The 50010-nt window shown below is 73.8% G+C and carries 47 protein-coding genes; 22 read left to right on the top strand and 25 right to left on the bottom strand.

All coding sequences use genetic code 11. The features are described from left to right. The first annotated feature begins 326 nt into the window (after positions 1 to 326). The 4 genes from ACFWIS_RS02155 to ACFWIS_RS02140 all read left to right on the top strand — a co-directional run bounded on the left by ACFWIS_RS02155 (position 327) and on the right by ACFWIS_RS02140 (position 4821). The gene (locus ACFWIS_RS02155; protein WP_380452357.1) at positions 327 to 1763 is read left to right on the top strand and encodes an endonuclease/exonuclease/phosphatase family protein; all 1437 of its coding nucleotides are present in this window, start codon (positions 327 to 329) and stop codon (positions 1761 to 1763) included. A 14-nt stretch (positions 1764 to 1777) separates the two neighbouring features. Then, the gene (locus ACFWIS_RS02150) at positions 1778 to 3763 is read left to right on the top strand and encodes a phosphocholine-specific phospholipase C (protein ID WP_380452359.1); all 1986 of its coding nucleotides are present in this window, start codon (positions 1778 to 1780) and stop codon (positions 3761 to 3763) included. Positions 3764 to 3893: 130 nt separating this feature from the next. Then, positions 3894 to 4367, top strand: a complete 474-nt coding sequence (locus ACFWIS_RS02145; RefSeq protein ID WP_380452361.1) for a VOC family protein — start codon at positions 3894 to 3896, stop codon at positions 4365 to 4367. A 4-nt stretch (positions 4368 to 4371) separates the two neighbouring features. Beyond that, the gene (locus ACFWIS_RS02140) at positions 4372 to 4821 is read left to right on the top strand and encodes an SRPBCC family protein (RefSeq protein WP_380452363.1); all 450 of its coding nucleotides are present in this window, start codon (positions 4372 to 4374) and stop codon (positions 4819 to 4821) included. Between the two features lie 17 nt (positions 4822 to 4838). Here ACFWIS_RS02140 and ACFWIS_RS02135 read toward each other — a convergent pair whose 3' ends face one another. From ACFWIS_RS02135 to ACFWIS_RS02125, 3 genes are all read right to left on the bottom strand, one after another. After that, the gene (locus ACFWIS_RS02135) at positions 4839 to 6086 is read right to left on the bottom strand and encodes an aromatic acid exporter family protein (RefSeq protein WP_380452365.1); all 1248 of its coding nucleotides are present in this window, start codon (positions 6084 to 6086) and stop codon (positions 4839 to 4841) included. Positions 6087 to 6166: 80 nt separating this feature from the next. Beyond that, positions 6167 to 6901: a polyprenol monophosphomannose synthase gene (locus ACFWIS_RS02130; RefSeq protein ID WP_380452367.1), complete on the bottom strand. Its 735-nt coding sequence runs from the start codon at positions 6899 to 6901 to the stop codon at positions 6167 to 6169. 248 nt (positions 6902 to 7149) lie between these two features. Then, the gene (locus tag ACFWIS_RS02125) at positions 7150 to 8727 is read right to left on the bottom strand and encodes a N,N-dimethylformamidase beta subunit family domain-containing protein (RefSeq protein WP_380452368.1); all 1578 of its coding nucleotides are present in this window, start codon (positions 8725 to 8727) and stop codon (positions 7150 to 7152) included. Between the two features lie 398 nt (positions 8728 to 9125). Between ACFWIS_RS02125 and ACFWIS_RS02120 the strand changes: the two genes are divergently transcribed. Further along, complete coding sequence (locus tag ACFWIS_RS02120) at positions 9126 to 11006, top strand: amino acid transporter (RefSeq protein WP_380452370.1); 1881 nt, start codon at positions 9126 to 9128, stop codon at positions 11004 to 11006. 53 nt (positions 11007 to 11059) lie between these two features. Here the strand turns inward: ACFWIS_RS02120 and ACFWIS_RS02115 are convergent, their stop codons facing one another. The 3 genes from ACFWIS_RS02115 to ACFWIS_RS02105 all read right to left on the bottom strand — a co-directional run bounded on the left by ACFWIS_RS02115 (position 11060) and on the right by ACFWIS_RS02105 (position 13158). After that, positions 11060 to 11329 carry a GlsB/YeaQ/YmgE family stress response membrane protein gene (locus ACFWIS_RS02115; RefSeq protein WP_380452371.1) on the bottom strand — a complete coding sequence of 90 codons (270 nt, stop codon included), beginning with the start codon at positions 11327 to 11329 and terminating at the stop codon, positions 11060 to 11062. A 191-nt stretch (positions 11330 to 11520) separates the two neighbouring features. Beyond that, positions 11521 to 12321, bottom strand: coding sequence for a HEAT repeat domain-containing protein (locus ACFWIS_RS02110; RefSeq protein WP_380452373.1), 801 nt, complete (start codon positions 12319 to 12321; stop codon positions 11521 to 11523). A 117-nt stretch (positions 12322 to 12438) separates the two neighbouring features. Further along, entirely contained in the window at positions 12439 to 13158 is a 720-nt protein-coding gene (locus tag ACFWIS_RS02105) for a TetR/AcrR family transcriptional regulator (protein ID WP_380452375.1), read from the bottom strand. 111 nt (positions 13159 to 13269) lie between these two features. Here ACFWIS_RS02105 and ACFWIS_RS02100 point away from each other — a divergent pair, with 111 nt between their 5' ends. Then, the gene (locus ACFWIS_RS02100) at positions 13270 to 14490 is read left to right on the top strand and encodes an FAD-dependent monooxygenase (RefSeq protein ID WP_380452377.1); all 1221 of its coding nucleotides are present in this window, start codon (positions 13270 to 13272) and stop codon (positions 14488 to 14490) included. Here ACFWIS_RS02100 and ACFWIS_RS02095 read toward each other — a convergent pair. Next, positions 14474 to 16321 (bottom strand): hypothetical protein, encoded by a 1848-nt coding sequence (locus ACFWIS_RS02095; RefSeq protein ID WP_380452379.1) that lies wholly within the window; start codon positions 16319 to 16321, stop codon positions 14474 to 14476. The two genes, ACFWIS_RS02100 and ACFWIS_RS02095, sit on opposite strands and share 17 nt — an antisense overlap. 420 nt (positions 16322 to 16741) lie before the next feature. On the opposite strand from ACFWIS_RS02095, the gene ACFWIS_RS02090 reads away from it, so the two are divergent. Next, positions 16742 to 17371, top strand: a complete 630-nt coding sequence (locus tag ACFWIS_RS02090) for a CBS domain-containing protein (RefSeq protein WP_380452381.1) — start codon at positions 16742 to 16744, stop codon at positions 17369 to 17371. A 145-nt stretch (positions 17372 to 17516) separates the two neighbouring features. Next, a complete protein-coding gene (locus tag ACFWIS_RS02085; protein ID WP_380452383.1) occupies positions 17517 to 18167 on the top strand; it encodes a beta-glucanase in 651 nt (216 codons plus the stop codon). 96 nt (positions 18168 to 18263) lie between these two features. Here ACFWIS_RS02085 and ACFWIS_RS02080 read toward each other — a convergent pair whose 3' ends face one another. Both ACFWIS_RS02080 and ACFWIS_RS02075 read right to left on the bottom strand, forming a co-directional pair. Then, a complete protein-coding gene (locus ACFWIS_RS02080; RefSeq protein ID WP_380452385.1) occupies positions 18264 to 18692 on the bottom strand; it encodes a DUF6210 family protein in 429 nt (142 codons plus the stop codon). A 73-nt stretch (positions 18693 to 18765) separates the two neighbouring features. After that, positions 18766 to 19137, bottom strand: coding sequence for a hypothetical protein (locus tag ACFWIS_RS02075; protein ID WP_380452387.1), 372 nt, complete (start codon positions 19135 to 19137; stop codon positions 18766 to 18768). Positions 19138 to 19347: 210 nt separating this feature from the next. On the opposite strand from ACFWIS_RS02075, the gene ACFWIS_RS02070 reads away from it, so the two are divergent. Beyond that, positions 19348 to 19734, top strand: coding sequence for an SHOCT domain-containing protein (locus ACFWIS_RS02070; RefSeq protein WP_380452389.1), 387 nt, complete (start codon positions 19348 to 19350; stop codon positions 19732 to 19734). A 146-nt stretch (positions 19735 to 19880) separates the two neighbouring features. Here the strand turns inward: ACFWIS_RS02070 and ACFWIS_RS02065 are convergent, their stop codons facing one another. Continuing rightward, entirely contained in the window at positions 19881 to 20291 is a 411-nt protein-coding gene (locus ACFWIS_RS02065; RefSeq protein ID WP_380452391.1) for an organic hydroperoxide resistance protein, read from the bottom strand. 185 nt (positions 20292 to 20476) lie between these two features. Here ACFWIS_RS02065 and ACFWIS_RS02060 point away from each other — a divergent pair, with 185 nt between their 5' ends. From ACFWIS_RS02060 to ACFWIS_RS02050, 3 genes are all read left to right on the top strand, one after another. Next, positions 20477 to 20950: a MarR family winged helix-turn-helix transcriptional regulator gene (locus ACFWIS_RS02060; RefSeq protein ID WP_380452393.1), complete on the top strand. Its 474-nt coding sequence runs from the start codon at positions 20477 to 20479 to the stop codon at positions 20948 to 20950. A 320-nt stretch (positions 20951 to 21270) separates the two neighbouring features. Beyond that, positions 21271 to 21840 carry an RNA polymerase sigma factor gene (locus tag ACFWIS_RS02055; protein ID WP_380452395.1) on the top strand — a complete coding sequence of 190 codons (570 nt, stop codon included), beginning with the start codon at positions 21271 to 21273 and terminating at the stop codon, positions 21838 to 21840. Further along, on the top strand, positions 21837 to 22532 hold the full coding sequence (locus ACFWIS_RS02050) for a hypothetical protein (RefSeq protein WP_380452397.1): 696 nt from the start codon (positions 21837 to 21839) through the stop codon (positions 22530 to 22532). The genes ACFWIS_RS02055 and ACFWIS_RS02050 overlap by 4 nt, the downstream gene beginning before the upstream one ends. A gap of 126 nt (positions 22533 to 22658) precedes the next feature. On the opposite strand, the gene ACFWIS_RS02045 is transcribed toward ACFWIS_RS02050, so the two are convergent. The 4 genes from ACFWIS_RS02045 to ACFWIS_RS02030 form a co-directional block, all read right to left on the bottom strand. Continuing rightward, the gene (locus ACFWIS_RS02045; protein ID WP_380452399.1) at positions 22659 to 23327 is read right to left on the bottom strand and encodes a GAP family protein; all 669 of its coding nucleotides are present in this window, start codon (positions 23325 to 23327) and stop codon (positions 22659 to 22661) included. A 222-nt stretch (positions 23328 to 23549) separates the two neighbouring features. After that, the gene (argG, locus tag ACFWIS_RS02040; RefSeq protein ID WP_380452401.1) at positions 23550 to 24962 is read right to left on the bottom strand and encodes an argininosuccinate synthase; all 1413 of its coding nucleotides are present in this window, start codon (positions 24960 to 24962) and stop codon (positions 23550 to 23552) included. A gap of 337 nt (positions 24963 to 25299) precedes the next feature. Then, positions 25300 to 26133 carry an SAM-dependent methyltransferase gene (locus tag ACFWIS_RS02035; RefSeq protein ID WP_380452403.1) on the bottom strand — a complete coding sequence of 278 codons (834 nt, stop codon included), beginning with the start codon at positions 26131 to 26133 and terminating at the stop codon, positions 25300 to 25302. 97 nt (positions 26134 to 26230) lie between these two features. Next, positions 26231 to 26950 carry a rhomboid-like protein gene (locus ACFWIS_RS02030; RefSeq protein WP_380452405.1) on the bottom strand — a complete coding sequence of 240 codons (720 nt, stop codon included), beginning with the start codon at positions 26948 to 26950 and terminating at the stop codon, positions 26231 to 26233. Positions 26951 to 27275: 325 nt separating this feature from the next. Between ACFWIS_RS02030 and ACFWIS_RS02025 the strand changes: the two genes are divergently transcribed. Both ACFWIS_RS02025 and ACFWIS_RS02020 read left to right on the top strand, forming a co-directional pair. Further along, a complete protein-coding gene (locus tag ACFWIS_RS02025; protein WP_380452407.1) occupies positions 27276 to 27998 on the top strand; it encodes a rhomboid-like protein in 723 nt (240 codons plus the stop codon). Positions 27999 to 28241: 243 nt separating this feature from the next. Continuing rightward, positions 28242 to 30968 (top strand): glycosyl hydrolase, encoded by a 2727-nt coding sequence (locus tag ACFWIS_RS02020; protein WP_380452409.1) that lies wholly within the window; start codon positions 28242 to 28244, stop codon positions 30966 to 30968. 146 nt (positions 30969 to 31114) lie between these two features. On the opposite strand, the gene ACFWIS_RS02015 is transcribed toward ACFWIS_RS02020, so the two are convergent. The 7 genes from ACFWIS_RS02015 to ACFWIS_RS01985 form a co-directional block, all read right to left on the bottom strand. Next, positions 31115 to 31495 (bottom strand): VOC family protein, encoded by a 381-nt coding sequence (locus ACFWIS_RS02015; protein ID WP_380452411.1) that lies wholly within the window; start codon positions 31493 to 31495, stop codon positions 31115 to 31117. 295 nt (positions 31496 to 31790) lie between these two features. Beyond that, positions 31791 to 32711, bottom strand: coding sequence for an STM4011 family radical SAM protein (locus tag ACFWIS_RS02010; RefSeq protein WP_380452446.1), 921 nt, complete (start codon positions 32709 to 32711; stop codon positions 31791 to 31793). Positions 32712 to 32722: 11 nt separating this feature from the next. Then, entirely contained in the window at positions 32723 to 34054 is a 1332-nt protein-coding gene (locus tag ACFWIS_RS02005; RefSeq protein WP_380452413.1) for an STM4012 family radical SAM protein, read from the bottom strand. Then, positions 34051 to 34962: an STM4013/SEN3800 family hydrolase gene (locus ACFWIS_RS02000; RefSeq protein WP_380452448.1), complete on the bottom strand. Its 912-nt coding sequence runs from the start codon at positions 34960 to 34962 to the stop codon at positions 34051 to 34053. The genes ACFWIS_RS02005 and ACFWIS_RS02000 overlap by 4 nt, the downstream gene beginning before the upstream one ends. A 53-nt stretch (positions 34963 to 35015) precedes the next feature. Continuing rightward, entirely contained in the window at positions 35016 to 36194 is a 1179-nt protein-coding gene (locus tag ACFWIS_RS01995) for an STM4014 family protein (protein WP_380452415.1), read from the bottom strand. Between the two features lie 14 nt (positions 36195 to 36208). Continuing rightward, entirely contained in the window at positions 36209 to 37141 is a 933-nt protein-coding gene (locus tag ACFWIS_RS01990; RefSeq protein ID WP_380452417.1) for an STM4015 family protein, read from the bottom strand. Positions 37142 to 37191: 50 nt separating this feature from the next. Beyond that, the gene (locus ACFWIS_RS01985; RefSeq protein WP_380452419.1) at positions 37192 to 38157 is read right to left on the bottom strand and encodes an STM4015 family protein; all 966 of its coding nucleotides are present in this window, start codon (positions 38155 to 38157) and stop codon (positions 37192 to 37194) included. Between the two features lie 201 nt (positions 38158 to 38358). On the opposite strand from ACFWIS_RS01985, the gene ACFWIS_RS01980 reads away from it, so the two are divergent. The 4 genes from ACFWIS_RS01980 (at position 38359) to ACFWIS_RS01965 (ending at position 42160) form a co-directional block, all read left to right on the top strand. Then, positions 38359 to 38685, top strand: coding sequence for a hypothetical protein (locus ACFWIS_RS01980; protein ID WP_380452449.1), 327 nt, complete (start codon positions 38359 to 38361; stop codon positions 38683 to 38685). Positions 38686 to 38861: 176 nt separating this feature from the next. Then, positions 38862 to 39968 carry a DUF6745 domain-containing protein gene (locus ACFWIS_RS01975; RefSeq protein ID WP_380452421.1) on the top strand — a complete coding sequence of 369 codons (1107 nt, stop codon included), beginning with the start codon at positions 38862 to 38864 and terminating at the stop codon, positions 39966 to 39968. 150 nt (positions 39969 to 40118) lie between these two features. After that, the gene (locus ACFWIS_RS01970; protein WP_380452423.1) at positions 40119 to 40916 is read left to right on the top strand and encodes a MerR family transcriptional regulator; all 798 of its coding nucleotides are present in this window, start codon (positions 40119 to 40121) and stop codon (positions 40914 to 40916) included. Further along, complete coding sequence (locus ACFWIS_RS01965; protein ID WP_380452425.1) at positions 40913 to 42160, top strand: glycosyltransferase; 1248 nt, start codon at positions 40913 to 40915, stop codon at positions 42158 to 42160. Before ACFWIS_RS01970 ends, ACFWIS_RS01965 begins: the two co-directional genes overlap by 4 nt. Before the next feature lie 198 nt (positions 42161 to 42358). Here the strand turns inward: ACFWIS_RS01965 and ACFWIS_RS01960 are convergent, their stop codons facing one another. Together ACFWIS_RS01960 and ACFWIS_RS01955 are read right to left on the bottom strand one after the other, a co-directional pair. Beyond that, positions 42359 to 43177 carry a class I SAM-dependent methyltransferase gene (locus tag ACFWIS_RS01960; RefSeq protein WP_380452426.1) on the bottom strand — a complete coding sequence of 273 codons (819 nt, stop codon included), beginning with the start codon at positions 43175 to 43177 and terminating at the stop codon, positions 42359 to 42361. Between the two features lie 24 nt (positions 43178 to 43201). Then, positions 43202 to 43747 (bottom strand): hypothetical protein, encoded by a 546-nt coding sequence (locus tag ACFWIS_RS01955; RefSeq protein WP_380452428.1) that lies wholly within the window; start codon positions 43745 to 43747, stop codon positions 43202 to 43204. 83 nt (positions 43748 to 43830) lie between these two features. Between ACFWIS_RS01955 and ACFWIS_RS01950 the strand changes: the two genes are divergently transcribed. From ACFWIS_RS01950 to ACFWIS_RS01940, 3 genes are read left to right on the top strand one after another with little or no spacing between them, the layout of a single operon-like run. Continuing rightward, positions 43831 to 44523, top strand: a complete 693-nt coding sequence (locus ACFWIS_RS01950; protein ID WP_380452430.1) for a hypothetical protein — start codon at positions 43831 to 43833, stop codon at positions 44521 to 44523. Beyond that, positions 44520 to 44900 carry a hypothetical protein gene (locus ACFWIS_RS01945; protein WP_380452432.1) on the top strand — a complete coding sequence of 127 codons (381 nt, stop codon included), beginning with the start codon at positions 44520 to 44522 and terminating at the stop codon, positions 44898 to 44900. Before ACFWIS_RS01950 ends, ACFWIS_RS01945 begins: the two co-directional genes overlap by 4 nt. Positions 44901 to 44907: 7 nt before the next feature. Next, complete coding sequence (locus ACFWIS_RS01940) at positions 44908 to 45669, top strand: class I SAM-dependent methyltransferase (protein WP_380452433.1); 762 nt, start codon at positions 44908 to 44910, stop codon at positions 45667 to 45669. 125 nt (positions 45670 to 45794) lie between these two features. Here ACFWIS_RS01940 and ACFWIS_RS01935 read toward each other — a convergent pair whose 3' ends face one another. After that, complete coding sequence (locus ACFWIS_RS01935) at positions 45795 to 47396, bottom strand: ABC-F family ATP-binding cassette domain-containing protein (RefSeq protein WP_380452435.1); 1602 nt, start codon at positions 47394 to 47396, stop codon at positions 45795 to 45797. Between the two features lie 269 nt (positions 47397 to 47665). Continuing rightward, positions 47666 to 49063: an FAD-binding monooxygenase gene (locus tag ACFWIS_RS01930; RefSeq protein WP_380452437.1), complete on the bottom strand. Its 1398-nt coding sequence runs from the start codon at positions 49061 to 49063 to the stop codon at positions 47666 to 47668. 489 nt (positions 49064 to 49552) lie between these two features. On the opposite strand from ACFWIS_RS01930, the gene ACFWIS_RS01925 reads away from it, so the two are divergent. Then, a partial coding sequence (locus ACFWIS_RS01925; RefSeq protein ID WP_380452439.1) for a CorA family divalent cation transporter occupies positions 49553 to 50010 on the top strand: 458 nt, incomplete at its 3' end.

Here is a 50010-nt window from a genome sequence, read left to right as displayed (position 1 = left end):
CCCCACAACCACCACCACAAGGCACACCCCAACCACCCCCACACACCCCCCCACACCCCCCCACACCCCCCCCGCGGGCCGCCACGGATCGTCCGCCGCGCCCCTCCGTGGCTGTCCGGCGGCGGTTCCGTCATGGAGTTCCCGAACCGCCCGATGCTCCGTCACGCGCCGTTCACGTTCCGGTCGCTGGCCTTCGGATGAATGAGCCAGCCCACAGTTGTACAGCCAACTGTGGGCGTTCTCCCTCCCAGCCTCCGTGACCAGCCGCGCGCGGCCCCGGCACCGTCCCCCGGCGGACCGGACCCGCGGCGGCGGACAGGACAACCGTGGCCGCAGGCAGCGCCCTGACCCTGACCTCCTCCAGCAGCCCCGCCGAAGGCGACCGGCTCACCTTCCACTGGACCACCGACGCCCCCGACGCCAAGAACTGGGTCGGCATCTACGACGGCAGCCGCCGGCCCGGCACCGGCTCCTCGCTGGTGTGGAAGTACACCCCCGGCAGCTCCGGCGACGTCCAGCTCGACACCTCCGCGCTGACCGGTGGCCCGTACACCGCCTACCTGCTCGCCAAGGACGGCTACGGCGTCCTCGCCCAGACCGCCCCGTTCAGCTTCCGGCCCAAGCCCGCGGTCGTCCCCCCGCACGCCGCCGTCGACTCCTTCACCGCCACCCCGGTCGCCCCCGGCGCCGCCGTGAAGATCAAGCTCGGCGGCCTCTGGTCCCGCCCGGCCGGCAACCCCGCCGGCTCGGCTGCCTTCCGCAAGCTCGGCGGCGCGGCCTGGGCCTCGGTCGCCGCCGACGGCACGCTCACCGGTACGGCCCCCGCCACCCCCGGCCGCAACCCCGAGCTGGTGGTGGTCGGCGTCAAGGACAGCACCGGGGCCACCGACACCGTCACCGTGCTCGTCCCGGTGGTGGCTCCGACCGCCGCGCCCCGGCTCAAGGCCGCCAGCTGGAACCTGCACCAGGCGGGCTCCGGTTACACCGACGCGCTGGAGAAGCAGCTGCGCGTCGTCCTCGCCCAGGGCCTGGACGTGCTCGCCCTGCAGGAGACGGCCGGCGAGCGGGCCCAGACCCTGGCCGACGCCCTCGGCTGGTACGCCCACCAGAGCCCGGGCAGCGTCGGCATCCTCAGCCGCTACCCGCTCACCGAGCCGACCCGGGCCACCGCCGAGCTGCCCGCCGTCGCGGCCACCGTCCAGCTGCCCGGCGGCTGCGGCGTCCGGTTCTGGGCCGCGCACCTCGACGAGGCGGGCTACGGCCCGTACGCCGTCCAGGACGGCGGCACCGCCGCCCAGGTGCTGGCCGCCGAGACCGCCTCACCGCGCGTCAAGCAGGCCAAGGCGCTGGCCGCCGCCGTGCGCGCGGACCTCGCCCGGCGCGTCCCGGTGGTGCTGGCCGGTGCGCTCTCCTCGCCCTCCCACCTGGACTGGACGGCCGCCACCGCCTCCGCCCACCAGGGCGTCGGCCCGCTCGCCTGGCCGGTCACCACGGAGCTGCAGGCCGCCGGACTGACCGACACCTTCCGCGAGGAGAACCGCGACCCGGCCAAGGCCCCGGGCGTCACCTGGTCGCCCACCCGCAAGCGGCGCGGCGACCGCCCCGAGCCGCAGGACCGGATCGACGCCGTCCACTACGCCGGAGCGCTGAAGCTGGTCGAGGCGCACACCCTGGTCGCGGACTGGCCCCAGCCGGAGCCGAACACCGCCGCCAACGAGTGGCCCTCCGACACCGCCGCCGCCGTCGCCACCTTCCAGCTCTGAGAGGCCAGTCCGTGATGCCCGAGCTCTCCCGCCGCACCTTCGTCGGCGCCTCCGCGGCCGTCGGCGCCACCGCCCTGACCTGCCTGTCCGCCACCCGGGCGGACGCCGCCCCCGACGCCGCGGCCGCCACCGCCCTCACCGGCACCATCAAGGACGTCAAGCACGTCGTCGTCCTGATGCAGGAGAACCGCAGCTTCGACCACTACTTCGGCACCCTGAACGGCGTGCGCGGCTTCGGCGACAAGCAGGCCCTCCGGTTCCCGGACGGCACCGACGTGTTCCGCCAGCCCGACGCCCGCCGCAGCGACGGCGGGGTGATGCTGCCGTACCGGATGGACACCTCGAAGTACAACGCGCAGAACGCCGGCGGCCTGGCCCACGACTGGGCGACCGGCCACCAGGCCATCAACAACGGTGCGATGAACAAGTGGATCGCCGCCAAGGGCGAGCGCACCATGGGCTACTTCACCCGGGACGACATTCCCTACCAGTACGCCCTGGCCGACGCGTTCACCCTCTGCGACGCCTACTTCACCTCGCTGGCCGGCCCCACCGACCCCAACCGGCTCTACCTGTGGACCGGTACCTCCGGCCCCGGCCGGGACGGCACCACCGGCCCCTGGATCGACAACACCCCGGTCACCGACAACCCGGTCGCCGACTGGACCACCTACGCCGAGCGCCTCCAGGCGGCCGGCGTCAGCTGGCGGGTCTACCACAACCCCAGCAAGGACGACCGCACCGGCGACTACGACGACAACGCGCTCTCCTACTTCAAGCAGTTCCACAACTTCCCGAAGGACGACCCGCGTTACCTCAACGCGATGACCAAGTTCGACCCCACCGACTTCGACCGCCACTGCAAGGACGGCACCCTGCCGACCATCTCGTGGCTGGTCGCGCCCTACCTGTTCTCCGAGCACCCGGAGGCGGGCCCCGCCTACGGCGCCCACTGGGTCAACCAGGCGCTGCAGTCGCTGATGTCCAACCCGGAGGTCTGGCAGCACACCGTCTTCCTGGTCATGTACGACGAGAACGACGGCTACTTCGACCACATGGTCCCGCCCACCCCCGAGCCCGGCACCCCCGAGGAGTTCACCCAGGGCCGGGCCATCGGCCTCGGCAACCGCGTCCCGCTCTGGGTGGCGTCCCCCTGGTCGCGCGGCGGCTGGGTCAACTCCCAGGTCTTCGACCACACTTCGGTGCTGCGCCTGATGGAGCTGGTGACCGGCGTGGCCGAGCCCAACATCTCCGCCTGGCGCCGGGCCGTCTGCGGAGACCTCACCAGCTGCTTCGACTTCGCCGCCCCGGACACCTCGATCCCCCGACTGCCCGACACCAACGCCCTGATGGCGAGGGCCGACGCGGGCACCAAGCTGCCCGGCGTCGCCCTCCCGGCGACCGGCGCCCAGGCGATGCCGGTCCAGGAGCGCGGCGACCGCCCGCACCGCCCGCTGCCGTACCAGCCGTGGGCCGACGTCGAGGTGGACCGCCGGACCGGCAAGGTCACCTGCACCATGAGCAACGACGGCTCGGTGGCCTTCCCGTACACCGTCTACCCGAACATCCTGCTCCCGTTCGCGGGCACCCCGTACACCGTCGCCCCCGGCGCGACCGCGACCTACGTCTGGGACGCCGCCGCCACCGACGGCCGCTACGACTTCACCGTCCACGGCCCGGACGGCTTCGTGCGCCGCTTCGCCGGGACGGTCGTCCGGGACGGACGGGACGGCCAGAACGACATCGGCGTGCCGATCGTCACCGCCGACCTGCACGGCAGCCTCAAGCTCACCCTCCAGGTGGCCAACGACGGCCTGACGGACGTGGCCTTCACCGCCGCGCCCAACGACTTCGCGGGCAGCGCCCAGACCGTCTGGGTCAAGCCCGGCAAGCAGGTCGACCTCTCCTGGCCGCTGGACCAGCAGGGCCGCTACGACGTCGTGGTCACCGCCCACACCGGCCGGCGCTTCGTGCAGCGCTACGCGGGCTGGGTGCACTGACCCGACGCGTACGGGGCGGCGAGCCGCACCGACGCGAACCGGCCGAGGCCGTCCGGCCGGGGGCGCCGATCCGGTGACCCCCGGCCGTGGCTCGGCCGCCGCACGCGGGCCCGCCGTTACCGTCGGGCGCATGCAGAAGATCACCACCTTCCTCTGGTTCGACGACCAGGCCGAAGCGGCCGCCGCCTTCTACACCTCGCTCTTCCCCGACTCCCGGATCACCAGGGTCACCCACTACGGCGAGGGAGCCCCCGTCCAGGCCGGCTCGGTGATGACCGTCGAGTTCGAACTCGCCGGCCGGCCCTACACGGCGCTCAACGGCGGCCCCGAGTTCCACTTCACCGAGGCGATCTCGCTCCAGGTCGAGTGCGACGACCAGCGGGAGGTCGACGAACTCTGGGCCAAGCTCACCGCCGACGGCGGCCAGGAGGGCCCGTGCGGCTGGCTCAAGGACCGCTACGGCCTGTCCTGGCAGATCACCCCGCGGGTCCTGCTCGACCTGGTCGGCGACGAGGACCGGGCCAAGGCGGACCGGGTGATGGCGGTCATGCTGCGGATGGGGAAGATCGAGATCCAGCCGCTGCTCGACGCGGCCAGGGGCTGAGCCGGTGACCGCCTTCAGCCACCGCGGCATCGTCTACCTGCGCGCCACCCCGGAGCGGGTCTGGCACGCGCTCACCAACGCCGACGAGTCCGGCCTCTACTGGGGCCACCGCAACGTCTCCACCTGGCTGCCCGGCGCGCCCTGGGAGCACCAGCGCGCCGACGGCTCCGGGATCGCCGACGTGATCGGCACCGTCGAGGTGTCCGACCGCCCGCACCGGCTGGTCACCACCTGGGCGGGGCCGGAGGGGCGGCGCCCCGGCGGGCCCTCACGGGTCACCTTCGACCTCCGGCGCTGGCAGGATCTGACCCGGCTCACCGTCACCCACGAGAACCTCGCCGACGAGTCCGAGCGGGCGGACGCCGAACGGGGCTGGTCGGCGGTGCTGTCCAACCTCAAGACCTACGTGGAGACCGGCCACCCGCTGCCGCAGCAGCCCTGGCTGATGCCCTGACCTCCTGACGGCGATGCTCAGCGCCCGGCCCCCGCCGCCGGGCGCTCCCGTTCGTCCCGCCGCCGCTCCCGCACCGCGCGGCGCAGCCGGGCCAGCGGGGAGAACCGCTCCCGGCTCGCCAGCGAGGCCCGGTCCAGCTCCTCCATCAGCCGCCGGCTGCGGTGCTCGAGGTCCAGCTCGTCCAGGATCCGGTCGACCTCGGCCAGCATCGAGCCGTGCAGCTGCCAGGCCTCCGGGTGCTGCTGCACCTTGCGCAGCAGCACCTCGGCGACGTTCTCCCGGCAGGTCCAGGCCGCCGCCAGCTCGGCGGTCAGCCGCTCCTCGGCCTCTGCGGCGTTGCGGCTCACCTGGGTGGTGACCAGTACCGCGAAGCTGACCATCGCCCCGCCGACGTGCGCCAGCAGCTCCTCCAGCACGACCGCGACCTCCGGCGGGAACAGCCGCTCCTCGGGCCCGCGCCGCTTGGCCAGGTCGGTCAGGGAGCGGGCCAGCACCCGGATCACCACCACGCAGATCTCCAGGGTGTCCAACCCGGTGCGCAGCACCAGCCGGGAGAGCAGCCCCTCGCTGATCCGGGGGTTGAACCGCAGGCTGTCCTCGGCCTGGCGCAGCGCCGCGTCCACGTCCGCGATCGCCTGGTCCAGCTGGCGGGCCTCGTGCAGCCGCTCGGCGGCCCGCGCCACCGGGGTCGGCCGGCCCAGCTGTTCGGAGATGTCGAGCAGCAGCTGACGGGCCCGCCGGGCGAGGTCCTCGATCGACTCCCCGGCGGTGTCCACCCAGACCGGCGGGGCGAAGACCAGGTTGAACAGCAGGCCGACGGCCGCGCCGATCAGGGTCTCCAGCACCCGGTCCCAGGCCTGGGAGGTCAGTTTGGAGACGCCCAGGATCAGCATCGCGCTGATCGCGACCTCCTGGACGAACTCCTCGACCCGGACGAACCGCCCGATCACCAGCGAGGCCAGGATGATCAGCCCCAGGCTCCACCAGGAGAGCCCGACCACGGCGCTGAAGCCGATCGCGATCAGCACCCCGACCACCACCGAGACGACCCGGCGGACGCTGGTCTTGAGCGTCGAGTAGACGGTGACCTGCACCACCAGCAGCGCGGTGAGCGGCGCGGTCAGCGGCGCGGGCTCGCTGCTCAGCCGGGTGGCCACCGCGTACGACAGGGTGGCGGCCACGGTGGCGCGCAGCGTCTGGACGGCGAACGGGTCTCGGGCGGCGCGGCGGACCAGCGTCGGCAGGGACTCCCGGAGAAGGGCCATGAAGCCCTTCTTTCCCCGCGACCGCGGCTCACACAGCCCGTTGCCGCAGGGACTACTCGTCCAGACCCGCTCTTGCGTGGCTACTCGCGGTTGAAGCGCAGCTTCCAGGGGGCGAGGGCGGACTCCATCTGCACCCCGATGCTCATCTTGGAGGCGCCCTCGATCCGCTCCTCGAAGCGGATCGGCACCTCGCGGATGGTCAGGCCGCGCTGGATCACCCGGTAGTTCATCTCGACCTGGAACGAGTAGCCGTTGCTCTGCACGGTCGGCAGGTCGATGGCCCGCAGGGCGCTCGCCCGCCAGGCCTTGAAGCCCGCGGTGGCGTCCCGGACGCCCAGGCCGAGGATCGCGTTGACGTAGAAGTTGGCCCAGGCGGAGAGCGCCTTGCGGTGCCACGGCCACTCCTCGGCGGTCGACCCGCCGGGCACGTAGCGGGAGCCGAGCACCACGGCGGTGTCCTGGTCGGCCAGCAGGGTGGCGACCATCGCGGGTATCGCCGAGGCCGGGTGCGAGAGGTCGGCGTCCATCTGGATCACCACGTCGGCGCCCTCGTCCAGGGCCCGGGCCATGCCGGCCAGGTAGGCGCGGCCGAGGCCGTCCTTCTCGGTGCGGTGCAGCACGCCGACGGTGCCCCCGGAGTCGGCGGCGAGCTTGTCGGCGATCTCGCCGGTGCCGTCGGGGGAGTTGTCGTCGACCACCAGCAGGTGCAGCTCGGGCACCGCGAGGTCCGCGAGGAGCCCGGCGAGGACCGGAAGGTTCTCCCGCTCGTTGTACGTGGGGACGACGACAACGACCTTCGGGGAGGCCTCGACCATGTTCTGTTTCCCTCGTGCCCTCGCCGGCCGGCACCAGGGCCACACCGGTCGGTTGTCCTGTGACGACCTGCGCTGCTGTTAGACCGTGCGAGTGTAGCCGGATCAACGGCTCCTTCCGGCCCCGGGGCGGACGGGGCAGGGCTCGGACGGGGTCGGGAAGGCCGGTTCGACCGCGATGGACCACGGTGGGTCGTGCTGGTGTGCTGGTGTGCTGGCGTGCGGGACCGCGACGGACCCGTGCTGGACCGCTACGCCGTGCCGTAGACGGCGGCCAGGTTGTCCTGCGCGGGGTGGGTGCGTGCGGCCGGACCGGCGGCGAAGGCGCGCAGGACGTTCTCGGTGACCTTGCGGACCACGTCCCCGGCGTGGGAGTCGATGCCGTGGTCGGCCTTGCCGCCGCCGGGGCCGCGCGCGTCCAGGGCCTCCACCCAGCGCATCGTCCCACTGGCGAAGACTCCGGCGCCGCTGGGCACGGTGTAGTACGCGGTGTCGGAGTGGGAGCGCCGGCCCTCGCAGACCACCGGGGAGTGGGCGATCACCTCGATCGGGCGCGGGGTGGGGAAGCCGGTGTCGACCCGGTCGTACTCGACGCCGACCAGGTGCGGGAAGGACGCCCCGGCCACCACGCCGGTGCCCTCGAAGGCCCAGTGCCCCGGCGAGGTGACCACGTACGGGGCGTCCACCGGGTAGCCGTCGTAGATCACGCCGAGCATCGAGCTCTCCGGGTCGGCGCCGGGGCCGGCCCGGAAGTCGGTGGTCGCCGGGGAGCCCGCCTGGTAGCCGGGGTCCTGCGCCCAGGCGGCCTTGTAGCAGACCACCGTGCGGTCCGGTCCGAGCTCGGTGGGCTCGAAGCGGATCCGCCGGAAGCAGCAGTTGGCGCCGAGGACCGCCAGGTTCGTCCCGGTGTCCCGGGCAGCCACCACGTTGGTGCGCTGCTCGGGGGACCAGTACTCGTCGTGGCCGAGCGAGAGGACGGCGCTCGCGCCGCGCAGCAGCCCCGGTTCGCGGGCCACGTCGATCCCGGTGGTGTAGGCGAGCGGCAGCCCGAGTCGCTCGGCCAGGGCGATCAGCGGTGCCTCGTAGACCAGGAACAGCCCGGCGCCGTGGTCGTAGTCGTACGGCCGGTCGAAGACGACCCGCAGCGAGCGGGTGGCCAGGCCGCCGGTCGGGCCGTTGTAGAGGCTGTGGCCGCCCCACTCGTTGTAGGCCTGCCAGGTCGCCGGGGCGCTCATCACCACGGTCTTCCCGGCGGTGCTCGCGGAGCGGACGGTGAGCGGGACGTAGCTGCGGCCGGAGCCGTCCTCGGCGTCCAGACGCAGCAGGTAGGCGCCCTCGGGCCAGCCGGTGGTGTCCACGGCGAGGGTGCGTTGCCAGCCGGTCAGCACGGTGCGGGTGACCTGGTCCACGTGCGGGGCGGCCTGTTTGGCACCGGGGACGTGCTCACGGCGCCAGACCAGCCGGGCCCGGGCGCCGCCGTACCAGCCCATCCGGTAGGCGGAGACGGTGAAGGAGGCGGCGGGGGTGGAGACGTGCAGGCCGAAGGACTCGCCGGGCAGCACGCTGACCCGGTCGGCGAAGCCCTCGACGGCGCCGGCCCGGCCGGGGTCGGTGATCTCCCAGTCCGGGTTGCCGGGCAGGGACTGCTCGTTCGGCGGGTCGCCCTCCGGTCCGGCGTGCTGGGCGGCGGTGGGTGCGGCCGTGCCGGGAGCACCCTGGGGGTCCGGCGTGGGGTGCGGGGCGGCGCCCGGGTGCTGGGCGCCGCAGGAGGTGACGGCGGCCGCCATCAGGCCCAGGCCCAGGATCCCCCGCCGACTCGGTTCCGCCACCGCTGTCTCCCTGCCGTCCGCCGCCGATCCCATGGGCGCGTCAACCTGGTGAGTCAATGCGCGCGGACATCTATACCCCTTGCGGGTGGGGCTGGTGCACCGCCGCGCCGGGGCCGCCGACCAGCGTCGGGCGGCCGGCGCCAGCCCGGAGGGCCGGACGGGCGCATCCCGGCGTGTTGGCCCGCGAGGCTGCCGGACCGCCCCGGCCCGGTCCCCTAGCCTGACCAGGCCCGCCGTCCGGCGGCCTTGGGGGTCCGGAACCGCGCGGCGGCCGGCCGAAGTCGTGGACAGGGGTGTACGTGGTCTCGTCGGGTTCGGCCGCACCGGGAGCAGCCCCTTCGACTCCGTCCACGCGGGGCACCAGGTTCCGTGCGTGGCTGCTCGAAGGCCTCTCGGACATGGCGAAGCAGCACCCCGGTCCGCACGCCGAGGCACCCGCCGAGAAGGGCGCGCACTGGTGGCGGGTCATGTGCCTGACCGGCCTCGACTACTTCTCGACGCTCGGCTACCAGCCCGGCATCGCCGCCCTCGCGGCCGGCCTGCTGTCGCCGATCGCCACGGTCGTCCTGGTGCTGGTCACCCTGTGCGGCGCGCTGCCGGTCTACCGGCGGGTGGCCATCGAGAGCCCGCACGGCCAGGGCTCGATCGCCATGCTGGAGCGGCTGCTGTCGTTCTGGCAGGGCAAGCTCTTCGTGCTGACCCTGCTCGGCTTCGCCGCCACCGACTTCATGATCACCATCACCCTGTCGGCCGCCGACGCGACCGCCCACCTGATCGAGAACCCGCACCTGCACAGCGCCCTGTCCGGCAAGCAGGTGATGCTCACCCTCATCCTGGTGGCGCTGCTCGGCGCGGTGTTCCTGAAGGGCTTCAGCGAGGCCATCGGCCTGGCCGTCGTCCTGGTCGCGGTCTACCTCACGCTCAACGTGGTCGTGGTGGCCAACGGCATCTGGCACGTCCTCAAGGAACCCCAGGTGTTCGGCGACTGGACGGACGGGCTGACCGCCGAGCACGGCAACGCGTTCGCGATGATCGGCGTGGCGCTGATCGTCTTCCCCAAACTCGCGCTCGGCCTCTCCGGCTTCGAGACCGGCGTCGCCGTGATGCCCCACATCGAGGGCGACCCGGACGACACCGAGGAGAAGCCCACCGGCCGCATCCGCGGCGCCCGCCACCTGCTCACCACCGCCGCCGTGATCATGAGCGTCTTCCTGATCGCCACCAGCCTCATCACGACCCTGCTGATCCCCGCGGACGCTTTCAAGAGCGGTGGCCCGGCCAACGGCCGCGCCCTCGCCTACCTCGCCCACGAGAACCTGGGCAGCGCCTTCGGCAGTGTCTACGACCTGTCGACCATCGCCATCCTCTGGTTCGCCGGCGCCTCCGCCATGGCGGGACTGCTCAACCTGATGCCCCGCTACCTGCCGCGCTACGGCATGGCCCCGCACTGGGCCCGGGCGGTGCGGCCGACGGTGATCGTGCTGACCCTGATCGCGTTCCTGGTCACCTGGATCTTCGACGCCAACGTCGACGCCCAGGGCGGCGCGTACGCGACCGGTGTGCTGGTGCTGATCAGCTCCGCCGCGGTCGCCGTCACCATCGCCGCCCGCAAGGCCGGGGAACGGCGCTGGACCGTCACCTTCGCGGTGATCGCCGCCGTGTTCCTCTACACCACCGCCGTGAACATCGCCGAACGGCCGGACGGCGTCAAGATCGGCGCCTGCTTCATCGCGGGCATCATGCTGGTTTCCTTCCTCTCCCGGCTCAAGCGCGCCTTCGAACTGCGCGTCACCGACGTGGTCCTGGACGAGGTCGCGGAGCGCTTCGTCCGGGACTACACCCACCGACCGCTGCGCCTGATCGCCAACGAGCCCAACAGTCGGGACATCGCCGAGTACCGGGACAAGATCCGGCAGATCCGTGCCGACAACGACATCCCGGCGGAGGACGACCTGGTCTTCGTCGAGGTCACCGTGCTCGACCCGTCCGACTTCGAGGCCGAACTGACGGTGCGCGGGGAGGTGCTGCACGAGCGCTACCGGGTGCTCTCGCTGCAGAGCTCCAGCGTGCCCAACGCGCTGGCCGCGCTGCTGCTGCGGGTGCGCGACCTCACCGGGCAGCAGCCGCACATCTACTTCGAGTGGACCGAGGGCAACCCCTTCGCCCAGTTCATGCGGTTCTTCCTGTTCGGGCAGGGCGAGATCGCGCCGGTCACCCGCGAGGTGCTCCGCGAGGCCGAGCCCGACCGGGCCCGCCGGCCCGCGGTGCACGTCGGCTAGCTGTTCTGTCCCGGGTGGTCCGGACCCACGGGTCGGACCACCCGGGGGTGTGATCAGCGGGGGTTGCGGTTCTTGCTCCAGGCCGGTGCGACGATGGCCACCAGGGCCACGGCGAAGCCGAGTTGGAGGACGTGACGGATCCAGTCGATGCCGGAGGTGTGGCGGACACCGATCCAGCCGGAGACGGCGTTGCCCAGCCAGGCTCCGGCGGCGCCGAGCAGCATGGTCAGCCACCACGGGATCGACTGCGGCCCGCGCAGGATCAGCTTGGCGAGCACGCCGAGCACGAAGCCGATGAGCAGAATCCAGAGGAGCTGGAACATCGCTGTCCACCTTCCCGGCGCGGCCGGAGGGTGCCGGTGCGCCGAATCGCCGAAGACACGGTTCGTCCCATGATCACCCGGTTCGGCCGAACGGGCACGTCGGGGAGGGGCGCCCCACTCCGCCGTGCCGAGTCCGGAGAGGAACTCCTGGCAGCTCAAGCGCGTCTCCTGAGCCGGGCTGCCCGGCGGGGTCAGAGCTCACGGACGTCCGCGACGGCCTCGCGGACGTCCGGGTCCGGATCCTCGGCGAGGCCGTCCAGCAGTTCGGTGACACCCGGTGTGGACCAGCCCTGGACCGCCCGGACCAGTTCCTGACGGACGCCCGGATCGGGGTGGGCGGCCAGTCGGGCGAGGCGCTCCACCGGGCCGCGGCGGCGCAGGCCGAACCAGTGCAGGGCGGAGCGCAGTGCGTCCGGGTCGCCGGGATCGCCCGCCGCCTCGATCCGGGCGAGCAGCACGGGCACGGGTGGCGGCGGGCCGTCCAGCGGGTGCGGATGGCGCTCGCGCAGCCGCCGGCCACCGTACTCGCCGCGGATCCGGCAGCCGAAGCAGGTGCACGGCCGGGTGCCGTGGGCGTCCGGGAGGTAGCGCCAGCCCGCGACCTGTGGCACCGCGCGGACCCGGTGCACCTCGCGGGCGCCCACCGCGCGCGGTACGACGACCTCCCAGCCGCGCGGGTCCGGCAGGGCGGCGATCCGGGCGACCGCCTCGGCGGCGGTCAGCCACCGCTGGGCCTCCTTGGCGCGGTCCCGGTAGTGCCCGACCAGCACCTGCTGGGCGTCGTCCAGTCGGACGTGCACCGCGGCCAGCGAACCCTTCGGGCCGAACCGGGCCAGCTCGCGCAGCCACTGGTGGGTGAGGGCGTACGAGGGCAGCACGGGGAAGCAGTACACCCCGCGCACTCCGCCCTGGCCTCGGCTGTCGGCCCGGATCCCGGCGCGGCGGATGCGCGGCGTGTTCGCCGTGGACGTCAGGTGCACGAACATCGCCATGGGAGCGGATGGTAGCCGGTCCGGGGGGCGTGGCTCGACGGGTCGACGGGTCGACGGGCTGACGCGTCAACGGGCTGACGGGTCAGCGGGCTGACGGGTCAGCGGGCTCGCGGGCGGCTACGCCGGGCGCTCCGGGCCGGTGCGGCGGTCGATCAGGGCGGCCAGGCCGTCCATGATGCGGGCCAGGCCGAAGTCCAGGGCCTGGTCGCGTCCGTCCGGTTCGGCCATCGCGGCGGCCACGGCGGGGTAGCGGTCGGCGTGCCGTTGCACCACGGTGCCGAGAGCGGCGAGGAGTTCGGCCTCGGGGGAGCCGTCCGGGCCGACCGCGCGGGTCTGTTCGGCGATGGTGCGCACGTGCCCGGAGAGCAGCACGGCGGCGTCCATCCGTTCGGCGCCGCTCAGCCCGTGGCCGTCGAGGGCGGCCACCACCCGCTCCAGCCAGGCGAGTTCCCTCGGGCCGGGCACCCGGGGGCCGAGGGTGGCGTCCAGCAGCCAGGGGTGGCGGGCGAAGGCGGCGGACAACTGGTTCGACCAGGCGGTGAGTTGCTCCCGCCAGCCGGGTCCGTCCGCGGCCGCGGTGGGCTCGCCGAGGGCCGACTCGACCATCAGCGCGAGGAGTTCGGCCTTGCCGGGGACGTACCGGTAGAGCGACATCTTGGTGAAGTCGAGCATCCCGGCGACCTTCTGCATGGAGACCGCGCCCAGCCCCTCCGCGTCCGCCACCTCGACGCCGGCGGCGGCGATCCGCTCCAGGCTGAGGGCCGGCTTGGGTCCGCGGGTCGGCCGCGCGGGCTGCTCCCAGAGCAGTCGCACCGTGTCGTTCGCCGTCTCGCCCATCGTCCGCTCCCGTCCCGGGGGTTGCCCGCGCCCGCCAACTGTGTCTACCGTACACAGCAACAAATAGTGTCCGTTGGACACAGTTTCCGATCCTCGGACGGAGTGGTTCCCATGAGCGCTTCCGCACGCACCCGCACCAGGGTGCTGATCTCGGGCGCGAGCATCGCCGGCCCCGCACTGGCGCACTGGCTGGGCCGGTACGGCTTCGAGGTCACCGTGGTCGAACTCGCGCCCGCACTGCGCGGCGGCGGGCAGAACGTCGACTTCCGGGGGCGGACCCATCGCACCGTGCTGGAGCGGATGGGCGTGCTGGACGAACTGCGCGCCCTCGACACCGGCGGCAGCCCGATCACCTTCGTGGACCGGCGCGGCCGCCGACTGCTGCACCTGCCCGCCGAGTTCGCGGGCGGCGAGCTGGAGATCCCGCGCGGAGAACTGGCGCAGGTGCTCCACCGGCACAGCGCCCCCCGCGCCGAGTACGTCTTCGGCGACACCGTCGAAACCCTGGAGGAGACGGCCGGCGGAGTACGGGTCGCCTTCCGGCACGGCGCACCGCGCGAGTTCGACCTGGTGATCGGCGCCGACGGGCTGCACTCCACCGTGCGGCGGCTCGCCTTCGGCCCCGAGCAGCGGTTCGTCCGCCACCTCGGCTACTACGCGGCCACCTGGCAGCTGCCGAACGACGGCGGCCTGCCGGAGGGCGGAGCCGGCCTGAACGTCCCCGGCCGGCTGATGTCCGTCGGCGCCGACCCCCGCGACCCGGCCCGGGCGGGGGCCTTCTGCCTCTTCGCCTCGCCCGAACTGCGCTACGACCGCCATGACACCGGGCAGCAGAAGGCGCTGGTCCGGGACGCCTTCGCGGGCCTCGGCTGGCTCGTGCCGCAGTTGCTCCGGAGCCTGGACGCCGCGCCCGAGCTGTACTTCGACTCGATCAGCCGCGCCGACGTCCCCAGCTGGTCCACCGGCCGGATCGCCCTGCTCGGCGACGCCGCCTGCGGTGCCACGATCGGCGGGATGGGCACCGGCACGGCCGTGGTGGCCGCCTACGTCCTCGCCGGTGAGCTGGCGCTGGCCCGTGGCGACCACCGGACCGCCTTCACCCGGTACGAGCGGCTGCTGCGCGGCTACGCCCGGGGCTGCCAGAAGGGCGGCGACCGCACCGGCCCCTTCCTGGCACCGCGCACCGGGGCCGGACTGCGGCTGCGCAACGGGCTGCTCAACCGGAGGTGGGTGCTGGACCGGATGCTGGAGCTCGGCAAGCAGGTCTCCAGCGTCGAACTGCCGGACTACGCGGCGCTCCTGGCGGGTGATGCGGTCAGTGCGGCGGGCTGATCCGGTTGCCGTTGTCGAGCACGGCCTCGACCTGGACGACGCCCCGGGCGGGTCGCTCGATCGCCAGGGTGCGGTCCGGGGCGGGGCGGTCGGCCGACCAGTCCGGGCCCTTGACGGACAGTCGGGTGACCCGCTGACTGCCCGCCGCGAGCAGGTAGTCCGCGCCCTGGGGGGAGTGCCACCACGTCCAGGCCACGGTGTCCTGCTCGAAGTGGCTGCACGAGCGGCCCGGGCCGCCGCCGGTGCGCTGGGGCCCCCGGGCGGTCGGAAGCAGTACGGCGGTGGCCGCGCTGCCCTCGCCCGTCCAGCGGTCGGCGCGCAGGCAGAACCAGGCGGCCGAGCCCCCGTTCTGCGGCAGCGACTGCACCGCGAACGCCCACAGGTTGAGCTGCTTGACGCCCGGTGTACCGTCCGGCACCGCGCAGCCGGCCCGGGCCCAGGCCTGCAGCGCCTCGGGGGCGACCACCTCGCGCGGCTCGCGGGCGGGCTGGCCGCGGTCCGGCGGCGGGGTGTAGCTCAGGTGCGCCGGGAGGAGGCCGCCGACGTCGGCCAGCAGGAAGGCGTGCTTCTCGGCGATCACCGGGGAGGAGTGCAGTTGGAGCACGGTGGCGCCGCGGCAATCCGCCGGGCCGCCGCCCGGCGTGGCCGCGGTGACCCCGCCGGGGTGGTCCAGCGGGCGGGCGGCGGCGTCGGGCTGGTCGATCCGGCGGGTCTCGGCGGTGTCCACCCAGGGCGCCAGCAGGTAGCGCAGGGCGGTGCCCTGACGGCTGAGCACCACCGCGCCCGCCGTGGTCGGGTCCGAGGCGTCGGCTCGGGCGAGGTCCAGCCCGCCGCCGGGCCCGTCGGCGAACCGGGCGATCCGGCGGCCGTCGTACAGCACCGCCACACCCGTACCGTCCACCGTCCCGGCGAACAGCAACTGCGGTGGGGTGCCGGGCGGGGCGGTGTCGGTGCCCGGTTCGGCACGGGTCCGCGGGCCCGGCTGCGACCAGGCGGCCAGGGCGCGGCCGAGCAGGGCGCCGTCCTCGCGCCGGTCGCCGCGCGCGGGCCAGGCGGTGAAGTCGACCCGCGCGGTGTGCTGCCAGGCGTCCGGCGCCACCCGGACCAGCCGGGCCGGGTCGGTCGGGCCGGGCCGGCCGCCGTCCGGCGCCACGGCGCTGCCCGCCGGAGTGGAACCGCCGCCCAGCACCGCCGCCGTCGTGGTCAGCCCGAGTACCCCGACCACCAGTGCGGCGGCGAGCGTACGGCGGCGGCGCAGCAGGTCGGTGGGCTGCACCCGGACGGCGCACGGGTCGAACGCGGGGGGTTCGGCCTCCGGCCCGGCCGGGACCTCGGCGGCGGCCGCGACCGCCTCCTCCGGTCGGGCCACCCCGGCCTCCCGCAGCACCTCCACCGCCTGCGGCCCGGTCAGCTCCTCCACCGCCAGGAGCGCGAACGCGGCCCGGGCCGGGGCGTCGAGTGCGCCGAGCGCGTGGTCCAGCGCGGCGTCCTGCTCGCCGCCGTGCGGGGTGAACAGCCGCAGGCCCCAGACCCGGGGCGCCAGCAGCCGGGCGCCGGGCCGGGGCCGCAGTGCGGCGTGCAGCACCCGGCGGCGCAGGGCCGCGTACACCGGGTCCGTGGTGGCGGGCTCGGTCGGGGCGGGCTGGGCGACTGTGGGGTCGGCCACTGGGGGATCGGGGTGGCGGGTCCACCGGAAGGGCAGGGCGCGCTGGACGGCGGCGTGGGCGGCGAGCACCCGGCTGTGCCGGTCGCGGTCGGCCGGCAGGGCGAGGTAGGCGAGCCGCACCAGCCTGCGGTAGTGGTGCACCAGCGCGGCCTCGGCCTCCGCCACCGGGCGCGCCCACGCACCCCGGCTCGCCGGTGGCTTCCCCGCCGTCCGTCCTGCCAACGGGCCCTCCCGGTGCCGTGCGTACTGTCGTGGTGGACGGTCCAACGAGTCGATCATGTGATGGTTGCGCCGTCCGGGGTGGACGCCGGTGCGGCAGCGGCGGGCGGTCCGCGTCCCCGCTCCGTACCGCTGTCCGTAGCGCTGCTCCGGAGTGCGCTTGTGCGAGTGCCCGCCGAAGTCGTTCGTCGGAGGAATGTTCGCAGGTCAGGGCCCTTGGTCCCACCCATTCGGCCCCTTGGCCCCTGGCGGTCCGCGCGGCCGGGCGCCATGCTGCCGGTACCGGCCGGGACGATCCGCATCCGGTCGGACCAACATCGTTGGACGAGGTGAACCGGCGTGCCGCATGCCACCGTCGAAACTGTGATGACCAGCCCCGTGGTCCGGATCGCACCCGAGACCGGATTCCGGGAGATCGTCGCGCTGCTGACCGAGTACGACATCACCGGGGTACCGGTGGTGGACCCGGACGGGCGGCCGCTCGGGCTGGTGTCGGAGGCGGACCTGCTGCGCACCCTGGCCGCGCAGGAAGACCTCGGCAGTCTGCTGCCCCCGCCCGAGTCGGCGCGGGCCGGGCAGGGCGGCGAGATCACGGCGGCGGACCTGATGACGGCCCAGCCGGTCTGCACCACGCCCGACAGCAGCGTGGTCGCGGCGGCCCGGCTGATGAGCCGGCACGGGCTGAAGCGGCTGCCGGTGCTGGACGAGGAGGGGCGGGTCGTCGGCATGGTGAGCCGCGGGGACCTGCTGCGGGTGTTCCTGCGCGAGGACCGGGTGATCCGGCGGGAGATCGTCGAGGAGGTGCTCGGCCGGATCGACGGGGTGAGCCCGGCGGAGATCGGGGTGGAGGTGGACCAGGGCCGGGTGGTGCTCAGCGGCACCGTGCCCGAGGCGCACCTGGTGCCGATCGTGCTGAACCTGTGCCGCTCGGTGGACGGGGTGGTCTCGGTGACCGACCGGCTCCGGGCCGGAGGTGCCACGGCCTCGGTCGGCTGAGCGGTCGATCGTCGGCTCCGGCGTCGGCTCAGGATTGTCGTGGTCGTGTCGGCCCGATTCGCATACTGCGGAGCGTATCGGGGAACTCACCCTGTGTGCCTGGCGGTTCGGACTGCCGGGACGCCGGAGCTTCGGGGAGGCGGCCGTGGCAGTCGTGTTCGACGCGGACTTCACTTCGACCAGGCAGTGGATCGCCGGGCGCAGCAGCGCATACCCCCGGATGGGGCCGACCAACCGGAGCGACCACAAGCTCGACTACCTGAGCCACGAGTACTGCCCGGGCGGGGTGTTCAGCGCGGTCCGGCGGCGCACCGGCGGCCTCTGGACCTGCAACCTGCTGACCACGGAGGGCAGTCCGGAGGCCTTCCAGGTCCGCACCGGGGACGTGCTGTCGGCCCAGGTCACCCTGCCCACCGGACTGGGTGCCTGGCCGGCGATCTGGACCTGGCGGGACGGCGGCAACGAGGTGGACGTCTTCGAGTACCACCCGGACAACCCGGACCTCCTGGAGATCTCCAACCACGTCCGCGGCGGCTTCCGGTACTGGCACGGCGGCGGTGTCGGGGTCGCCCCCGGCGCGAGCGTCGGCCTGCGGGTGGCGCTCGGCGCTCACTCCGTGGACTGGTACGTCGAGGACGAGCTGGTCTACGCGGACCTGCACGGGGTCGGGACCGGCTGGCACGCCTATCTGATCGTCAACCTGTCGGTGGCGGACGGGACGTACCACGACCGGCCGGCGTTCGACGGGCCGGACCGGCTGAGCTGGGTGTGCGAGAGCCTCACGGTCGAGCGCTGACCCGGCGGGGCGGGGTCACCGCTGTCGGCCCGCTGTCGGCCCGCGTTCGCTCCGCGTCCGGTCCGTTCGGTCCGACAGTACGCTTTCGGTCCGGGCTCAGTCCGAGTTGGACCACACCAGCAGTCCGGGGCCGTCCGGGGTGACCACCGGCACCCAGGCCTCGTCGGCCTCGTGGATACGGCCCTCGTCCAGCTCCAGGGCGTGCCGTGCGTCGGTCTGCCCGTCCGAGGTCCAGTAGGGGACGCGCCCGACGATCCCGCGCAACCTCGCGCGCTCGTCCTCGGGCCAGGAGTGGTTCCAGGTGCCTGCGCCGGCGAACTCCTCCTCGAAGAGCCGGCGCAGCGCGTCCAGTGCGGCGGGGTCGAACACCGGCACCAGGAAGCCCTCCGCCCGGCCCTGGCGGCACGCCTGGCCGCCGTACTGCTGTCGGTGGACGACGCCGGTCGGGGCCGCGACGATCACGTGCAGCCACCCGCCCTCGGGCGGGCCGTCCTGGTCGAGGGTCACGAAGCGTCGGGGGAGCACGGGAGCAGTCTGGCCGACGGCCCGGCCGTCGGGCCAGCGCCATTGCGCGGGGGTGTGCCGGTCGGAGGCGCGGCTAGGGCGCGAACGCGGCGGTGATCGGGCCGCCCGGGCCGGAGCGCTGGAACCAGACCGCCCGGCGGTGCGGGCCGATGTGCGCGGGGTCGGTGACGTACAGGTCGTCGCGCGGGGCGCGCTCGTTGCCGGGGGCCAGCGCGGCGTCCACCGCCTGGTCGGCGAGTTCGCGCAGCAGGGCGGTGACGGTGGCCTCGGCGGCGCTGGGGGCGATGGCGAGGGCGGCGAGTTCGCTCCAGAGCGCGGTGGAGAGGTAGGCGATCGGGGTGTGGTGGAGCGCGGGATGGGGCCGGTGGTCGGTGTGGCGGCGGAGCAGGCCGTCCGCGACGAGCTGCTCGGGGGAGCGGTGGCCGTCGGGCGGGTGGTGGTTCATGGGCGGAAACGCTACTCCGGTGGGCGGGGCCGCTTCGGCAGGAACGTTTTCTCAGGATTTCTTCACAGCGCTTTGACCAGGTGCGGGCGCACGATGGTGGTAAGGCGCTGATCACCCCCGGGCAGCGCGGCAGCCCGGGCCTCGTGGCGAGTGGGTCGCCACGGCGCCGCTCACCTCGGCGGGCCCGCTGGGCCGGAGGAGGAGGACCTGATGAGGCACTGGCATTGGCACGGTTACGGCCCCGGCCACGGACCGGGCGGCTGGGGCATCGCCGTGATGGTGATCATCTCGCTGCTCGTCCTGGCGGTGTTGGTGCTCCTGGCCGTCGCCCTGTTCCGGTACGTCTCCCGCTCGCGGCAGCCGATCCCGTACGGACCGGGCGCCGCCGGGGTGGCGGGTGGCGGGCCGCACGGGTGGGGGTCGCACGGCCCGACCCCGGAGCAGGTGCTCGCGGATCGGTTCGCGCGGGGCGAGATCGACGCGGAGGAGTACCGGCACCGGCTGGAGACCTTGCGCTCGCCGAGTGGCGCGGGAGGCGCGGGAGGTCCGGGCGGCCCGAGTGGCGCGGGAGGTCCGGACGGTCCCGGCGGCGGCTGACCGGGGGGATCCGGGGATGGAGGGGCGGGGGAACGGGTGAGGCCCGCCGCACACGGGGTGCGGCGGGCCTCCCTGCTGCCGGGGCCGCCGGAGCGGGGGACTCGGGTCTGCCCGGCAGGATCCGCCGGACGGACCCTGGCGGGGACCTACTCGACGATCAGCTCGACCGAGATGTTGCCCCGAGTGGCGCGGGAGTACGGGCAGACCTCGTGGGCCTGCTTGACCAGCAGCTCGCCGGTCTCGCCCGCGAGCGACTCGGGCAGCTCCACCCGCAGCACGACGGACAGGCCGAAGCCGGCGCCGTCCTTGCCGATGGAGACCTCGGCGGTCACCGAGGCCTCGCCGGTGTCCACCCGCGCCTGCCGGCCGACCAGGCCGAGGGCGCTGGCGAAGCAGGCGGCGTAGCCGGCCGCGAACAGCTGCTCGGGGTTGGTGCCCTGACCGCTACCGCCGAGCGCGGGCGGCATCGCGAGGGCGAGGTCCAGCTGGCCGTCGGAGCTGACGGCGCGGCCCTCACGGCCGTTGGCGGTGGCGGCGGCGGTGTAGAGCGCGTCCATGGTGGGTCCCTTCGTGATGCGCGGTCCGTGGTGCGTGGAGGTGCGCGGAGGCATGTGGGGATCGTGCTGCGTCGGCCGTGGCCGGCCCCTTGCGGAGGGCTCGGCCGGTGACCGCTCCATAATTAGAGCACACCATTAAATTGGGCACAACTGAATCGTGCGGCGACGGTCGGTACCATGGGGTCATGACCACGCTCCCCGGCATGGCGGACGAGGAACTGCTCCGCCTCGACCAGCAGATCTGCTTCTCGCTCAACGCGGCCTCGCGCGCCTTCGGTGGCGTCTACCGGGTCCTGCTCCGGGGGCTCGGGCTCACCTATCCGCAGTACCTGGTGATGCTGGTGCTCTGGGAGGACGGCGAACTGCCCGTCAAGCGGATCGGCGAGCGGCTGCGGCTCGACTCCGGCACCCTGTCCCCGCTGCTCAAGCGGCTGGAGGCGGCCGGATTGGTGCACCGTGTGCGCAGCCCCGAGGACGAGCGGTCGGTCACCGTCAGCCTCACCGCCGAGGGATCGGCGCTGCGCGAGCGGGCCGGCCAGGTGCCGCGCCGGCTGCTCACGGCGACCGGACTACCGGTCGAGGACCTGGCCGCGCTGCAGGTCCTGCTGGAGCGGGTGACCGTCGCGCTGGACTCGGCGGAGGTGGAGCCGGCGCCGTAGCCCCTGGGGGCTGGCGTCGACCGTGGCGCGGGTGTCGCGAGGGCTGGCGTCGACCGTGGCGAAGGCATCGCCCGGCTTGTCAAGCCGGCGTCCGGGTCGAGTGTGATCTGGGTCACTTCCGGGCTGGTGGGCGGTGTTCCATGTGCCCAAAGGAGCAGGTCAGCGGCACTGTTCGAAAATGAACGTAAACGTTCCCAAATGTCCGCCCGATCCGGTCGACAACCCGCACCTCCCGAACGGTTACAGCACGAGCCCCCCGAGGGGGCCGTCGGCGTGCCACCCCGGTGGGCCGGCCAGCTGACTCAGGAAGGGGGGCGCGTGTGAACACTCCCGGGCCGGGCGGGGAGCGGAGCCTGCGGGCGGACCCGCTCGACGACCTGCCGAACGACTTCGAGGCGTTCTTCACCCGCGAGAACACCGGCTACCTCCGCTACGCCCAGCAGCGCCTGCGCCACCGCGAGGACGCCCAGGACGCCGTGCAGAACGCCGGCACCACCCTCTACAAGAACTGGCGCCGGGCCCTGGCCAGCGAGGACCCGCAGGCCTTCGCGTTCAAGATCGTCAAGGACGCGGTGGTCGACGTCCTGCGCGAGCGCCGGCGCGCCGAACGCAAACGGCTGCGGGTGATCGCCCAGCGCCGCCCCGACACCAGCCAGGACGAGCTGGAGGAACTCGCCGAACTGGACGCCCTGGACTGGGCGATGGACGAACTCGCGCGCGCCGCGCCGGTCCAGGCCGATGTCGTCCGGCTGCGTCAGGCGGGCCTGTCCTACCACGACATCGGCCGCTCGCTCGGCATCGCGCACACCACCGCCCGCACCTACTACAGCCTGGGGCGGCGGCACCTGGAGTACCTGCTGGAGCACCCGGACGACGGGCAGGCGACATGAAGGTCACCGAGCTGCTGCGCGCCCACACCGCCGAGCTGGACCAGGAGTTCCGTGACCACGACCCGGCGGCCTTCACCCGCCGGCTGGCCGAACGGCTGGCCGCCGCCCGCCGGACCGCCCCCACCGGGCGAGAGCGACCCGCCCGCCCGCCCGCCGTCGCCCGGCCGCCGCACGCCCCGGCGGCCTGGGACCGTCCAGGCACCGCCGGACGGTCCGAACTGCGACGCGACCTGCGGCACCTGTGCGCCGGGGTGGCGGGCGCGGTGGAACCGGGGGAGCTGGCCCTGGACCTCGAACTCGCCGAGAAGACCGCGTTCCGCACCCTCGGCTGCCTGCTCTACGGCATGGGCCGCACCGCGGACGGGGTCTTCTGGTGGCGGATCGCCGTCCAGTACGGCGACCAGCTGGCCGTCCACTGCCTGGCGGTCCACTACGCCGCCGAGGGCGAACGGCGTGACGCCGCCCGTTGGGCCGCCGAGGCCGAGGACCTCAGCGACCCGGGGCGGCTGCCGCAACTCGCCCCGGAGGCCCGGCCGGGCTGCGCCGCCGAGCTGGCCCGACTGCTGGCGGAGCGCTACGACGGCGAGATCCTGCTGACCCTGCGGGGCGCCGTGGCGGCACCGCCGGCGGCGGACGAGGGGCGGCTGGGCGTGCGCGCGGTGCGGGGGCGGGGGGTGGTGCGGATCCGGTGATGGGGCTGGTGCGGTGGTGGGTTTGGTGCGGTGACGGGGCGGATGTGGCGGTGGGCCGGGTGCGGTGACCGGGCGGATCCGGTGACCGGGCGGGTGCTCTGGGGCAGGCGGATCGGTGGGTGCGGGTCAGCTGAGTCCGGAGACGGCGCTGCCGAGGTAGTCGGCGCCGAGCACGATCGGGACGGCGGTCATGATCGCCGCGTGGTGCGCCGCCATCCAGGCGCGCCACTCGCCGAGGGCGTGGACCGAGCGGTCGGCACCGCGGAACTGGACGGTGAGCGGGACGAGGGTGCCCAGCGAGCCGATCAGTACCAGCAGGGCGGCGGCCCCCGCCCGGGCTCCGGCACCGGAGGGGGCGGCGGCGATCGAGGCGGCGCCACCGACGGCCGGGATCAGGGTGGTGGGGCGGGACCAGACCAGGGCCGCGGCGAGGGCGGCGGACCGGGTCGGGGTGAGGCGATCGATCCCCAGCAGCCAGGTCGGTGGCGCGGTGACGTGCCCTGGCCGCGGGCGGTTGCGCCACTGCTGGGCCGCGAGGACGAGCAGGGCGATGCCCAGGGCGAGCTTCAGCCAGGACGACCAGGTCGGTCTGCCGCCGTCGGGGCTCAGCGCGCGCCCGGCCGCCACCACGAGCGCCACGACCGCCGCCAGGCCGAGCACCCAGCCGGCCGCGAACGCCGATCCGTTGGCCCGACCGCGCGGTGAGGCGAGGATCAGCAGCACGGCGATCAGCGGCAGCGGACTGAGCCCGACCGCCACCGCCGAGGCCAGCATCGGACCGATCGCCTCACCCATCGGCCTCACCCATCCGCGGACCTGCCTTCCCGTCGCCGGGCGCCGTCCGCCATTCAGCTACCGCCGGCGGCGGGGCGCACGGCCGGTACGGCCGTTCGGGTGAGGTCGAGCCGGTGGCGGGTCGATGTCCGGCGGGAACGGCCGGGGGCCGCCGCACCGGTGTGGTGTGACGGCCCCCGCGACGGACCGGGTCGGCCGGTGACCCGGTCGGTCGGTGCCCGGTCAGTCGGTGCCGGACTCGATCGCCGCGTGGTCGAGCGGGGTCGACCGGTTCTCGTCGCCGGTGCCGGCGGCGATCGGCGCCGCGCCGCCCGGGGCGAGCTCGCCGATCAGGCCGCTCCACTGCGCCAGCTGGCCATGACCCGCGTACTGCTCCAGCTTGCTGCGGGAGTCGGCGATGTCCAGGTTGCGCATGGTCAGCTGGCCGATCCGGTCGTCCGGGACGAAGGCGGCGTCGACGCTGCGCTCCATCGACAGCTTCTCCGGGTGGTAGCTGAAGTTCGGACCCTGGGTGTCGATCACCGAGTAGTCCTGGCCACGCCGCAGCCGCAGGGTCACGCTGCCGGTGACGGCCTGGCCGACCCACTTCTGCAGGCTGTCCCGGAGCATCAGCGCCTGCGGGTCGAACCAGCGGCCCTCGTACATCAGGCGGCCGAGGCGCCGACCCTGGGTGTGGTAGGTGGCGATGGTGTCCTCGTTGTGGATCGCGTTCAGGAGGCGCTCGTAAGCGATGTGCAGCAGCGCCATGCCCGGGGCCTCGTAGATGCCGCGGCTCTTGGCCTCGATGATCCGGTTCTCGATCTGGTCCGACATGCCCAGACCGTGCCGGCCGCCGATCTGGTTGGCCTCGTGCACCAGCTCCACGGCGGTGTCGAACTCACGGCCGTTGATCCGGACCGGACGGCCGAACTCGAAGTCGACCGTGACGTCCTCGGTCCGGATCTCGACGGACGGGTCCCAGAAGGCGACGCCCATGATCGGGGCGACGATCTCCATCGAGGTGTCCAGGTACTCCAGCCGCTTGGCCTCGTGGGTGGCGCCCCAGATGTTGGCGTCGGTGGAGTAGGCCTTCTCGGCGGAGTCCCGGTAGGGCAGGTCGCGCTCGGCCAGCCACTCGGACATCTCCTTGCGGCCGCCGAGCTGGTCGACGAAGTCCTGGTCCAGCCAGGGCTTGTAGATCCGCAGGTTGGGGTTGGCAAGCAGACCGTAGCGGTAGAACCGCTCGATGTCGTTGCCCTTGTAGGTGGAACCGTCGCCCCAGATGGAGACGCCGTCCTCCTGCATGGCCCGGACCAGCAGCGTGCCGGTCACGGCGCGGCCGAGCGGGGTGGTGTTGAAGTAGGTCTGCCCGGCGGAGCGGATGTGGAAGGCGCCGCAGGCCAGGGCGGCCAGGCCCTCCTCGACCAGCGGGGCCCGGCAGTCGATCAGGCGGGCCTGCTCGGCGCCGTAGGCACGGCCACGGGCCGGGACATCGGCGAGGTTCGGCTCGTCGTACTGGCCGATGTCGGCCGTGTAGGCGTAGGGGACGGCTCCGTGCTCGCGCATCCACGCGACCGCGACGGAGGTGTCCAACCCACCCGAGAATGCGATGCCGATCCGTTCACCGACCGGCAGCTTGCTCAAGACCTTCGACATGCATGCACCCTTGACCCACCCGCGGTGCGGGCTCCTGATTTAGCGACGTGTGAGGGGATTCGGCCTGATTGATCCGATGCCCGCACTCTGGCATAGATTTGCAGAGTACCGCAAGAGCATACGGACGCGTCGGTCGGGGTGGCTGCTCCTGTGGGTGGGTCCCCGTGGCCGCTCCGGGCATCAACTCCGTTGGACGGGGAGGTGTTTGGTGGCCTTGACGGGTTGCTCGGGCCGCTCGGGTCGGGGACTGGCGGGGAGCTGCAGGGAGCGGCGGGGAAAACGACGGGCCGGGCTCCCGAGGGGAGTCCGGCCCTGCAGCGGTGGCGGGGGTGCGAGGTCAGGCCTTGCGGCCGACGCCCGCGTACATCCAGCGGGTGGAGCCCGCGGTCGGGCCGTCCGGGCGCCAGAGCGGGACGAAGTCCACACCCGGTTCCAGCAGCTCCCAGCCCGTGAGGAAGGCCTCCACCTCGGAGCGGCCGCGGAGCCGGATGCGCGAATCGGTGTCGTCCCAGGTCTTCACGACCTCGGCGGCCCGCTGCGGATTGCCCTCGGCGGTGCTGTGCGAGAGCAGCAGGAAACTGCCCGGGGCGAGCCGACGGTGGACCGCCTGGACGGCTGCGGCGGCCTGGGCGTCGTCGACGAAGTGCAGGACGGCCACCAGCATGACGGCGACCGGCTGGGAGAGGTCGATCAGCTCGCGAAGCGCGGGCCGGTCGAGCAGTTCGTCGAGATCGCGCAGATCGCCGGTCAGCACGGTGGTGGAGTCGTTGCTCGCGAGCAGCGCCCGGCCGTGGGCGAGCACGATCGGGTCGTTGTCGATGTAGACCACCCGGGAGTCCGGGGCCAGCTCCTGCGCGACCTCGTGCACGTTGCCCCGGGCAGGCAGACCGGAGCCGATGTCGATGAACTGGCGGACGCCGGCCTCGACGCAGAGCCGGACGGCCCGGCGCAGGAAGGCGCGGTTCTCGCGGGCGGCCTGCGGGATGTCGGGCGCGGCGGCGATCGCGTGCTCTGCGGCCGCCCGGTCCGGCGGGAAGTTGTCCTTGCCACCCAGCCAGTAGTCGTAGATCCGGGCCGGGTGGGGGCGGTGGGTCTGCAGCATCACCGGGTCCACGAAGCCCGCCGGGTCGGTCACGTCCGTGGTGTTCGTGGCGTTGTCGAACTCGGGCATCGGGTCCCCTCCGTTTGGCCTGATCAACTGTCATCAGAAGCTGGCAGCCAGCCGGTTGATCGGTTCTGCATCGTACCCGGCCCACTTGGAAGGACGATCAGCGCCCCGGGTCGGGTTCACCTCGGGGGTCACCGGTGTCGGCGGAGGCCCGGGCGCGCAGCCAGGGCGTCCGGGCGGCGAGGACGCCGAGGCCGAGGGCCACCAGGTGTCCGGCGTCGGCCAGTTGCTGGTCCGACGCCCAGGCGCCGGCCAGTGCGAGGGCCAGGGCCGGCAGGCCGTACCGGCGCAGCGCGCGCGGGCCCAGGGCGAGCAGGCAGCCGACTGTGGCGACCAGCCCGTAGCTGATCCCCACGTCCCTCGCGCGGGAGAGCGCGCCCGGGATGCGGGTGGTCAGCATCACCCACATCGCCCCCTCGGTGAGCAGGGTGGCGCCGAGGTGGCCGAGGACGAACACCGCGCCCGCGCGGGCCGGGCCCCAGCGCCACTCGGCCAGACCCAGGGCGACGGCGACGGCCGCGATGCCGGCCCACGCCGGGACGCCGTCGACCACCAGGCCGCTGGTGAACAGCGTCCACCACTTGCCCACCTCCATGTGGTGGACGTTGCTGCTGTTGTGCCGGACGAACCGGGCCCGCGCGGCATGGCTCTCGTTGGCGAGCCAGGAGGCGGTGAGGGTCAGCAGGGCGACGTAGACGGAGGTGAGGCGCAGCCGGAGGGCGGTTCTGCGGGCAGTCGAGCGGAGGGCGGCCGTTCTGGACGCCGCTCGCGGGGCGGTGGCGGGGTCGGTCGGTTTCGTCGTCCCGAGGCGGTCCGTCATCGTGCCTGGCGCCCTTGCTGTGCGGTATCCGGTGCCGGCGGCTCCACGGGCAGCCGGAGAGCCAGCCTACGGCAGTCGGGGGTGCCCGCTCACCGACGGTTCCCGGACGGGTGACGGCGGTGACGCCCGTGACGCCAGTGACGCCAGTGGGGCCTGTGGGGCCCGTGCGGCCCGTGGAGCCCGAGCGGTCGGCAGGCGGCTCGCAGGCGGCCTGCGGGCGGGGGCCTGCGGGCGGTCGTCGGGGGGGATCACCCGAACGGGCCGCCGCGGCGGCGGGCGGGGGCCCGGCCGGGCGAGGGTGAGGGGGAGCGTCGAGGAGGCGTCGATGACCGGCAGCTCCACCGGGGTGCAGCAGGCGCGCCGGGGGCCCTGGTGGGCGCGCGCGGCTCGGGCGGTGTGGCGGTACATCCGGCGCGCTCCCGGCACCTACATCTGGCTGGCGATCCTGCTGGTCACCACCCAGGTGATCCGGCACGTCGACCCGGTGACCGCGGACCGGATCCTGGAGCGGCGCTCCACCAACCTCCACCATCTGCAGGTCTCGCCGGTCCGGGTACTGGCGACCAGCGCGCTGTGGATCGCCGGCGGCGGCTGGCTCGGCTACTTCGTGCTGTACAACCTGTTCCACGTGCCCGCCGAGCGCTGGCTGGGCACACTGCGCTGGCTCTCGGTCGCGGCGCTGGCGCACGTCGGTGCGACGTACCTCAGCGAGGGCGTCCTCGGCTGGGCGATCCACCGCGGCATCGCCGCGCCGAAGGCCGTCTACACGCTGGACTACGGCGTGAGCTACGCGCTCGCCGGGGTGGTCGGAGTGCTCACCTACCTCATCGTGCGGCCCTGGCGGTACCTGTACCTGGTGGGGGTGCTGGCCGTGTACGTCTACGGCGTCCATCACAGCCGGGACTACACCAGCATCGGCCACCTCAGCGCGGCGCTGATCGGGCTCGCCTGCTACCCGATCGCCCGGGATCGACCGGGCTCCTTCGACCCGGTCGCCTTCGTGCGTGCGGGCGGGCGGCGGTTGCGCGGGAGGCTGCGCGAGCGGTGAGGGGCGAGTGGTGGGGGCGGGCGGTGAGGGGCGAGCGGTGATCGGTGCGCCGTGCTCGGCACTCGGCCGGCGCGGTGTGGCAGCCCCGGGTATTCGCTGAATGCCAACTGTTCGACAGTGTAAGGCTCTTAACCGCCTTTTACCGTACGGGCCTTCCCTCCACCGGGCACACCCACCAGGCTTACCCCCTGTTTCGCCGGGACCGTGCGACCGCGCGGCCGGCCTCAGGGGAGGACCGCACTCGTGCCCATCAGGCAACATCGACGGCTGCTGCTCAGCGCTGTCACGCTCACCGCCCTCGGACTGACCACCACCCAGGCACTCGCCGCGCCGTCGACGTCGCCCACGGCGCAGCCCTGGCAGGTGCGGCACCAGGGGGACATCGGGAAGCAGCACGCCGCGAAGACCAAGAAGGCCACCGCCCTCTCGACCTTCAGCCCCAAGGCCGACTCGGAGGCCGGGGACGGCGGCGACGAGGCGGAGAACTCCGCCGAGGGCGTCGCCCAGTACACGGAGGCACGCACCGCCCCCGGTGTCGTGGCGCCGGGCGCGTACAGCGCGGCCTGGGCGCAGCTGCAGTCGATGCCGCACACCGGCGGAAACTGGAAGCACGTCACCGACAAGCCGTACAACTCCGACGACCCGCGCTACCGGGACGTCAACTCCAACTCCAGCGGCGGCGCCGGCCTGGTGACCGGCCGGATCACCGGCATCGCGGCCGACAGCAACGGCTATGTGTACGCGGGCGGCGCCGACGGCGGGGTGTTCCGCTCCCGCACCGGTGGCGGCCGGTGGGAGCCGATCGCGGACAAGCTGCCGACCCTGTCCACGGGCACGCTGAACCTGGACGAGGGCGGCCGGCTCTGGTACGCCACCGGTGAGTCCAACACCGGGGCCACCTCCTATGTGGGCACGGGCGTGTACGTGCTGTCCGACCCGCAGCACGGGAAGTTCCAGCCCGGCAACCGGGTGGGCGGGGCGGAGCTGGAGTCGACCATCATCCACGCGCTGCGCTTCGGCGGCGGTAAGGTCTGGGCGGCCACCAGCCGGGGTGTGTGGAGCCACTCGACCTCCGACCTGTCGGGCCCGTGGACGCTGGAGTTCGCACCCAACCCGGACTACCTGCCGGGCGGCTCCATGGCCAAGGACCCGAGCGCGCCGTACAAGAACATCGCCAATGACATCGCCATCGACCCCAAGGACCCGTCCAAGGTCATCCTGGCGGTCGGCTGGCGCGGCGGTGACACCTACAACGGCTTCTACAGCAAGGCTGCCGACGGCAGTTGGCAGCGCGTCGCCTCGATGGGCGACCTCCCGGCGGACGCTGCGAACGTCGGCAACGTGACCTTCGCGCGCTCGGCCGACGGTTCGCGCTACTACGCGATCGACCAGTCCCCGGACGTCATGGCGCACAACCCGGACACCGGCCTCAAGGGCATCTACGTCTCCAAGTCCGGCTCCCCGTACGGCCCGTGGACGCTCATCGCGGACAAGGACAAACTGAAGGGATCGGGCTCCGCGCTCCAGGACGCGGGATACCAGCCCGGTATCCAGGCCTGGTACAACCAGTCCCTCCAGGTCGACCCGGCCAACCCCGACCACGTCTACGCGGGTCTGGAGGAGGTCTTCGAGACCACCGACGGCGGCAGCAACTGGGCGACCGTCGGGCCGTACTGGAACAACGGCTTCCCGTGCTGGAGCATCGACCCGAGCAAGCAGACCGGTGACTGCTCGCCCACCACCCACTCCGACCAGCACGCCGTCGCCTTCGGCAGCTACCAGGGCAAGGTGAACGTCTACGTCGGCAACGACGGCGGCATCTACCGGCGCCCCGGCAAGGGGCAGTTGGACGCCTGGGGCCACGGTAAGGACTGGACGCCGCTCAACGACGGCACCATCGACACCCTCCAGTACTACTCGGTCGGCATCGGCAAGGACCCGGCGGACCGCTCCGGCAAGGGCGTCATCGTCACCGGCGGCCTCCAGGACAACGGCCAGTCGATCCTGCGCGCCCACGACAAGGTGATGGGCTCCAACTTCGGCGGCGACGGCGCGGACACCCTGGTCGACCCGGCCAACGGCTGCAACATCGCCGAGGAGTACGTCTACCTGGACATGTGGGTCACCCAGAACTGCGCGGTCAACGACGGCAGCTGGACGAAGGACCCGAGCAAGGCCACGTCCTTCGAGATCGCCCCGCCGGACAAGGACACCAACGCCGCCCGCTTCATCGCGCCGCTCACCAGTGACCCCAAGGACAGCAACACCTGGATCGCGGGCGGTCGGCACGTCTGGGTGCAGCACAAGGGGTACGCGATCCGCAGCGGCAGCGAGTGGACCAGTGCGTACGACCTGGGCGCCGGGCACGTCGCCACGGCCGTCGCCACCGTCAACGGCACGGTGTACGCGGGCTGGTGCGGCCCGTGCAACAACCAGGGGTTCAGCCGCGGCATCGCGGTCGGCAACATCGACGGCACCGGTTGGCACCAGCTGAGCCTGCCCGTCGACGGCACCCTGCCGAACCGCTACATCTCCTCCTTCGCGGTGGACGAGAAGGACGCCCGGCACGTCCTCGTCGCCTTCAACGGGTTCTCCCGGACCTGGACCGAGGGCCCCGGCGCGGGCATCGGCCACCTCTTCGAGACCCGTGACGGCGGCGCGACCTGGACCGATGTCTCGGCGAACCTGCCCGACGTCCCGGCGACCTCGGTGAAGATCCTGCCCGACGGCGGCCTCGCCCTCGGTACCGATCTCGCCGCCTTCTACCGCGCGCCGGGCGAGAGCCGGTTCTCGGTGCTCGGCCGCAACCTGCCCACCACCGCGGTGCAGCAGCTCAGGACCGGCCCCGACGGCCGCCTCTACGCCGCCACCTTCGGGCGCGGCATCTGGTCGATCGACCCGCACGCGCTGTCCCAGGACGACAACAGCCAGGGTGACGACAACAGCCAGGGCGACGACAGCCAGGGCTGATCGTCTCGCTTCGTTTCCGGTGCCCGGCCCGCTCGGCACGAGCGGGCCGGGCACCGGCGCGCCCGGCCCGCGTCCGGTGCCGCGGGTGGGCGCAGTGGACGGATGCGATGGATGGATGCGGTAGGTGGGCGCGCGGCGAGGCCGGGCTATTGGCCGACGCGCTGGGCCAGGCAGAGGATGTTGCCCTCGCTGTCCTTGAACCAGGCAGCACGCATCCCCTCCCCCTCGGCCACGCCGTTGACCGTCTTGAGGCCGGGGAAGTCGTACTCCTCGAAGGTGATGCCGCGCTCACCCAGGGCGGACATCTCGCCGTCGAGGTCGGCGACCTTGAAACTGGCGAGGGTGTGGGCGGCCTGTCCACCACTGGGGGTGCGGTAGACGGTGAACTGGGTCGCGCCGCACTCGCAGGTCAGTTCCTCCTCACCCTCCGCTACGAGCTTGAGGCCGAGGGTGTCGGTGTAGAAGGCCTTGGCGCGGGCGAGATCGGTGGCGGGGATGACCGCTTGCAGCGGTCCGTCTCCAAGCATGGTGTTTCGCCTCCTCTCGGTTACCAGGCTAGGGAGGTAGGGAGCCCGTCGCTCGGCGGGTGGGGACCGCTCCGGGCCGTGGGCGGCCGATCACGCCGAGGAGTTCACACCGAGGAGTTCAGGCAGGGACACGATGTAGTTGTCAAGGAGCGGTCAGTGGCGGCCGGTCGGCGCGGGGGCCGGCAGGCCGCGGGTCGTATACCGTCCGTCATGGCGGGCCGCCTTCCTGAACGTCCTTGTGCTGCGGAGTAGTTCGTACGCTGTCACGCGGCGTGGTCGGTTCGCAACCGATTTATCACCCTCCTGTCGGCCAGGCCTCCGGGACCCGCTCCAGGACGCCGGCGCCGAACAGCTCGTACAGCGGCAGGGTCTCCAGGTGGACGTAGCCGATGTGGCAGTCGCACACCGACGACGGGCAGGCGCGTGGCCGCAGTTGAGCCCGGTAGCTGCCGTCGTAGAGGTTGCCGAGGACGTCCCGGACGAAGTGGCAGCGGCGCACCGTGCCGTCGCCGTCCACCGACAACACCGACTCGCCCGTGCGGCAGGGCAGCCCGGCGCTCGGGTGGGCGTGCCGGCTGTAACCGAAGTGCGGGTCCAGGGACGTCCACTGGTCGGCCTCTGTGTCGGTGTAGCTGCGTCCCTCGGCCGCGTTGACCCACAGGTACACCTCGGGCGCGAGCGCCGCGCGCAGCCGCCGGGCCTCGGCGAGGTGCTCCGGTTGCCCGACCACGCCCACGCTGTAGCGCACCCGGAGCGCGTCCAGCTCGCGGCACTTGGCGAGGAAGCGGTCGTGCCGGACCTGGCCCGGGTGGTAGGTGACCCAGAGGGCGAGGGCCGTGCGGTCGGCCTCGGCGAGCCACTCGGTGCGGCAGCTGAGGTTGGTCTGGATCGCGACCCGGCGCACGTGCGGGAGCCGGCTCAGCTCGACCAGCGCGCGGCGGTACCAGGAGCGCACCAGGCCCTCACCCCAGGGGGTGAACAGCAGCGAAAGGGTGTCGCCGCTGCCCGCGCGGGCAGCGGCCCAGGCGGTGAAGCGTTCCAGCGCCGCTCGGTCGGCCCGCAGTTGATCGGGGGTGTCGCGGCGCTTGGCGAACGGGCAGTAGGGGCAGTCGTAGTCGCAGGAGGAGAGCGGGCCGCGGTAGAGCAGGGTGAGGTCCCGGGGCTGCGCACCGTCGCCGTCGTCGTCGCCCCCGGCGGCGGGTACGGCCGAGGGCATGCCGAGGAAGGTCATTTCGCCTCGTAGGCCGCCATCAGGGCCCGGACCTCGGGCGAGAAGAGCAGCGGGCCCACCGCGTCCGAGTGCGCCAGCCCCTCCGGGGTGAGCCTCAAGCGCTCCGGATCGTCGGCGAGCCAGCCGCGCTCGGCGAACCCGGCCAGCTCCGCCCCGAAGTCCTCGCCCGGCGAACCGCCGAAGCGGGCGCGGTAGTCGGCCAGCGGCATGCCCTCGGCCTGCAGCAGCGACTGCACCAGGTGGCGGCGGCGCGGCTCCGCACCACTCATCCAGTGGCCCACCTCGGCGCGGTGGAAGTCCTCGGTGGCGACGTAGTCGTCGATGATGCCGCGCACCTCGGAGGCGTTCACCGCGTAGTCGAAGGAGTAGTGCAGCCGCGAGGTGTAGGAGCGGGCGCCGCAACCCAGGCCGACCATGCCGTCGGTCTGGCAGGCGTACTCGCTCGCGCCGGCCTGCGGGGAGGCCGCGCGGCGGAACATCCGCATCGACACCTGCTCGTAGCCGTTGGCCAGCAGGTGGTCCCGGCCGGCGCGGTAGAGCGCGAGCCGGCGGGCGTCCCAGGCGGCGGCACTCTCCTGCTCGCCGAGGCGGGCCAGGCCGGTGAGTGGGCGCACGTACAGCGGGTAGAGGTACAGCTCCTCGGGCTGCCAGTGCAGGGCGGCGTCCAGCGAGCGCAGCCAACTCGTCTCGGTCTGGCCGGCTATGCCGTAGATGAGGTCGATGTTCAGCACCGGGATGCCGGCGGCGCGGATCCGGCCCAGGGCGGCCTCCGCCTCGGCCCGCTTCTGCGGGCGGACGGCCGAGCGGGCCTCGGTGTCGTCGAAGGACTGCACGCCCATGCTCAGCCGGGTGGTGCCCCGGGCGGCCAGTACCTCCAGCCGGTCGGCGGTCGCGGTGGAGGGCGAGGCCTCCACCGACAGCGGCACCGCCCGGAGGTCGACACCCATCCGCTGCTCGGCGATGTCGCACAGCCGCTCCAGCTCGGCGGCCGTCAGGTAGGTGGGGGTTCCGCCGCCGAACGCGGCCAGCGCGAACCGGGCGCCCTCGTCCAGCGCCGAACGCACGGCGACGGCCTGGCGCTCCAGGGCGTCCAGGTAGGCGGTGGTCAGGCCCTCGGGGCTGCCGATCCGGGTGAACAGGTTGCAGAAGCCGCAGCGGACCTCGCAGAACGGGATGTGAAGGTACAGCGAGAGGGCGTGCTGCGGCTCTCCGCTCCACAGCTCGCTCAGCGGCGGGCGCTCGGGCAGTGGGCGGTAGGCCGTCTTGTGCGGGTAGGCGTAGACGTACGACTGGTACGGCGAGTCGGGGAGCGGGGGTGCGGCGGTCATCGACGCTCCTCAGCGGTGGCGGTGGCGGTGGCGGTGGCGGTGGCGGTGCCGTTGCCGGCGGTGCCGGTGCCGGTGGCGGTGCCGTTGCCGGCGGTGCCGGTGGGCCGGGTGGGGATGGTGAAGTGGGCGTACGGGACCGTCCAGACCACCTCGTGGCCGATCCGGTGCCCGGTGTAGCCGTCCTCGCCGTACGCCGTGCCGTGGTCGGAGCAGACGATGGCGAAGCAGGGGCGGCGGGCGCTCATCGCCGCGAACAGGCGGCCGATGTGGGCGTCCACGTACTCCAGCGCGGCGGCGTGGCTGGCCCGGGAGTCACCGTGCTCACGGGTGGCGCCGGGCAGGTGGAACCAGTTGGGCTGGTGTAGCGCCGAGACGTTCAGGAACAGGAACAGCGGCTGCTCGGCGGGCTGTTCGGCGGCGACCCGCTCGGCCCGGGCGACCTGCTCCTCGAAGGACGTCGGGGAGGCCACACCCAGCTCCGGTGCCCAGTGGCTCTCCTGGAACAGGCCGGGCAACACGGAGCCGAGCGGGCCCTGCTTGTTGAAGAAGCCGACGCCTCCGATGCAGACCGTTCGGTACCCGGCCGCGCCCAGGGCGGTCGGCAGGTCGGGCGCGTCGAAGACCCAGGTCCGGGTGGCCGTGCTCTCCGAACCGGCGAAGCGGGCCGCGAACAGCCGGGGGTGGGGGCCGCCGGGCGAGGCCGGGGTGGGCAGGAAACCGGCCATGATCGCCTGGTGGGAGGCGTAGGTGAAGCTGCCGGGCGCGTGCCGGCGCTCCCAGCGGCCGCCGGGGAGGAAGGCGGCCAGGTGTGGGATGCGGCCGGCCGAGGCCAGCTCCTCGGCGACGTCGAAGCGCAGCGTGTCGAGGGTGACGAGCAGCAGGTCGTGGCTGCCCACCACCGCGTTCATGTCGGGGTTCGGGTCGGGCTCGGGGGCGGCCGGTTCGGGCGTGGGCTGGTGGCTCATCGGGTGGGTTCCAGGATCTGGTGGTGCGTCGGGACGGGGGAGCGCTCGGTGCGGACGGCCTGGTTGGAGCGGTCGGCCTGGTCGGCCTGGTCGGCGAGGTCGGTGTGCCGGGTGAGGGCGGCGAGTTGGGCGCCGTAGGTGTCGAGGCCCTCGGCCGGGCCGCCGGGCAGGCCGGTGAGGTTGGGCAGCAGGTCGCCGAAGGCGTTCACCTCGCCGACCAGGGCGCGGCGCCAGCCGGCCGTGGGCAGGACGTCCACGCCGACCATCGGCGAGCCGGGGAAGCAGGCCGCCGCCCGCTCGGCCGTCTCCAGCAGGGCCGGCCAGGCCGGACCGGCCGCCTCCCGGGCCTGGTCGAGACTGCCCCGGGCGCCGCCGAGGTGCAGGTTGGTCATCGGCTGGGCGCTGGTGCGCACCACCGCGTGAGTGGCCCGGCCCGCGACCACCACGACGCGGAGGTCCGCCGAGCGGCCGGACTGCGAGGACTTGGGGATCCACTGCTCGACGTGCAGCCCGTCCGGCGCCAGGCGGTCGACGATCGCGGCCACCTCGCGCTCGTCGCGGTAGCGGCGCACCCGCAGAGAGTTGTGCAGCCGGCCGTCGGCCAGCTCGACCGAGGTGGTGGCCAGCAGTTGCCCGCGCGGGCCGAATTCCAGCGCGATCACCCCGGAGGCGGAGGAACCGTGCGCGGGCTTGACGAAGACCCGGCGCAGACCGGCTCCGGCGAGCCGCCCGCGCAACTGGTCCCAGTCGCGGACCTCGCCGCCGAGCGCCCGGGGCACCGGCACCCCGGCCGCGGTCAGCAGCGCGTGCGCCCGGCGCTTGTCGAACATCTCGGCGATCTCCTCCGGATCGCCGAGCAGCCGCACGCCCGGGTGCGCGGCCAGCCCGCGCAGGGCGGCCAACACCCCCGCGTACCAGGCGGCCGTGCCCTCGACCCTGGTCGGCGCGTAGCCGGAGCCGAGCGCCGGACCGCGCAGCAACTCGTCGACCAGGGGCTCCTCACCCGGGGACTCGATGCGCAGCAGGGTGCTCTCGGGCAGCCGGTACCCGCCGCGCAGCACGTCCAGCCAGGGCAGGACCGCGGGCTCGGGCAGGCCGGCGGACCGGGCGGCGGCGGCGAACAGCGTCACCCGCCGGTGCCCCGGGTTGCCGAGGACGGTCAACCGCCGTGTCATCGCGCCGCCACCGCCTACTCGGCGACCGCGACGTAGCGGTCCTCGTCGTGCTCGCCGGCGTCCTCCGCCTCGGTGAGGTCGAGCTCGACCCCGGGCAGGGACTCCCGCAGACGCTGCTGCATCTCCTCCGAGAGGTAGTGGTGGTGCAGGTCGAGCGAGCGCAGGTGGGTGAGCGGCTGGCCCTCCAGCAGGGCGGCCGCGCCCTCGTCGGAGAGCACGCCCATGGACAGGTCGAGCGACTCCAGCCGGGCGACCACGGGTGCGTGGGCCAGCGCGGCGGCGATCTCGTCCTGGAACTCGCTGTTCTGCAGGCCCAGGTGGCGCAGCTCCGGCAGGCGCGAGCCGTCCAGGAAGGGTCCGAGGTCGTCGAGCGTGGCGTCACCGCCGTACTCGTCCGCCCCGAGCCACAGCTCCAGCCGCCGCAGGACGGGTAGTTCGGAGCCGGCCACCGCGCGCACCACGGTGGCCGGCAGGCCGCCGGACTCGAAGCGCAGGGACGTCAGCCGCTCGTGCCGCACCGGCAGCAGGCAGAGGTCCATGCTGCCGCGCACGGCCAGCGAGGTCAGCCCGGGGAAGGCGGTCAGCAGCGGGGTGACGTCGCCCATCTCCAGCCAGGAGATCTCGCACTCGTCGAAGGTGACGTCGCCGAGGAACAGCGCCTCCAGGGCGGGCAGCCGGTCGGCCTCGGCGGCCATCGCCTCGACCACGGCCCGCACGGAGGAGTAGCCGCCCTGCCACCAGGGGCCGATCACCACGGCGCGGATCCCGGCCGGGTCGACGGCCCGGAGGAAGGACTGCCAGAGCTCGGCGAAGCCGTGCTTGGCGTCGTATTCGAGGGCGAGCCGCCAGGCGACCTCGCCGGCGGCGGGCCGCGGCCGGGCGTCGTCGGGGGCGAACTCGTGGATCGGCAGCTCGTGGAAGCGTTCGAGGTGGTGCGCGACCGTCATGTCGGATCCTGGTAGGTGCGTTCAGGTGGATGAGGGGACGGGGCCGGGGGCTACTCGGCGACGGCGACGTAGCGCCACTGGTCGTCGGGCTTGCCCGGCTCGGAGAGGTCGAGTTCGACCCCGGGTAGGGCCTGGCGCAGGCGCTGCTGGAGCTCGTCGGTGAGGTAGTGGTGGTGCAGGTCGAGCGAGCGCAGGTGGGTGAGCGGCTGGCCCTCCAGGAGGGCGGTCGCGCCCTGGTCCGTCAACACGCCCATGGACAGGCTGAGCGACTCCAGCCGGGCGACCACGGGTGCGTGGGCCAGCGCGGCGGCGATCTCGTCCTGGAACTCGCTGTTCTGCAGGCCCAGGTGGCGCAGCGCCGGCAGACCGGTGCCGTCCAGGAAGGGCGTGAGGTCGCCGATCGTGGCGTCGCCGCCGTAGTTGTCCACCCCCAGCCAGAGCTCCAGCCGCTCCAGGACGGGGAACTCGCAGGCAGCCACCGAGCGGACCACCGAGGCCGGCAGCCCGCCCGCCTCGAAGCGCAGGGCCTTCAGCGCCTCGTGCCGCAGCGGCTCGAGGGCGAGGCCGCCGTGGCCCTCCCAGTCCTCCGAGGCACCGCGCACCACCAGCTCGGTCAGCGCCGGGAACGCCGTCAGCAGCGGCGTCACGTCGCACTGCTGGATCCAGGAGATCTCGCACTCCTCGTACGTGATGTCCCCGGCGAACAGGGCGCGCAGGGCCGGCAGCCGGGGCGCGGCGGCGACGAGTGCGTCCAGCGGCTCCTGGAAGGAGTCCGGCTCGTCCGGCGTCCACTGGCCGATCACCAGGGCGGTGACCCGCTCGGTGTCGACGGCGTCGAGGAACTGCTGCCAGCGCTCGGCCCAGGACCGCTCGGACTCGTAGTCGAGCCGGATCCGCCACGCGGCCGCCGCCGCGTCCGGCAGCTGGACGTCGGCCGCCCCCGCCTCCTCCAGGGCCTGGACGAAGTCGAAGACCGGGAGACCGTGGAACTGCTCGAGGTGGTGGTTGACGGTCATGCGCTGCTCCTCCGGGGGTTCGGACCGAACAAGTGTCTACCAGTCGGGACCGACAACCCGGCGGCCGGGTGGCGGCCGGGGCGCGTTGTCAGACCCTTGCTCTACGTTCAGGTCATGGCTCCGGAGCGTGACCGTGTCCGGTACGGCGGAGCCATGGGCTCCGGCGCCCGCCGGGTCCGGCCGTACGGCGAGGGAGGACTGATGTACCGCCAGGGCGACGTGTTGATCGTGCCGGTCGCTGAGACCGTGGTGCCGCTTCGGGTGCCCGGGCTGGCCGTGCAGCCACGGGACGCGCGGGGGCGGATGGTGCTCGCGCTCGGCGAGGTCACCGGCCACGCCCACGCCGTGGTCGGCCCCGGCGAACTGCGGCGGGAGGCGGGGCCGTTCGGTGAGGCCTGGCTGCACCTGCCCGAGGCCGGCCGGGTGGTGCACGAGGAGCACGCGGCGATACCGCTGCCCAAGGGGTGGTACCGGGTGATCCGCCAGCGCGAGTACGTCCCGGGCGCGGTGCGGGTGGTCGCGGACTGACCTCCGGTCCGCCGTCGCCGATGCGGTCGGCGCTGCGGGCGGTTGGCCGCTCGGAGGTGCGGCGGTGCGGTGGAGGGCCGGTCGGCCGGTCGGCAAGTGGCCGGCGGGCGCGGACCGCGGAACGGGAAGCAGAACGGATGGCCGAGTGGGAGCCCGGCCGGGGAACGGAGTGGACGATGGAGACGGTGACCCGCGACAACCCGGCGGACGCGGCGCCGGCGGACGGCACCGGCGGGGTGACGGCGCGCTGGCGGACGGCCTCGGCGGCCACCGGGCCGGCCGACCGGACGGCGGTCGAACGCGCGGTCCGGGCCGCCTACCGGGCGGCCGGGCTGCCCGAACCCACCGCCGTGCGCTGGTTCGGTTCGCCGCTCGCGGCGGCCGAGGCGGCGCTGGAGCTGCGGGCCGACGACGCGGTGAGCGTGCGCGAGGCGGTCCGCACCCGGCCCTGGGAGGAGGCCCGGCGGCAGGCCGTCGAGCAGGTCGGCGCGACCGGCTGGGCGGCGCACTGGGCGCTCACCGGCGGCGAACTCGGCCCGGTCACCACACCGCTGGCCGACCGGGTGCGCAACGCCGTGCTCGACCGGCTCGCACCCGAGGCCGACCGCGACGAGGACTCCGCCGAGGCGGCCGCCGCCCGGGCCCGCCGCACCACCGTCCGCCTGGCCCTGCTGGACGCCGTGCGCGGCCAGCACGACGCGCCCTGGTTCGCCGCCTTCGAGGCCGCCCGAGCGGGCGCCGACGCCGTCGCACCGCTCGCCGAGGTGGCGCGGGAGGCGGGCTGGTGGTGGCCGTACCGGGACGTGGCGCTGGTCTCGGAGCGGCCGGTCGCCCTGCACCGGGACGAGGCCGGCCGGCTCGACCGGGCGGACGGCCCGGCCCTGGAGTACGCCGACGGCTTCGCCCTGCACGCCTGGCGCGGCATGCCCGTCCCCGCCGAGTTCCTGGCGGGCCTCGGCGAGGTGACGGTCGAGCGGATCCGCACCGAGGAGAACGCCGAGCTGCGCCGCGTCCTGCTGGAGCACTACGGCTACGAGCGCTACCTGGCGGACTCCGGCGCCGAGCCCGTCCACCGCGACGAGGCCGGGGTGCTGTGGCGGATCGTGCTGCCGGACGACGAACCGGTGATGATGGTCGAGGTGGTCAACTCCACCCCCGAGCCCGACGGCACCTTCCGGACCTACTGGCTGCGCGTCCCGCCGGGCACCCGCACCGCCCGGGCCGGAGTCGCGTGGACCTTCGGCATACCGGAGACGGCCTACCATCCGCAGCGCGAGACCTGACCGGCCCGGCCTCCGGCGCCCGGCACGGGCCGACGGGCTGCGCGTGTTGACCCTTACCCCACGTCAGGCTTCACGGTGGGGACGGCGCAGCACCCAGCTGCCCGAGGCGCGAACACACGGACGCGGACCACAGGATCACCGGGAGGAACCATGAGCTGGTCGGTCGGACAGGTCTCCGGATTCGCCGGAGTCACGGTGCGGACCCTGCATCACTACGACCGGTCCGGGCTGCTGTCGCCCAGCGAACGCAGCCCGGCCGGCTACCGCCGCTACAACGCGGAGGACCTCGCCAGGCTCCAGCAGATCCTCTTCTACCGGGAACTCGGCTTCCCGCTCGAGGAGATCGCCACCATCCTGGCTGATCCGCTCGCCAACGCGCTGGACCACCTGCAGGCCCGGCGCGATGCGCTCACCGAGCAGATCGCGCGGCTGCAGAAGCTGGTTGATGTCGCGGAGCGGGCGATCGAGGTCCAGCGCACCGGGATCGAACTCACCCCGGAGGAGCGGTTCGAGGTCTTCGGCGACGTCGTCTTCGACCTCAGCTACGCCGCCGACGCCCACCTCAAGTGGGGCGACGGGGAAGGCCATCAGGAGGCCCTGGCCCGCGCCGCCACCCACACCAAGGAGGACTGGCGACGCCTGATGGCGGAGGCCGCCGACTGGCGCGGGCGCCTGCTCGCCGCCTTCGACCAGGACCTGCCCGTCGACCATCAGCAGGTGTTGGAGCTCGCGGAGGAGCACCGCCAGCACATCATCCGCTGGTTCACACCCTGCCCACCCGAGACGCACCGCCGGATCGCCGACGACTACGAGGCGGACGCCAGGGCCTTCGCGCTCGTCGTGCCGTCGGCCGAGCAGCGTCCGGGCTTGGCCGGCTACCTCCGGAGCGCCATCGGCGCCAACGCGGAGCGGCAGGCCGGGTCGGGCCGCCCGGAGGTGACCCGATGAGGATCCTGGTCACGGCGGCGGGCTCGTACGGCGACGTCGCCCCTTATACCGGCCTCGGGGTTCGGCTCCGGAGCGAAGGGCACGAGGTCGCCCTCGCCGCGCCGGAGACCTTCCGCGACCTGGTGAGCGGCAGCGGCCTAGAGTTCCGTTCGCTGCCGGTCGACCCGCGGGGCGGGGCGGCCGCGGGGGAGCAGGAGGGCCGATCCTCGCTCTTGGCACGGGCCGCCGCCTTCGTGGAGGGGCTCGGTGACGGGCTCGCCGATGCGGCCGCTCCCGGGGCAGACCTGCTGCTGCTCGCCACGACGACGGCACCGCTCGGCTGGCACCTGGCCGAGGCGATGGAGGTGCCGAGTCTCGGGGTCTACCTCCAACCCACACTGCCGACAGGGGAGTTCCCGCCGGTGGTCGGCCCGGGCCGGTCGCTCGGCCGCTGGGGCAACCGGGCGACGGGTGCGTTCGGCCAGCGGGTGGTGGACCGGCTGCACGCGGGGGCGGCGCGGCGACTGCGGACGCGGCTGGGGCTGCCCGCCTGCTCCCAGACGGCGCGCCGACGGGCGGTGGAACGGGCGAACTGGCCGGTCCTGCACGGGTTCAGCCCGACGCTCGTCCCGCGCCCGGCCGACTGGCGGGAGGGGTTGACGGTGGTCGGCAACTGGTGGCCGCACGTTGCGGCTGACCAGCGGCTCCCGGCAGAGGTCGAGGACTTCCTGCAGGCCGGGCCGCCGCCGGTGTTCATCGGCTTCGGCAGCATGGCGGGCGGCCAGGGCGAGCGGCTCAGCGGTCTCGCCGTCGAGGCGCTGAGGCGCGCGGGTGTGCGGGGCGTGCTGCAGTCCGGTTGGGCGGGGCTCGGCGCGAACGGGGACGACGTGCTGACCGTCGGCGAACTGCCGCACTCCCTACTGTTCCCGCGGACGGCGGTCGTCGTCCACCATGCGGGTGCCGGTACGGCGGCCGCGGCGCTGCGCGCGGGGGTGCCGAGCGTCCCGGTCCCGGTGACGGCCGATCAACCGTTCTGGGCTGGACGGCTCACCCGGCTCGGAGCGGCCACCGGACCGATACCGTTCGCCGACCTGACCGCAGCCGGGCTGGGCGAGGCCATTCGGCAGGCCGTCGAGGACCGGTCGTACCGGGACCGGGCGGAGGCGACGGCCGGCCGGATGGCGGGGGAGGACGGTGCGGCGCGGGTCGCGGAGGCGGTGGCGGAGCTGCCGTTGCGGCGGTGCTCGGGCCTGCGCTCCGCCTGACGGCGGCTGACGTGGCGATGGCCGAGGTGCGGACGCGGGCCTCCGGCCCGGGCGCGGGCGATGCGATGGGTCAGTAAGGCGAGGTGGTCGGACTGTGGGGAGGAAGCTGCCAGTCGGCCTTGGATCGGAGCAACGTTGGCCCTCTGCTTGACGTGAACGAGGGAATGGACGAGGCGATGGAAGGAGGCGGCGGGGCGGTCAGGTGGTCAGGTGGTCAGGCGGTGACGTAGGAGTCAAGGGTGCCCGGGCGATCAGCAGGGGTTGGAAGAAGCCGGTGGCGGAGGGCTGTTGCCAGGTGGTCTCGGTGAGACCTGCCACAGTGGCGAAGGTGCTCAACTGGGCCTGGGTGAGGGCCCAGTAGCTGGCGCGGCGGACCGCGACCCGCCACTGGCCGGTGTCGGCGGGCAGCAGCTGGAAGAGTTCGAGGTCGTAGCGCTCGCCGTCCTCGTGCCACTGCCAGAGCTGGAAGTGGACCGAGCGCCGGCCGTCCCGTTCGGTGGTCTGTGGTGGGGTGGAGGCCGGGCGGGTCCGGCGCAGTTCGTCGTACGGGCGGGTGGAGAGCAGCAGCAGGCCGCCCGGGCGCAGGACCCGGCGCAGCTCGGTCAGGGCGGTGTGGACGTGCTCGGCCGTGAGCAGGTGGGGCAGGGCGTTGTCCGCGCACACCACGACGTCGAACCGTCCGTTTGGGAAGGGGAGTGCGCGCATGTCGGCGGCCGCCGTGGGCAGTCGGAGCCCGCGGGCGGCGGCCTCGGCGGTGGCCCGGGTGACGGCGACCGGGCTGAGGTCGGTGCCGGTGACCCGGTGGCCGAGCGCGGCCAGGCCGATCGCCTGGGTGCCGATGCCGCAGGCGCAGTCCAGCACCTCGGCGGGGCCCTCGCCGAGGTGTGCACGGATCAGGGCGTCCAACGCGGCGCCCTGGCGGGCGAGCGACGCGTCCCAATCGGCGTAGAGCAGGTGGTAGTCCTCGGCGAAGTCGTCGTAGAAGCGGCCGAGGGCGGACGCGGGCGTTGGGATCATGGTGTCGGGGTCATGGCGTCGGGGTCATGGCGTCGGGGTCTCCACGGGCGGTGGTTCGGTGGAGTAGCGGGCGTAGGAGGCGTTGAAGTGGGCGAGGTGGAAGGTGGTGCCCTGGTGGACGAGTTCCATCGGCGGTGGGTCGGACACCAGTAGCCGGACCCGGTCGGATCCGTCGGCCCGTACCTCCAGCCGGTGGGTGTTGTGGAACTCGGCGTACTCCTCGGCCCGTTCCACGGTCCAGGGTCCGCCGTGCTGCTCGAAGCCGGGTTCCGGGCGGGACAGGGCGCGCAGCAGGGCGGGGCTGTAGACGCCACGGACCCGGAAGTTGTCCAGGAAGCGGACCTTGATGACGAGCGTGACGTAGCGGCGGCCGTTGCCCCGGTGGCGTCCTACCACCACTACGTCATCGAACGGGTGCCAGCGCGGCGGGGCGATCCACAGTTTGGCGCCCGGGCCGAAGTGCTTGAGGCCCCGGCGGATCTCCGGCCCGCCCTCGCCGTGCGCCGTCTCCCGGGCGACGTTGGCGACGACCCCGTGGCCGAGCGGCTCGCCGGTCTGTTCGTCCGTCATGGCGGCTATCCTCGCCCAGACGTACTGGCACGGAGCACCGGTCTTCCGTGCCGCGGGTTCGGAACCGGGGGAGGGGGCGGTCCGTGGAACGGATGCCGGACGAGGACCGGTTGGACGGGCTGCGCCCGCTGCTGGAGGCGGGGAAGGCGGTTCTCGGCTACGAGCCGGACGGCTCCTGGCCCGGAAGCGGAAGCGGCAACAGTAACGGCAGCAGAAACGGGCAGGGCTTCGCTGACCGCTGCTGGGTGCTGCACACGCTGCGGGTGGACGGACGGCGGGCTCGCTGGGCCGAGGCGCTGGCCGGCTCGGGACTGCGCCTCGCCGACTGGCCGTTCACCCTGTCGCCCCTGGTGTTCGACGGGCCGGGGGCGCTCGCGGGCGAGGTCGAGCAGCCGCCGATCGGGGAGCCGGACCGCGCCTGCCTGGCCCGGTTGGTGGAGGTGCTGGCCCGGCACAGCACCGACGGTCCGGCCACGGACTGCCGGTTCTCCTCGGCCGCGATCGAGGACCTGCTGCGACCAGTGACGGCCCACCGGGGCCGGCTGGACGAGGCGGTGGCCCACTATGACGCCTGGCCGGAGGGTGGTCGGTTCCCCGCGCACTGGTGGCCGGCAGACCGCTCCTGGTTCGTCCTCACCAACTGCGACCTCAGCGCGACCGAGGTCTTCGGCCCGCCCGCCCTGATCGCCGACCTGCTCGCCGACGCCGAACTGGAGGCCGTCCGCCACCCGGCCATCGCCGCGGTGGCGGACGGCGCGACCCGGTGGCCGGGGTGATCGAGCTGCCGGAGGGGTCCTGGTGGGACTGGGACGTGTACTCCTGGCGTCCGGGCGAGCTGCGGCTGGCCGCCGGGTACGACCTCGGCTACCACCACGGCCTGGAGCTGGTCCTCACCGACCCGGTGTACGTCCGCTGCCCGGCGTCCTTCCAGGACCCGGTGTTCCGCGAGCCGACCCCCGAGGAGCGTCGGTTGGTCGAGCGGCAGTGCGGCGAACAGCCGGGCGTGCTGCTCGCCTTCGAGGCGGATGGCGGCGGAGCGGAGCCGGTGAGCGGGCTGATCGCCGCCGGCGGCGTGGAGGTGCGGCCCGGGATGGTGCTGCGCCACCGCAGCGGCCCCGAATTCGATGGCAGGGCGGCGCCGGGGCCGCGATGATGCAACGATGCGCACCTTCGAAGAGTTGATCGCCGAGGCCGAGTCCGTCTCCGTGGACGGCTGGGACTTCTCCTGGCTCGACGGCCGGGCCACCGAGGAACGCCCCTCCTGGGGCTACCAGCGGCTGCTGGCCGGGCGGCTGGGCACGGCGACGGCGGCCCTGGACATCCAGACCGGCGGCGGCGAGGTGCTGGCGGGCGCCCTGCGGCAGGGTGGCCGCCCGCCCGTGCTGGCGGCCACCGAGTCCTGGCCGCCGAACCTGGCCCAGGCCACCCGGCTGCTCCACCCGCTGGGCGCGGTGGTGGTCTCCGACCCGGACGAGCCGCCGCTGCCGTTCGCGGACGAGGCCTTCGACCTGGTCAGCAGCCGGCACCCGGTGAAGGCCTGGTGGGCGGAGATCGCCCGGGTGTTGCGGCCCGGCGGCGCGTACTTCGCCCAGCACGTGGGCCCCGCCTCGGTCTTCGAGCTGGTCGAGTACTTCCTGGGGCCGCAGCCGGAGGCCCGCGAGGGCCGCCGCCCCGAGGTGGAGAGCGCGGAGGCCCGGGCAGCCGGGCTGGAGGTCGTGGACCTGCGTTCCGAGCGGCTGCGGATGGAGTTCCGCGACATCGGCGCGGTGGTGTACTTCCTGCGGAAGGTGATCTGGATGGTCCCCGGCTTCACCGTGGAGGCCCACCTGGACCGGCTGCGCGAGCTGGACGCCCTGATCCGGGCCGAGGGGCCGTTCGTCGCGCATTCGGCGCGCTTCCTGATCGATGCGCGCAAGCCGTAGCAAGCCGTGGCGGGCGGGGCCAGCAAGCCGTAGCAAGCCGTCGTGGTCCGGGCCTGCTTTGGCCGTGGCGGGCCGTGGCGGGCCGGGCGGGCCGGGCGGGCCGAGGAGCCCGTCCGGCCCCGGGCTCAGGCCTGGGTGACCAGGTCCAGGTAGGCGTCGTGCCAGAGGTCCTCGTCGCCGTCCGGCAGGAGCAGTACGCGGTCCGGGCGCAGGGCCTCGATGGCGCCCGGGTCGTGGGTGACCATCACGATCGCGCCCGGGTAGGTGCCCACCGCGGCCAGCACCTCCGCCCGGGACGCCGGATCGAGGTTGTTGGTCGGCTCGTCGAGCAGCAGCACGTTGGCGCCGGAGTGGACCAGGCCGGCCAGCGCCAGCCGGGTCTTCTCGCCGCCGGACAGCACGCCGGCCGGCTTGTCGGCGTCGTCGCCGCGGAACAGGAACGCGCCGAGGACGGTCCGTAGCTCGCCGTCGGTCAGGTCGGGCGCGGCCGCGGCCAGGTTGTCCCGGAGGCTGAGCGCCGGGTCCAGGGTGTCGTGCTCCTGGGCGAAGTAGCCGATCCGCAGGCCGGTGCCGGGGACGACCCGGCCGGAGTCCGGTCGCTCGTGGCCGGCCAGGACGCGCAGCAGGGTGGTCTTGCCGGCGCCGTTGAGGCCGAGCACGACCAGCCGGGCGCCCCGGTCGACGGCGAGGTCCAGATCGGTCAGCACGGTCCGGTCGCCGTAGGCCTTGGCGAGGCTGACCGCGCCGAGCGGCATCCGGCCGCAGGGCGCGGGCTCGGGCAGCCGGATCCGGGCGGTGCGCTCGGCCTGCCGGACGGGTTCAAGTTCGGCGAGCATCCGATCGGCGCGGCGGGCCATGCTGCGGGCGGTGGTCGCGGTGGCCACGTTGGACCGCATCCGGTCGGCCTGGGCGTGCAGCGCGGCGGCCTTGCGTTCGGCGTTGGCCCGTTCGCGGGTGCGGCGGCGTTCGTCGGCCGCGCGCTGGTCCAGGTAGGCCTGCCAGCCGGTGTTGTGGACGTCGATCGCGGCGCGCTGCGGGTCCAGGTGGAAGACCCGGTTGACGGTCTCCGCCAGCAGGCCGAGGTCGTGGCTGATCAGCACCAGCCCGCCCTGGTGGGCGGCGAGGAAGCCGCGCAGCCAGGCGACCGAGTCGGCGTCCAGGTGGTTGGTGGGTTCGTCCAGCAGCAGGGTGCCGTGGTCGGCGAACAGGATGCGGGCCAGCTCGACCCGGCGCCGCTGACCGCCGGAGAGCGTGCCGACGGCGGAGTCCATCACCCGGGCGGGCAGTCCGAGCCCGGCCGCGACCCGGGCGGCCTCGGCCTCGGCCGCGTAACCGCCGCGGGCCTGGAACTCGGCGTCGGCGCGCGCGTAGGCGTCCATCGCCCGGCGTTCCCCGGCGGGCGAGTCGGCCAGCGCCATGGCCTGCTCGGCCGCGCGCAGCGCGCGTACGGAGGCGTCCAGGCCGCGGGCGGACAGGATGCGGTCGGTGACGGTGACGGTCGGGTCGGCGGCGCGGGAGTCCTGCGGGAGGTAGCCGACCGGCCCGGTCCGGGTGACGGTGCCGGCGGCGGGTGGCAGCTGCCCGGCGAGGGCGGCGAGCAGGGTGGTCTTGCCGGCGCCGTTGCGGCCGACCAGGCCGATCCGGTCGCCGGGGGCGATGTGCAGGGTGGCGTCGGACAGCAGCAGGCGGGCGCCGACGCGCAGGTCGACACCACGAGTGGTGATCATGGGATAACGCTCCGAAACGGCTAACGGACACACGGGTGGCGTGGAGGCGGGTCCGTCGGCTAGGAGATTCGGGGCGTAGACATGTCGGCCAGGCTAGCGACCGGTCGGAACGGACGCATCCGAATAAACGGATGCGCCCGGATGCGCCCGGACGTGCTCGGGGGCGTACCCCGGAGATACCAGGACGTGCCAGGACGTGCCCAGACGTGCCCGGACGTAGCCGTGCGCGACCCGGGGTAGGGCACGTACGGGTACGTCCGCGACGGTCGTCAGCCGCGCAGTACCGCGGCCACCACCGAGGGGTGGAAAAGGCGGGTCGGCGGCGCCACCAGGGACAGCACCTCGTGGAAGGCCGCCGTGACCTCGGGGTTGTGGGTGGCGCCCTGCAGCACCTTGTCCAGGTAGCGGTGCTGCAGCCGGACCAGGGCGCCGGAGGGGCCACCGGTGGTGGCGCTGAAGCGGACGTCCTCGGCGCTGGACATCATCCACGCCGCCTTGGACACCTTCGCGACCTCCCGCCGGGCGTCGCGGGCCGTGGCGTGTCCGACGCCGCCGTGCCGCGCGGCGGCGCGGCGCAGCACCTGGGCGCAGAACAGCGAGACGGTCACGCCCTGGCCGTACACCGGGTTGAAGGTGCTCGCCGCGTCGCCGACCGCCACCAGGCCGTCCGGGGCGCTGCGTTCGTAGTGCCGCCGCACGCCCGGACCGGGGACGAAGCCGCGTACCTCGCCCGCCGGTTCGGCCTCCCGCAGCATCTCCTGGAGGGCCGGGTCGCGCAGTTGCGACAGGTGCTTGGTGAAGCCCTCGGTGCCGGGCTCGGGTTCGGCACCGCGCATCCCGGCCAGGCTGACGATCCAGCGGTCGCCCTCCACGGGCAGCAGGACGCCCATCCGCGGCTTGTCCGGGGCCTTGGTCTGGAGGTAGATCGCCTGGTGGCCGAGGTCGACGCCGGGCGGGCGGTGGAACAACCGGGAGGTGTAGGCGACGCCGGCGTCCACCCGCTCCTCGGGCACCGCGGGGCAGCCCAGTTCGGCGAGCCACTTGGGTACGGAGGTCGAGCGGCCGGAGGCGTCGATCACCAACTCGGCCGGGATGTCCCGGACTTCGCCGCGCTCAGAGCCGCGCTCGGACCCATGCTCGGACCCACGCCCGGGCCGACGCTCCGAATCGCGCCCCGAGCCCCGCTCGCGGACCTTCACCCCGGTCACCGCCCGTCCCGAGCCGAGCAGCCCGACCACGTCGGTGCCCTCCAGGAACTCGATCGACGGCTCGGTGCGGACCCGGTCCAGCACCAGCTTGTCCAGCACCGGCCGGGTGCAGGAGAGGAACGACACCCGGGCCGGGTAGTCGACCATCCACCCGGCCGAGCTGAGCCACTTGAGGTCACCCGAGGTGGACACCCGGCGCGCCCCCGCGGCCGTCAACTCCTGGTTGATGCCGGGCATCAGCTCCTCCAGCGCCCGGTGGCCCGCCTCCAGCACCAGGTGCGCGTGCCGCCCCTGCGGCACCCCGGGCCGGAACGCCGGCTCGTCCGGGTAGCGGTCCCGCTCCACCACGACGATCCGCTCGGCGAAGCCCCGCAGTGCCCAGGCCGCCACCACGCCGGCCAGCCCGCCGCCGATCACCACCGCCGTGCCCCGCCCTGGGGCCGTCTCCGAAGAAGTCATGCGACGTAGCGTAGTGGTGGCGGCGCCGGTCCGTAATCGGTCCTGCTGGACGAACCCGCAGCCGGGGAGCGCCGGTTGACGCCGCGTCGGTCCCGCGTCGAGCCGCAGGGGGCGGCAAGGGGGCGGCAGGGGGCGCAGCGGGCGGCAGCGGTCGAGCCGCCGGAGGTCGCCGAGAGCCCCGGTGTGAAGGGTCGGTCGTGTGGGTACTAAAATCGGCCGGGTCGCGTCGGCGTCCCCGGCGCGCAGGACCGAGGAGGTGAGAGCCGTGGAGTGCAGTAGTACGGGCCGAAGTCGGCCCCGCCCCCGGTTGTCCCGCAGGATTCGCGGCCCCCGGCACTCCTCCTCCGGTACGGCTCCCGCGCAGCTCTGATCCCGCCGTCGGGCGGGGTGCTGCCGGTCGCGCCGTGCGGGTGGCGGCCGGCCGGGCGCCACCGGCCCGCCGTGCCGTGTGCGGCGCGGGCCGGGCACCCATCGTGGAGGTTCCCCGCCATGTCCGACTGGCGTGTGCGCGCCGTGCGCGCGAGCAAGCGTCCGTTCTCCCGTCAGGCGGTCCCGCGGCGGCCCGTCGACCCCCGGTCGGCGCCCGAGCACTCGATGGACCCGAGGCCCGACCAGGCCGTCGAGCCGGTGGCGCTGGAGCGTTCCGTGGTCGATGCGGCGGTGTACCGGGACGGCCGCCGGACCGCCGCGCCGGCCGACCTCGCCGACATCTACCGCGAACTGCCGGAGCAGCCGGGCGCGATGGCCTGGATCGGGCTGTTCCGCCCGGCCGAGGCGCAGCTGCTGGAGGCCGCGGACCGGTTCAACCTGCACGAACTGGCCGTCGAGGACGCCATCGTGGCCCACCAGCGGCCGAAGCTGGAGCGCTACGGCGACACGCTGTTCGTGGTGCTGCGCGCCGCGCGCTACCTGGACGATGTCGAGGAGGTCGACTTCGGCGAGATCCA

Source organism: Kitasatospora sp. NPDC127060, from assembly GCF_042724935.1.
GTDB lineage: Bacteria > Actinomycetota > Actinomycetes > Streptomycetales > Streptomycetaceae > Kitasatospora.
Note: the sequence above shows the minus strand (reverse complement) of the source record. Positions and strands in the feature narration are given on the sequence as shown.

Coding starts and splice junctions, on each gene's coding strand:
- ACFWIS_RS02150 (WP_380452359.1), top strand. CDS start 1,778: ATGCCCGAGCTCTCCCGCCGCACCTTCGTCGGCGCCTCCGCGGCCGTC.
- ACFWIS_RS02145 (WP_380452361.1), top strand. CDS start 3,894: ATGCAGAAGATCACCACCTTCCTCTGGTTCGACGACCAGGCCGAAGCG.
- ACFWIS_RS02135 (WP_380452365.1), bottom strand. CDS start 6,086: ATGGCCCTTCTCCGGGAGTCCCTGCCGACGCTGGTCCGCCGCGCCGCC.
- ACFWIS_RS02130 (WP_380452367.1), bottom strand. CDS start 6,901: ATGGTCGAGGCCTCCCCGAAGGTCGTTGTCGTCGTCCCCACGTACAAC.
- ACFWIS_RS02120 (WP_380452370.1), top strand. CDS start 9,126: ATGGCGAAGCAGCACCCCGGTCCGCACGCCGAGGCACCCGCCGAGAAG.
- ACFWIS_RS02115 (WP_380452371.1), bottom strand. CDS start 11,329: ATGTTCCAGCTCCTCTGGATTCTGCTCATCGGCTTCGTGCTCGGCGTG.
- ACFWIS_RS02110 (WP_380452373.1), bottom strand. CDS start 12,321: ATGGCGATGTTCGTGCACCTGACGTCCACGGCGAACACGCCGCGCATC.
- ACFWIS_RS02105 (WP_380452375.1), bottom strand. CDS start 13,158: ATGGGCGAGACGGCGAACGACACGGTGCGACTGCTCTGGGAGCAGCCC.
- ACFWIS_RS02100 (WP_380452377.1), top strand. CDS start 13,270: ATGAGCGCTTCCGCACGCACCCGCACCAGGGTGCTGATCTCGGGCGCG.
- ACFWIS_RS02090 (WP_380452381.1), top strand. CDS start 16,742: ATGACCAGCCCCGTGGTCCGGATCGCACCCGAGACCGGATTCCGGGAG.
- ACFWIS_RS02075 (WP_380452387.1), bottom strand. CDS start 19,137: ATGAACCACCACCCGCCCGACGGCCACCGCTCCCCCGAGCAGCTCGTC.
- ACFWIS_RS02070 (WP_380452389.1), top strand. CDS start 19,348: ATGAGGCACTGGCATTGGCACGGTTACGGCCCCGGCCACGGACCGGGC.
- ACFWIS_RS02065 (WP_380452391.1), bottom strand. CDS start 20,291: ATGGACGCGCTCTACACCGCCGCCGCCACCGCCAACGGCCGTGAGGGC.
- ACFWIS_RS02060 (WP_380452393.1), top strand. CDS start 20,477: ATGACCACGCTCCCCGGCATGGCGGACGAGGAACTGCTCCGCCTCGAC.
- ACFWIS_RS02050 (WP_380452397.1), top strand. CDS start 21,837: ATGAAGGTCACCGAGCTGCTGCGCGCCCACACCGCCGAGCTGGACCAG.
- ACFWIS_RS02045 (WP_380452399.1), bottom strand. CDS start 23,327: ATGGGTGAGGCGATCGGTCCGATGCTGGCCTCGGCGGTGGCGGTCGGG.
- argG (WP_380452401.1), bottom strand. CDS start 24,962: ATGTCGAAGGTCTTGAGCAAGCTGCCGGTCGGTGAACGGATCGGCATC.
- ACFWIS_RS02035 (WP_380452403.1), bottom strand. CDS start 26,133: ATGCCCGAGTTCGACAACGCCACGAACACCACGGACGTGACCGACCCG.
- ACFWIS_RS02030 (WP_380452405.1), bottom strand. CDS start 26,950: ATGACGGACCGCCTCGGGACGACGAAACCGACCGACCCCGCCACCGCC.
- ACFWIS_RS02025 (WP_380452407.1), top strand. CDS start 27,276: ATGACCGGCAGCTCCACCGGGGTGCAGCAGGCGCGCCGGGGGCCCTGG.
- ACFWIS_RS02015 (WP_380452411.1), bottom strand. CDS start 31,495: ATGCTTGGAGACGGACCGCTGCAAGCGGTCATCCCCGCCACCGATCTC.
- ACFWIS_RS02010 (WP_380452446.1), bottom strand. CDS start 32,711: ATGCCCTCGGCCGTACCCGCCGCCGGGGGCGACGACGACGGCGACGGT.
- ACFWIS_RS02005 (WP_380452413.1), bottom strand. CDS start 34,054: ATGACCGCCGCACCCCCGCTCCCCGACTCGCCGTACCAGTCGTACGTC.
- ACFWIS_RS02000 (WP_380452448.1), bottom strand. CDS start 34,962: ATGAACGCGGTGGTGGGCAGCCACGACCTGCTGCTCGTCACCCTCGAC.
- ACFWIS_RS01995 (WP_380452415.1), bottom strand. CDS start 36,194: ATGACACGGCGGTTGACCGTCCTCGGCAACCCGGGGCACCGGCGGGTG.
- ACFWIS_RS01990 (WP_380452417.1), bottom strand. CDS start 37,141: ATGACGGTCGCGCACCACCTCGAACGCTTCCACGAGCTGCCGATCCAC.
- ACFWIS_RS01985 (WP_380452419.1), bottom strand. CDS start 38,157: ATGACCGTCAACCACCACCTCGAGCAGTTCCACGGTCTCCCGGTCTTC.
- ACFWIS_RS01980 (WP_380452449.1), top strand. CDS start 38,359: ATGTACCGCCAGGGCGACGTGTTGATCGTGCCGGTCGCTGAGACCGTG.
- ACFWIS_RS01975 (WP_380452421.1), top strand. CDS start 38,862: ATGGAGACGGTGACCCGCGACAACCCGGCGGACGCGGCGCCGGCGGAC.
- ACFWIS_RS01970 (WP_380452423.1), top strand. CDS start 40,119: ATGAGCTGGTCGGTCGGACAGGTCTCCGGATTCGCCGGAGTCACGGTG.
- ACFWIS_RS01965 (WP_380452425.1), top strand. CDS start 40,913: ATGAGGATCCTGGTCACGGCGGCGGGCTCGTACGGCGACGTCGCCCCT.
- ACFWIS_RS01960 (WP_380452426.1), bottom strand. CDS start 43,177: ATGATCCCAACGCCCGCGTCCGCCCTCGGCCGCTTCTACGACGACTTC.
- ACFWIS_RS01955 (WP_380452428.1), bottom strand. CDS start 43,747: ATGACGGACGAACAGACCGGCGAGCCGCTCGGCCACGGGGTCGTCGCC.
- ACFWIS_RS01940 (WP_380452433.1), top strand. CDS start 44,908: ATGCGCACCTTCGAAGAGTTGATCGCCGAGGCCGAGTCCGTCTCCGTG.
- ACFWIS_RS01935 (WP_380452435.1), bottom strand. CDS start 47,396: ATGATCACCACTCGTGGTGTCGACCTGCGCGTCGGCGCCCGCCTGCTG.
- ACFWIS_RS01930 (WP_380452437.1), bottom strand. CDS start 49,063: ATGACTTCTTCGGAGACGGCCCCAGGGCGGGGCACGGCGGTGGTGATC.